This is a genomic window from Foliimonas ilicis (genome assembly GCF_039939195.1).
Taxonomy (GTDB): domain Bacteria; phylum Pseudomonadota; class Alphaproteobacteria; order Rhizobiales; family Rhizobiaceae; genus Foliimonas; species Foliimonas ilicis.
Map to the genome: position 1 here is coordinate 57,672 of NZ_JBDUUH010000015.1, position 54,261 is coordinate 111,932.

Annotated in this window: 62 protein-coding genes (2 of these 62 running past the window's edge); 19 read left to right on the forward strand and 43 right to left on the reverse strand. The window is 58.7% G+C overall.

Annotation, left to right across the window (positions count from 1 at the left end):
* On the forward strand, window positions 1-462 hold the final stretch of the coding sequence (locus ABFT80_RS24890) for a sigma-54-dependent transcriptional regulator (RefSeq protein ID WP_347974645.1). The gene continues 1,035 nt to the left of window position 1, outside the view; only the last 462 of its 1,497 coding nucleotides appear in the window; its start codon lies beyond the left edge, outside the window; its stop codon occupies window positions 460-462.
* Window positions 463-734: 272 nt separating this feature from the next.
* Complete coding sequence (locus ABFT80_RS24895) at window positions 735-2,543, forward strand: DUF882 domain-containing protein (RefSeq protein WP_347974646.1); 1,809 nt, start codon at window positions 735-737, stop codon at window positions 2,541-2,543.
* Window positions 2,544-2,837: 294 nt separating this feature from the next.
* Here ABFT80_RS24895 and ABFT80_RS24900 read toward each other — a convergent pair whose 3' ends face one another.
* Together ABFT80_RS24900 and ABFT80_RS24905 are read right to left on the reverse strand one after the other, a co-directional pair.
* Window positions 2,838-3,479, reverse strand: a complete 642-nt coding sequence (locus tag ABFT80_RS24900) for a 2-dehydro-3-deoxy-phosphogluconate aldolase (RefSeq protein WP_347974647.1) — start codon at window positions 3,477-3,479, stop codon at window positions 2,838-2,840.
* A gap of 67 nt (window positions 3,480-3,546) precedes the next feature.
* A complete protein-coding gene (locus ABFT80_RS24905) occupies window positions 3,547-4,251 on the reverse strand; it encodes an N-acetylmuramidase family protein (protein WP_347974648.1) in 705 nt (234 codons plus the stop codon).
* A 193-nt stretch (window positions 4,252-4,444) separates the two neighbouring features.
* On the opposite strand from ABFT80_RS24905, the gene trhO reads away from it, so the two are divergent.
* From trhO to ABFT80_RS24950, 9 genes are all read left to right on the forward strand, one after another.
* Window positions 4,445-5,350, forward strand: coding sequence for an oxygen-dependent tRNA uridine(34) hydroxylase TrhO (gene trhO, locus ABFT80_RS24910; RefSeq protein WP_347974649.1), 906 nt, complete (start codon window positions 4,445-4,447; stop codon window positions 5,348-5,350).
* 129 nt (window positions 5,351-5,479) lie between these two features.
* A complete protein-coding gene (locus ABFT80_RS24915) occupies window positions 5,480-6,187 on the forward strand; it encodes a tellurite resistance TerB family protein (protein ID WP_347974650.1) in 708 nt (235 codons plus the stop codon).
* Between the two features lie 227 nt (window positions 6,188-6,414).
* Window positions 6,415-7,248 (forward strand): tryptophan 2,3-dioxygenase, encoded by an 834-nt coding sequence (kynA, locus tag ABFT80_RS24920; RefSeq protein WP_347974651.1) that lies wholly within the window; start codon window positions 6,415-6,417, stop codon window positions 7,246-7,248.
* Between the two features lie 81 nt (window positions 7,249-7,329).
* On the forward strand, window positions 7,330-8,469 hold the full coding sequence (locus ABFT80_RS24925; protein ID WP_347974652.1) for an ABC transporter substrate-binding protein: 1,140 nt from the start codon (window positions 7,330-7,332) through the stop codon (window positions 8,467-8,469).
* Between the two features lie 255 nt (window positions 8,470-8,724).
* The gene (locus tag ABFT80_RS24930; protein ID WP_347974653.1) at window positions 8,725-9,645 is read left to right on the forward strand and encodes a branched-chain amino acid ABC transporter permease; all 921 of its coding nucleotides are present in this window, start codon (window positions 8,725-8,727) and stop codon (window positions 9,643-9,645) included.
* 10 nt (window positions 9,646-9,655) lie between these two features.
* A complete protein-coding gene (locus ABFT80_RS24935) occupies window positions 9,656-10,636 on the forward strand; it encodes a branched-chain amino acid ABC transporter permease (protein ID WP_347974654.1) in 981 nt (326 codons plus the stop codon).
* Window positions 10,629-11,378 (forward strand): ABC transporter ATP-binding protein, encoded by a 750-nt coding sequence (locus tag ABFT80_RS24940; RefSeq protein ID WP_347974655.1) that lies wholly within the window; start codon window positions 10,629-10,631, stop codon window positions 11,376-11,378. Before ABFT80_RS24935 ends, ABFT80_RS24940 begins: the two co-directional genes overlap by 8 nt.
* A complete protein-coding gene (locus ABFT80_RS24945; protein ID WP_347974656.1) occupies window positions 11,375-12,061 on the forward strand; it encodes an ABC transporter ATP-binding protein in 687 nt (228 codons plus the stop codon). The genes ABFT80_RS24940 and ABFT80_RS24945 overlap by 4 nt, the downstream gene beginning before the upstream one ends.
* A 37-nt stretch (window positions 12,062-12,098) precedes the next feature.
* Window positions 12,099-12,509 (forward strand): RidA family protein, encoded by a 411-nt coding sequence (locus ABFT80_RS24950; protein ID WP_347974657.1) that lies wholly within the window; start codon window positions 12,099-12,101, stop codon window positions 12,507-12,509.
* Between the two features lie 196 nt (window positions 12,510-12,705).
* Here ABFT80_RS24950 and ABFT80_RS24955 read toward each other — a convergent pair whose 3' ends face one another.
* Complete coding sequence (locus ABFT80_RS24955; RefSeq protein WP_347974658.1) at window positions 12,706-13,899, reverse strand: pyridoxal phosphate-dependent aminotransferase; 1,194 nt, start codon at window positions 13,897-13,899, stop codon at window positions 12,706-12,708.
* 83 nt (window positions 13,900-13,982) lie between these two features.
* Between ABFT80_RS24955 and ABFT80_RS24960 the strand changes: the two genes are divergently transcribed.
* The 3 genes from ABFT80_RS24960 to ABFT80_RS24970 all read left to right on the forward strand — a co-directional run bounded on the left by ABFT80_RS24960 (window position 13,983) and on the right by ABFT80_RS24970 (window position 15,970).
* A complete protein-coding gene (locus ABFT80_RS24960) occupies window positions 13,983-14,657 on the forward strand; it encodes a GNAT family N-acetyltransferase (protein ID WP_347974659.1) in 675 nt (224 codons plus the stop codon).
* A 25-nt stretch (window positions 14,658-14,682) separates the two neighbouring features.
* Complete coding sequence (locus tag ABFT80_RS24965; protein WP_347974660.1) at window positions 14,683-15,678, forward strand: cation diffusion facilitator family transporter; 996 nt, start codon at window positions 14,683-14,685, stop codon at window positions 15,676-15,678.
* A gap of 85 nt (window positions 15,679-15,763) precedes the next feature.
* Complete coding sequence (locus ABFT80_RS24970; protein ID WP_347974661.1) at window positions 15,764-15,970, forward strand: hypothetical protein; 207 nt, start codon at window positions 15,764-15,766, stop codon at window positions 15,968-15,970.
* 159 nt (window positions 15,971-16,129) lie between these two features.
* Here ABFT80_RS24970 and ABFT80_RS24975 read toward each other — a convergent pair whose 3' ends face one another.
* From ABFT80_RS24975 to ABFT80_RS24990, 4 genes are all read right to left on the reverse strand, one after another.
* The gene (locus tag ABFT80_RS24975; protein ID WP_347974662.1) at window positions 16,130-17,203 is read right to left on the reverse strand and encodes a nickel/cobalt transporter; all 1,074 of its coding nucleotides are present in this window, start codon (window positions 17,201-17,203) and stop codon (window positions 16,130-16,132) included.
* A 3-nt stretch (window positions 17,204-17,206) separates the two neighbouring features.
* Window positions 17,207-17,899 carry a DUF1007 family protein gene (locus tag ABFT80_RS24980; protein WP_455190007.1) on the reverse strand — a complete coding sequence of 231 codons (693 nt, stop codon included), beginning with the start codon at window positions 17,897-17,899 and terminating at the stop codon, window positions 17,207-17,209.
* A gap of 115 nt (window positions 17,900-18,014) precedes the next feature.
* A complete protein-coding gene (locus ABFT80_RS24985) occupies window positions 18,015-18,914 on the reverse strand; it encodes a LysR family transcriptional regulator (RefSeq protein WP_347974663.1) in 900 nt (299 codons plus the stop codon).
* 2 nt (window positions 18,915-18,916) lie between these two features.
* A complete protein-coding gene (locus ABFT80_RS24990) occupies window positions 18,917-20,107 on the reverse strand; it encodes an amidase (protein ID WP_347974664.1) in 1,191 nt (396 codons plus the stop codon).
* A 539-nt stretch (window positions 20,108-20,646) separates the two neighbouring features.
* Between ABFT80_RS24990 and odc2 the strand changes: the two genes are divergently transcribed.
* Together odc2 and ABFT80_RS25000 are read left to right on the forward strand one after the other, a co-directional pair.
* Window positions 20,647-21,780, forward strand: coding sequence for an ornithine/lysine decarboxylase (gene odc2, locus ABFT80_RS24995; RefSeq protein ID WP_347974665.1), 1,134 nt, complete (start codon window positions 20,647-20,649; stop codon window positions 21,778-21,780).
* Between the two features lie 99 nt (window positions 21,781-21,879).
* Complete coding sequence (locus tag ABFT80_RS25000; RefSeq protein WP_347974666.1) at window positions 21,880-22,548, forward strand: GNAT family N-acetyltransferase; 669 nt, start codon at window positions 21,880-21,882, stop codon at window positions 22,546-22,548.
* Window positions 22,549-22,641: 93 nt separating this feature from the next.
* On the opposite strand, the gene ABFT80_RS25005 is transcribed toward ABFT80_RS25000, so the two are convergent.
* The 7 genes from ABFT80_RS25005 to flhA form a co-directional block, all read right to left on the reverse strand.
* Window positions 22,642-22,923, reverse strand: coding sequence for an SCP2 sterol-binding domain-containing protein (locus ABFT80_RS25005; protein WP_347974667.1), 282 nt, complete (start codon window positions 22,921-22,923; stop codon window positions 22,642-22,644).
* Window positions 22,924-23,036: 113 nt separating this feature from the next.
* Window positions 23,037-23,567: a hypothetical protein gene (locus tag ABFT80_RS25010; protein WP_347974668.1), complete on the reverse strand. Its 531-nt coding sequence runs from the start codon at window positions 23,565-23,567 to the stop codon at window positions 23,037-23,039.
* Window positions 23,564-23,983, reverse strand: coding sequence for a hypothetical protein (locus ABFT80_RS25015; RefSeq protein WP_347974669.1), 420 nt, complete (start codon window positions 23,981-23,983; stop codon window positions 23,564-23,566). The genes ABFT80_RS25010 and ABFT80_RS25015 overlap by 4 nt, the downstream gene beginning before the upstream one ends.
* A 21-nt stretch (window positions 23,984-24,004) precedes the next feature.
* Window positions 24,005-24,550 (reverse strand): rod-binding protein, encoded by a 546-nt coding sequence (locus tag ABFT80_RS25020; protein WP_347974670.1) that lies wholly within the window; start codon window positions 24,548-24,550, stop codon window positions 24,005-24,007.
* 55 nt (window positions 24,551-24,605) lie between these two features.
* A complete protein-coding gene (locus ABFT80_RS25025) occupies window positions 24,606-24,995 on the reverse strand; it encodes a hypothetical protein (RefSeq protein WP_347974671.1) in 390 nt (129 codons plus the stop codon).
* A gap of 2 nt (window positions 24,996-24,997) precedes the next feature.
* Window positions 24,998-25,729 (reverse strand): flagellar biosynthetic protein FliR, encoded by a 732-nt coding sequence (gene fliR / locus ABFT80_RS25030; RefSeq protein WP_455190008.1) that lies wholly within the window; start codon window positions 25,727-25,729, stop codon window positions 24,998-25,000.
* 17 nt (window positions 25,730-25,746) lie between these two features.
* Window positions 25,747-27,834, reverse strand: a complete 2,088-nt coding sequence (flhA, locus tag ABFT80_RS25035; RefSeq protein ID WP_347974673.1) for a flagellar biosynthesis protein FlhA — start codon at window positions 27,832-27,834, stop codon at window positions 25,747-25,749.
* A gap of 156 nt (window positions 27,835-27,990) precedes the next feature.
* Here flhA and ABFT80_RS25040 point away from each other — a divergent pair, with 156 nt between their 5' ends.
* Window positions 27,991-28,632: a hypothetical protein gene (locus tag ABFT80_RS25040; RefSeq protein WP_347974674.1), complete on the forward strand. Its 642-nt coding sequence runs from the start codon at window positions 27,991-27,993 to the stop codon at window positions 28,630-28,632.
* On the opposite strand, the gene fliQ is transcribed toward ABFT80_RS25040, so the two are convergent.
* From fliQ to ABFT80_RS25185, 29 genes are all read right to left on the reverse strand, one after another.
* Complete coding sequence (fliQ, locus tag ABFT80_RS25045) at window positions 28,621-28,887, reverse strand: flagellar biosynthesis protein FliQ (protein ID WP_347974675.1); 267 nt, start codon at window positions 28,885-28,887, stop codon at window positions 28,621-28,623. The genes ABFT80_RS25040 and fliQ overlap by 12 nt on opposite strands.
* Window positions 28,884-29,306 carry a flagellar hook assembly protein FlgD gene (gene flgD / locus ABFT80_RS25050; protein ID WP_347974676.1) on the reverse strand — a complete coding sequence of 141 codons (423 nt, stop codon included), beginning with the start codon at window positions 29,304-29,306 and terminating at the stop codon, window positions 28,884-28,886. Before flgD ends, fliQ begins: the two co-directional genes overlap by 4 nt.
* Before the next feature lie 2 nt (window positions 29,307-29,308).
* Window positions 29,309-29,764, reverse strand: coding sequence for a flagellar biosynthesis repressor FlbT (gene flbT / locus ABFT80_RS25055; protein ID WP_347974677.1), 456 nt, complete (start codon window positions 29,762-29,764; stop codon window positions 29,309-29,311).
* A complete protein-coding gene (flaF, locus tag ABFT80_RS25060) occupies window positions 29,761-30,108 on the reverse strand; it encodes a flagellar biosynthesis regulator FlaF (protein ID WP_347974678.1) in 348 nt (115 codons plus the stop codon). Before flaF ends, flbT begins: the two co-directional genes overlap by 4 nt.
* Before the next feature lie 17 nt (window positions 30,109-30,125).
* A complete protein-coding gene (locus ABFT80_RS25065) occupies window positions 30,126-31,157 on the reverse strand; it encodes a flagellar hook-associated family protein (RefSeq protein ID WP_347974679.1) in 1,032 nt (343 codons plus the stop codon).
* Window positions 31,158-31,161: 4 nt separating this feature from the next.
* Complete coding sequence (gene flgK / locus ABFT80_RS25070; protein WP_347974680.1) at window positions 31,162-32,622, reverse strand: flagellar hook-associated protein FlgK; 1,461 nt, start codon at window positions 32,620-32,622, stop codon at window positions 31,162-31,164.
* Window positions 32,623-32,650: 28 nt separating this feature from the next.
* Window positions 32,651-33,913 (reverse strand): flagellar hook protein FlgE, encoded by a 1,263-nt coding sequence (locus ABFT80_RS25075; RefSeq protein WP_347974681.1) that lies wholly within the window; start codon window positions 33,911-33,913, stop codon window positions 32,651-32,653.
* Window positions 33,914-34,061: 148 nt separating this feature from the next.
* Window positions 34,062-34,730, reverse strand: a complete 669-nt coding sequence (locus ABFT80_RS25080) for a response regulator transcription factor (protein WP_347974682.1) — start codon at window positions 34,728-34,730, stop codon at window positions 34,062-34,064.
* Window positions 34,731-34,912: 182 nt separating this feature from the next.
* A complete protein-coding gene (locus tag ABFT80_RS25085; RefSeq protein ID WP_347974683.1) occupies window positions 34,913-35,500 on the reverse strand; it encodes a transglycosylase SLT domain-containing protein in 588 nt (195 codons plus the stop codon).
* Complete coding sequence (locus ABFT80_RS25090) at window positions 35,433-36,710, reverse strand: flagellar hook-length control protein FliK (protein ID WP_347974684.1); 1,278 nt, start codon at window positions 36,708-36,710, stop codon at window positions 35,433-35,435. Before ABFT80_RS25090 ends, ABFT80_RS25085 begins: the two co-directional genes overlap by 68 nt.
* On the reverse strand, window positions 36,707-37,969 hold the full coding sequence (locus ABFT80_RS25095; protein ID WP_347974739.1) for a chemotaxis protein MotC: 1,263 nt from the start codon (window positions 37,967-37,969) through the stop codon (window positions 36,707-36,709). Before ABFT80_RS25095 ends, ABFT80_RS25090 begins: the two co-directional genes overlap by 4 nt.
* Window positions 37,969-39,168, reverse strand: coding sequence for a flagellar motor protein MotB (locus tag ABFT80_RS25100; RefSeq protein WP_347974685.1), 1,200 nt, complete (start codon window positions 39,166-39,168; stop codon window positions 37,969-37,971). The genes ABFT80_RS25095 and ABFT80_RS25100 overlap by 1 nt, the downstream gene beginning before the upstream one ends.
* A complete protein-coding gene (locus ABFT80_RS25105) occupies window positions 39,165-39,791 on the reverse strand; it encodes a hypothetical protein (protein WP_347974686.1) in 627 nt (208 codons plus the stop codon). Before ABFT80_RS25105 ends, ABFT80_RS25100 begins: the two co-directional genes overlap by 4 nt.
* Complete coding sequence (fliF, locus tag ABFT80_RS25110) at window positions 39,791-41,416, reverse strand: flagellar basal-body MS-ring/collar protein FliF (protein WP_347974687.1); 1,626 nt, start codon at window positions 41,414-41,416, stop codon at window positions 39,791-39,793. The genes ABFT80_RS25105 and fliF overlap by 1 nt, the downstream gene beginning before the upstream one ends.
* A 131-nt stretch (window positions 41,417-41,547) precedes the next feature.
* A complete protein-coding gene (locus ABFT80_RS25115; protein ID WP_347974688.1) occupies window positions 41,548-42,426 on the reverse strand; it encodes a flagellin N-terminal helical domain-containing protein in 879 nt (292 codons plus the stop codon).
* A gap of 217 nt (window positions 42,427-42,643) precedes the next feature.
* The gene (fliP, locus tag ABFT80_RS25120; protein ID WP_347974689.1) at window positions 42,644-43,375 is read right to left on the reverse strand and encodes a flagellar type III secretion system pore protein FliP; all 732 of its coding nucleotides are present in this window, start codon (window positions 43,373-43,375) and stop codon (window positions 42,644-42,646) included.
* Window positions 43,372-43,851 carry a flagellar basal body-associated FliL family protein gene (locus tag ABFT80_RS25125; protein ID WP_347974690.1) on the reverse strand — a complete coding sequence of 160 codons (480 nt, stop codon included), beginning with the start codon at window positions 43,849-43,851 and terminating at the stop codon, window positions 43,372-43,374. Before ABFT80_RS25125 ends, fliP begins: the two co-directional genes overlap by 4 nt.
* 17 nt (window positions 43,852-43,868) lie before the next feature.
* A complete protein-coding gene (gene flgH, locus ABFT80_RS25130; RefSeq protein ID WP_347974691.1) occupies window positions 43,869-44,576 on the reverse strand; it encodes a flagellar basal body L-ring protein FlgH in 708 nt (235 codons plus the stop codon).
* Window positions 44,573-45,094, reverse strand: coding sequence for a MotE family protein (locus ABFT80_RS25135; protein ID WP_347974692.1), 522 nt, complete (start codon window positions 45,092-45,094; stop codon window positions 44,573-44,575). The genes flgH and ABFT80_RS25135 overlap by 4 nt, the downstream gene beginning before the upstream one ends.
* Window positions 45,091-46,293 carry a flagellar basal body P-ring protein FlgI gene (locus tag ABFT80_RS25140; RefSeq protein ID WP_347974693.1) on the reverse strand — a complete coding sequence of 401 codons (1,203 nt, stop codon included), beginning with the start codon at window positions 46,291-46,293 and terminating at the stop codon, window positions 45,091-45,093. The genes ABFT80_RS25135 and ABFT80_RS25140 overlap by 4 nt, the downstream gene beginning before the upstream one ends.
* Window positions 46,290-46,763, reverse strand: a complete 474-nt coding sequence (flgA, locus tag ABFT80_RS25145; protein ID WP_347974694.1) for a flagellar basal body P-ring formation chaperone FlgA — start codon at window positions 46,761-46,763, stop codon at window positions 46,290-46,292. The genes ABFT80_RS25140 and flgA overlap by 4 nt, the downstream gene beginning before the upstream one ends.
* Window positions 46,764-46,769: 6 nt before the next feature.
* Window positions 46,770-47,558, reverse strand: a complete 789-nt coding sequence (gene flgG, locus ABFT80_RS25150; RefSeq protein WP_347974695.1) for a flagellar basal-body rod protein FlgG — start codon at window positions 47,556-47,558, stop codon at window positions 46,770-46,772.
* Between the two features lie 10 nt (window positions 47,559-47,568).
* Window positions 47,569-47,892, reverse strand: a complete 324-nt coding sequence (locus ABFT80_RS25155) for a flagellar hook-basal body complex protein FliE (RefSeq protein WP_347974696.1) — start codon at window positions 47,890-47,892, stop codon at window positions 47,569-47,571.
* Window positions 47,889-48,311 carry a flagellar basal body rod protein FlgC gene (gene flgC, locus ABFT80_RS25160; protein WP_347974697.1) on the reverse strand — a complete coding sequence of 141 codons (423 nt, stop codon included), beginning with the start codon at window positions 48,309-48,311 and terminating at the stop codon, window positions 47,889-47,891. The genes ABFT80_RS25155 and flgC overlap by 4 nt, the downstream gene beginning before the upstream one ends.
* A 2-nt stretch (window positions 48,312-48,313) precedes the next feature.
* Window positions 48,314-48,694: a flagellar basal body rod protein FlgB gene (flgB, locus tag ABFT80_RS25165; protein ID WP_347974698.1), complete on the reverse strand. Its 381-nt coding sequence runs from the start codon at window positions 48,692-48,694 to the stop codon at window positions 48,314-48,316.
* A 76-nt stretch (window positions 48,695-48,770) separates the two neighbouring features.
* Window positions 48,771-49,406, reverse strand: a complete 636-nt coding sequence (locus ABFT80_RS25170; protein ID WP_347974699.1) for a hypothetical protein — start codon at window positions 49,404-49,406, stop codon at window positions 48,771-48,773.
* Window positions 49,387-50,778: a flagellar protein export ATPase FliI gene (fliI, locus tag ABFT80_RS25175; protein ID WP_347974700.1), complete on the reverse strand. Its 1,392-nt coding sequence runs from the start codon at window positions 50,776-50,778 to the stop codon at window positions 49,387-49,389. Before fliI ends, ABFT80_RS25170 begins: the two co-directional genes overlap by 20 nt.
* On the reverse strand, window positions 50,779-51,501 hold the full coding sequence (flgF, locus tag ABFT80_RS25180; protein ID WP_347974701.1) for a flagellar basal-body rod protein FlgF: 723 nt from the start codon (window positions 51,499-51,501) through the stop codon (window positions 50,779-50,781).
* Between the two features lie 8 nt (window positions 51,502-51,509).
* Window positions 51,510-52,625 carry a DUF1217 domain-containing protein gene (locus ABFT80_RS25185; protein WP_347974702.1) on the reverse strand — a complete coding sequence of 372 codons (1,116 nt, stop codon included), beginning with the start codon at window positions 52,623-52,625 and terminating at the stop codon, window positions 51,510-51,512.
* Between the two features lie 146 nt (window positions 52,626-52,771).
* Here ABFT80_RS25185 and motA point away from each other — a divergent pair, with 146 nt between their 5' ends.
* Both motA and ABFT80_RS25195 read left to right on the forward strand, forming a co-directional pair.
* Complete coding sequence (gene motA, locus ABFT80_RS25190; protein ID WP_347974703.1) at window positions 52,772-53,647, forward strand: flagellar motor stator protein MotA; 876 nt, start codon at window positions 52,772-52,774, stop codon at window positions 53,645-53,647.
* 30 nt (window positions 53,648-53,677) lie between these two features.
* Window positions 53,678-54,261, forward strand: the 5' portion of a protein-coding gene (locus tag ABFT80_RS25195; RefSeq protein ID WP_347974704.1) for a FliM/FliN family flagellar motor switch protein. 379 nt of this gene lie beyond the right edge of the window; only the first 584 of its 963 coding nucleotides appear in the window; it begins with the start codon at window positions 53,678-53,680; its stop codon lies off the right edge, out of view.

A 54,261-nucleotide genomic window follows, 5' to 3' on the forward strand; every position in this document is an offset into this window, starting at 1 on the left:
AAATCCATCTCCGGCGAGGCGCTTGCGCTTTTGCAGCGTTACGATTGGCCGGGCAATATCAGGCAGTTACAGAACGCGATCTTCCGTGCGTGCGTGCTTTCCGATGGCGATTTGCTGACGCAAGAAGAATTTCCGCATATCCGGGCGCAGGTCGAAGGGCCGGTCAGCCTGAGCGTGGAAGCCGACGACGACGCAGTTCTGCCGAAGATCGATGTAAAAAAGTCCGTCGAAGCTTCCGAACCATTGGCCGGATCGGCCAATTTCGGTCTGGTTCGGGTGACTGACCAGCGCGGAGAAGTGCGAAAACTGGCCGATATCGAGCTTGAGGCGATCCGTCTCGCCATCGAAAGATACAACGGCCATATGAGCGAAGTCGCGCGAAGGCTGGGCATCGGCCGGTCCACGCTTTACAGGAAACTCAAGGAATACGGGATCGATCCAGAGGCGCGCAACGACGGCTGATTGTCCCTATGACGCGGTAAACTTCTCGTTTACCATGACTGGCGCGACGAGATTTTCGCCTGTATATCGCCACGGTGTCACCGTATTTGGACTTCAATAAGCTGTGATTAACCATTAGGATCGATAGTCGGACGCGAATCTCCTTCGCATCCGGTTTCAAATCCGGGGACAAACGGCAGCCTGTAAGGCCTTTTGATTTGATTACAATCGAACGACACACGGACGCGCGCAGCCTCGATAAATTTGCCTGGCCCAAATGGCTGGCAGGGTTGATGGTTGCGTTTAGCTTCATGGCTATGATGCCAACAGCGGCGAGCGCGGAAACGCGAACGCTGAAGCTTTATTTCATTCACACAAAGGAACGCGCGGAGATCACCTTCAAGCGCAATGGTCGCTACGACCAGGCGGGCTTGAGGAAGGTCAACCAGTTCCTGCGCGACTGGCGTCGCAACGAGCCGACCAAGATGGACCCGCGTCTGCTGGATCTCGTCTGGGAGGCCTATCAGGAAGTCGGCGCTCGCGACTATATCAATGTCGTCTCGGCCTACCGTTCGCCCGCGACCAATTCCATGCTGCGCAGCCGCAGCAAGGGCGTTGCCAACAAAAGCCAGCACATGCTCGGCAAGGCGATGGATTTCTATATTCCGGGCGTGAAACTCAGCGCTCTGCGCGCGGCGGGCCTCAAGATGCAGGGCGGTGGCGTCGGCTACTACCCGACCTCCGGTTCGCCCTTCGTTCACTTCGACGTCGGCAATGTTCGCCATTGGCCAAAGATGAGCCGCCGCGAACTCGTGGCACTGTTCCCGAACGGCCAGACGCTTCACGTGCCGAGCGACGGCAAGCCTTTGCCCGGCTATGAGCAGGCGATGGCTTCCTACAAATCCCGTCGCAACAATGGCGGCGCAGGCATTGCGCTGGCCAGCGCATCGAGCGGCGGGTCCAAGCGTTCGGGTGGTCTTCTTGCAGCCTTCTTCGGCGGCGGCGCCGACGAGGAAGAGGATAACAACGATAGCGCAAGCACACGTGTAGCAGCAGCGCCTGCTCCAAGGCCACGTACGGCAACGCGTCAGCAGCCTGCTCCTGCCGCAGCCGAAGCTCCGCGCCCATCGATTCAGGTCGTTTCGCCGGAAGAGGCGCAGCGCGCCAATATTCCTGGCTATTCGGACGAACAGGACCAGACGCCGGAGACGATCATCGCGGCATTGCCAGCACGTAGTGTGCCGGTGCCGGGTATGGCGCCTCGTCCGCAGGCTCCAGTCGCCGCAGAAGTACCTGTGGCACAGACGCCGGATGTCGTTCCTTTCGGCCAGGCTTCGGCACCATTGCCGGAACAGCCTGTCGGTCAGGAAGACGCGCAGGTAGCACTCAACGTACCGCTACCGACCCGTCGCCCGGACTACACGCCGCCTGCCGAGTTGAAGACAACGGCTGAAGAAGAAGCACTGCTTCTGGCTCTCGCCAGCCCGGAAAAGCCGGATACGAGACCTGCCATTCCGATGCCGATTGCGCGTCCGGAAACCGCTCAGGCAGCATTGGCGCCAAAGGCGCCGACGCCGTCGGCTGCCCCGGTCGAGCCCAAGCAGGATCAGTTTGCGGTCGCGGCCTTGCCGTCGCAGCAGGAACCGATGGGCGTCTCTGCGCCGGTTGCAGACAAGGCTGATGCCGCTGCAATCGAAGCCGAGATCAAGGCTGGTAATGCACGGGTTGCGGCTCTCACCAGCCGTGCAGCGCCCGAGCAAGTCGCGTCGATCGGTAACGACATCGATCCGGCTGCCGCCAGCACGGGCGTCAAGACGACCCGCAAATCGGCTAAGCCGAGCGCGCAGGACAGCCAGCCCGACCGCAAGACGGTTGTGGTTGCCGCAGAGCCCAAGGCTGCCCGCTGGGCGCTTGGCAGCGGCGAGAAGGTTGCGACTGTTTCCGATGGAACGACCGCTCCGTCCTTCGCCTACAACCTCGTTCGCACGGCTCCGCGCGAAGTTTACACGGCAGGCTTCCAGCAGACCAACGGCCAGCAGACCGGCCGCTTCTCTGGCAAGGCTGTAGAGTTCCTCTCGGTGGCGCGCTTCGCAACCAACTGAGCTGATTGATGATAAAAAAAAGCCCGCGCCGGATGACCGGCGCGGGCTTTTTGTTGTTCGGTGCTTAGAGCGGTTCCGGTTTCAACGTCAGCGTGAGACACCCCCCTCTGCCCTGCCGGGCATCTCCCCCTCAAGGGTGGAGATTGGCTGACTTAACCATCCGCTTTCATTCTGCAACTTTAGCGATTGGTACCGCGCTTTAATGGCAGGCTAATCTCCACCCTTGAGGGGGAGATGCCCGGCAGGGCAGAGGGGGGTGATGTCCCGCAAGCGTTTCTGTTTTGAAGTTCTCGCTCAAACGCGCTTCAGTTTTGAAGCCTCACGGGCGAGCGCTTCGATTGCATCCCAATCCTTCGCGGCAACCAGATCATCGGGCGCCACCCAGGAACCGCCAACGCATACAACATTGGGAAGGCTCAGATAATCATTGGCGTTCTTTGCCGATACGCCGCCGGTCGGGCAGAATTTCATGCCGGCGAGCGGCGATGCGAGTGCTTTGAGGAACGAAGCGCCGCCGGCCTGTTCGGCGGGAAAGAACTTTACGAAATCAATGCCGGCCTGACGCGCGGCCATGATCTCGCCGGGCGTGATCGTGCCGGGCAGAAGCGGCACATCGCTATCTGCGGCAGCCGCCACCAGTTCACGGGTCAGGCCGGGGCTGACGATGAATTTCGATCCGGCTTTTGCCGCATCCTCGAACTGCTTGGGATCGAGGATGGTGCCGGAGCCGACAATCGCATCTTCGACTTCCGCTGCCACGCGACGAATGGATTCGAGTGCGGTCGGCGTGCGCAGCGTGATCTCGATTGCACGAAGGCCTCCCTTCGCGAGCGCGCGCGCCAGAGGCACGGCATCTTCGACATTCGCGATTTTCAGAACCGGAATGACCGGCTGGCCATCGAGAAGGGAAAGGAGGCGTTCGGTCTTGCTGGACATGATTTTGGGTCGCTCGTTACTCGTTTTCAAACGATTTAACAAAGCGGGCGCGCCAAGTCCATGCGTGTCAGTGCCGCGCCAGTCTTCGCGTCAGCCAATTCAGGAACGGAGGAAGAAGTCCGCTCGCTGCATGGGGTTGAGGGATGAGAGCCAGCTTTTCCGGCGTTCTGGCGGGCATTGAGGCGAGCAATTCGGTGTGGCGGCGATACGCCGTTGCCAGCTTGAGATGATACGAAAAGCGACGGTATCCCGGTCCATTATAGCCTCTGGCAAAGGCGTCCCAATCTTTCGCAGCGAGCACCGGTTTCAAGCCAGCTTTGTCGATATAGCGCGTCATGAGGCGGATTTGTCCGCCGACGCTGGTCCGTGCCTCGGCCACCAGCGCGTCGACATTCGAATAGCCCAGCCAGGACCAATGGCTGCCCATCACTTGCCCTATGCCCCATGAAACGCTTTCGAGCGCGGCTTTCCTGTCGATTTCAGATGCGCGAGACAACAGTCGCCAGCGTGCCGCTTGTGTTTTCGGGTTGGCGATTTCGCCTGCCTTGGGCGATGAAAGGCCAAGCGCACGCGCTTTGTCGCGTTTCTCCGGTGAAAGCCTTCTGTCGAAGTAATGCCCTTCGAAGCGGATGAGAGGTTCGGGCCTGCCATTTATGGTCGCGAAGGCCTTGCCGCCGCTTTCGACCTCGGCCACCGCCAGCAAGGCGGCGGGTTCAATGCCTAGGTCTTTGGCGACTTCTGCGATTTCCTGAATTGTCTGGCGCGTGAACATGATTTTTCTCTCCTGTCTGTGGGACAAGTCTCGGCGCTTCTGCGGAGAGGTGAATAAAATCAGGGGCGCTTTTTCGAAGGGCTGCTTGCTTGCATTCCCAAGTTATTGATCGTCAATGATAATTTCTGCGCCTTGAATCCAATGCAATGAGCAGATACGTCAGGCCGCAAAATATCTATTCACATCAGAGCTCATGTTCAAAGTTGCCGCCCTTTATCGATTCTGCAAACTCGACGCGTTCGAGGAATTGCGCGCGCCGCTGGCTGCGTTCTGCTGCGGCAAGGGCATCAAGGGTACGCTGCTTCTCGCGCATGAGGGCATAAACGGCACCGTTGCCGGGACAGACAAAGCGATCGACGCGCTTCTCGCATGGTTTACCAACATTCCCGAATTCGACGGGATGGAGATCAAGTTCAGCACCGCCGAGACCATGCCGTTTCACCGGATGAAGGTGCGCCTGAAAAGCGAAATCGTCACCATGGGCGTCGAGGGTATCGATCCGACGAAAAGCGTCGGCACTTATGTCGAGGCTGCAGACTGGAATGCGCTCATAGCCGACCCGGATACGGTGGTGATCGATACGCGCAATGATTACGAGGTGTCGCTCGGCACATTCGACAAGGCGCTCGACCCTGAAACCAAGACGTTTCGTGAGTTTCCTGAGTGGATCGCGCAGAACCGAGACGCGCTGGAAGGCCGCAAAGTCGCGATGTTCTGCACCGGCGGCATACGCTGCGAAAAGGCGACCGCCTATGTGAAGTCGCTGGGCATCGACGATGTTTTCCACCTCAAGGGCGGAATCCTGAAATATCTCGAAACTGTGCCGGAAGAAGAAAGCCTCTGGAAAGGCGAGTGCTTCGTATTCGATGAGCGCGTTTCGGTCGGTCATGGGCTGGAGCAGGGGGATGCGCAGCTTTGCCGGGCATGCCGCCATCCGCTGACGCCGCAAGAGCGGCTTTCGCCGAAATTCGAGGAAGGCGTGTCCTGCCCGCACTGCCATGAAACGCGCAGCGAAGAAGACCGTGCGCGCTACGCAGAGCGGCACAAACAGGTGATGCTTGCCGAGGCGCGTGGCAAAGGTCCGCATATCGGCAACTGACACACTTTTGCACGACATGCTTTCGGCAGAAATTGCCTACCTGTCATTGTAATGACGTGAGGCCCTGCCTACCTCTCCGGAACACGAAACCTCGCCAGTTCTGGCGATGGTATAGACCGGAGGCACTATATGCTCGATCCCAAGAAGCTGCTTAACGACCTTCTCGGTTCTCAAGTTCCCGGAACGCAATCGTCGGTTCGCGACAAGGCCGGACAGGCCGTGCAGCTTGCCAAGGACAATCCGCTGGCATCAGGTGCAATCGCGGCATTTCTGCTCGGCACCGGCACGGGACGTTCCATCGGTGGCTCCGCATTGAAGCTCGGCGGCCTCGCAGTGGTCGGTGGCCTCGCCTACAAGGCCTATCAGAATTATCAGGCCGGTAAGCAGCCGGAGCAGGCATCTGCAACGGAAGAACAGCAGCTTTTGCCGCCGCCGGAAGACAATAGTTTTCATCCTTCGCAGGCGCCGCAGGGCGAGGGTGAATTCGCGCTGACATTGGTGCGCGCGATGATCGCGGCTGCAAAAGCGGATGGTCACGTCGATAATGAAGAGCGCCAGAAGATCGCCGACAAGCTCAGCCTTTCCGGCATCGGGCAGGAAGGTGAACAGTTTCTGCTCGGCGAACTCGACAAGCCGCTGAATATCGAAGAGCTGGTATCGCTGGCGCAGACCGATGCGCAGAAGGTCGAGCTTTATACGGCTTCGCGCCTTGCTATAGAGCCCGATTCACGCGTCGAACGCGGCTATCTCGACATGCTGGCTGGACGGTTGAAATTGCCGGATGCGCTGATCGACCATGTCGAGGCGACTGTTTCTGCGGCGAAGGTTCCGGCCTGAAGCATAAGATCTGGAGCGCTTTAACGGTTTAATTTTTCATTAACCAATAGGGCGCATCCTTGATCCTAGTCGGATCTGCTTCTCCTCCTCCCAAGCAAGATCCCGAATTGGGCGGTCACAGTGGCCGCCCTTTTTGTGCGCCAACGCAATATGTTTTAATCATAAAATTTCATACTTGAAATGTTTTCGGGCATCTGCAATCCTTCGAATGTAGCGAGGGAAAGTGGATGACGGAGCCTGCTCACGGCCATCATGGTGCGGAACTGCAATTCCGCGACCGCATGTCCTATGGCGACTATCTGCATCTCGACCGGATTCTGGATGCGCAGTTTCCGCTTTCAGACGCCCATGACGAAATGCTTTTCGTCATCCAGCACCAGACATCCGAACTCTGGATGAAGCTCGCAATTCACGAAATCCGCTCTGCCATGAAGGCGATCCGCGAGGATCGACTGCAGCCAGCATTCAAGATGCTGACGCGTGTCGCGCGCATTTTCGAGCAGCTCAACAGTGCCTGGGACGTGCTGCGCACCATGACGCCCAGCGAATACACGCAGTTTCGCGATGCTCTTGGCAAATCTTCTGGTTTTCAATCCTGGCAGTATCGTGAAATCGAATTTCTCGCGGGCAATCGCGTCGAAGCGCTTATGCAGCCGCATGCGCATCTTGCCGGGGTGACGGCCGATCTGGAGAAAATCCTTTCCGAACCCAGCCTTTACGATGAGGCGCTTCTTCTGCTTGCGCGATCCGGTTTCGATATCGGAGACGAAGCGCAGCGGACCGACTGGCGCGCCAAGCGCGCGGAAAACCAGAAGGTCATGGAGGCGTGGCAGGTGATCTACCGCGCGCCGGAAACGCATTGGATGCTTTACGAACTGGCCGAAAAACTGGTCGATTTCGAGGATTACTTCCGCCGCTGGCGCTTCAACCATGTCACTACGGTCGAGCGCATCATCGGGCTGAAGCGCGGGACAGGCGGGACGGGCGGTGTTTCCTATCTGCGCAAGATGCTCGAAGTGGAACTCTTTCCGGAACTGTGGAAATTACGCACCGAACTCTAAGAAAAAGGGACAATTCCCGCACCGTTCGGTACGAAACTTGGGAACTATTAGGGTCAAACGAAGAAAATGGGAGAATTTCGAATGAAAAAACTAATTGCAGCGGCTGCTTTCGGCCTTTCGATGAGCGTGTCGGGACTGGCTTTCGCTGAGCCGGTAAAGGTCGGCATGATCACCACGCTTTCCGGCGGCGGTGCGGGCCTCGGCATCGACGTGCGCGACGGCTTCATGCTGGCGGTCAAGCAGGCCGACAATAAGGATCTTGAAGTCGTCATCGAAGACGATGCACAGAAGCCGGAACTGGCCGTGCAGATCGCCGACAAGATGCTTCAGAGCGACAAGGTCGATATTTTGACCGGCATCATCTGGTCGAATCTGGCCATGGCCGTCGTGCCGAATGTCGTGAGCCAGGGCACCTTCTATTTGTCGACCAATGCCGGGCCTTCCGCACTGGCGGGCGCGAATTGCAACGAGAACTATTTCAACGTCTCGTATCAGAACGACAATCTGCATGAAGGAATGGGCAATTACGCTACGACCAGCGGCATCAAGAAGATGTTCATCCTCGCGCCGAACTACCCGGCGGGTACGGATTCGCTGAATGGTTTCAAGCGCTTCTACAAGGGCGAACTGGTCGGCGAAGTCTACACCAAGCTCGGCCAGACCGACTATGCGGCGGAAATCGCGCAAATCCGCGATTCCGGCGCGGATTCGGTGTTCTTCTTCCTGCCGGGCGGCATGGGCATCTCCTTCATGAAGCAATATGCGCAGTCGGGCATCGAAATCCCCGTCATGGGACCGGGCTTCTCGTTCGATCAGGACGTGCTGGGCGCGATCGGTGATGCGGCAATCGGCGTCAAGAACTCTTCGCATTGGTCGAAGGATCTCGATAATGCCGAGAACAAGCAATATGTCGAAGCCTTCAAGGCCGAATATGGCCGCCTGCCTTCGCTCTACGCGACGCAGGGCTACGACACGGCAAACCTGATCCTGGCTGCCATGTCGAAGGCCGACGTGAAGGACAAGGACGCGTTCCGTGCGGCACTCAAAGCGGCTGATTTCAAGTCGGTGCGCGGCAAGTTCACCTTCAACACCAACAATCACCCTATCCAGGACATCTATGTCCGCGAGGTGATCAAGGAAGACGGTGTGCTGACCAACAAGATCGTGGAAACGACCTTCACCGACCATAAGGACGCCTACGCGGCTGAATGCAAAATGTGAGATGGCGTTCCCCCGATTTACGGGGAGTATCGCACATCGAGTTCGACCCCCACTCCGTCGCGCTTCGCGCGCCACCTCTCCCCCGATCGACGGGGGAGAGGAAATGCCAAGGCTGGCTCCTTTCCTCTCCCCTTTTGAGGGGAGAGGTGCCGAGCAAAGCTCGGCGGAGTGGGGGTAAGTCGTGCCGTATGCGATTGCCCTGCTATCAATGTTCGCCCTTTCCAATCGAACACCCGAACTGATGGAATCTGATCCTTGTCCACGGCGCTCCTGATTGAGCAACTTCTGAACGGTCTGCAGTTTGGCGTGACGCTGTTTCTGATGGCGGCGGGGCTGACGCTGATTTTTGGCGTGATGGGCTTGATCAATCTCGCCCATGGCTCGCTCTATATGGTCGGTGCTTTCGCCTGTGCTGCGGTGGCCGCGGCGACAGGTTCGTTCTGGATCGGCCTTGCGGCAAGTCTCGCGGCTGCGGCAGCGGCGGGCGCATTGGTTGAAATTCTGGTGATACGCCGCCTCTATGATCGTGACCATCTGGATCAGGTTCTGGCGACTTTCGCGCTTATCCTGATCTTTTCCGAAGGTACGCGCTGGCTGTTCGGCTCGTTTCCGCTTTATCTCGATATTCCCTCGCAGCTTGCGGGCGCGGTTACGCTGCCGGGTGGCGGGCGCTATCAACTCTACCGGCTGGCGATTATCGGTGTCGGTGTTGCAGTTGCGGTCGGGCTCTATCTGCTGATTTCCAAGACGCGGCTTGGCATGCGCATCCGCGCCGGCGAATCCGACCGCGAGATGATCGGCGCTTTGGGCGTCGATATCCGCACGCTCTACACCGTGGTTTTCGCGCTGGGTGCGGCTCTTGCCGGGCTGGCGGGAGCGCTGGTCGGCGCTTTGCAATCCGTGCAGGTGGGCATGGGCGAACCGGTGCTGATCCTTGCCTTCGTGGTGATCGTGATCGGTGGCATCGGCTCGATCAAGGGCGCGCTGGTGGGTGCTGTTCTGGTCGGAATGATCGACACGATGGGGCGCTTTTTGTTGCCCAAGCTGTTTGCTGCCATGTTGGGCGCTTCGCAAGGCGCCAGCGTCGGCGCGGCGGTTGCCTCGATGCTCATCTATATCGTGATGGCGTTGATCCTCGCATTCAGGCCGAAGGGCCTGTTCGCGGCAAATGCGTGAAGGCGGATCGATGACCAGAGAATTCGCCACCAACCTCTTTCTCGCTCTGCTGCTACTGGCGGTTCCTTTCGCGGCACTCGCTATGGACGAGCCATTCTACGTCACGCTTGCAACGCGCACCGCAATTCTGGCGCTGGCCGCGGTCGGCCTCAATCTGGCGCTGGGGCTTGGCGGGCTCGTCTCTTTCGGACATGCCGCATTCTTCGGGATAGGCGGCTATGTGGCGGGCATTTTCGCCACCCATGCCTTCAGCAGTCAGCCCATGTTTTCCTGGCCGTTCGAGTTCATGGGCAGCAACCAGATGCCTGTCATCTGGCTGACCGCAATCGTGGTCTGCGCTTTGGTGGCGCTGCCGATCGGCGCGATCAGCCTGCGAACGGCTGGCGTCTACTTCATCATGATCACACTGGCCTTCGCGCAGATGATCTATTATTTCGCGATTTCCTGGCCCGCCTATGGCGGCGAGGACGGATTGTCGATCTATGTGCGCAATGCGTTTCCGGGGGTTAACACGGCCAATGCGCTGACGTTCTTCCTGATCTGTTACGGGCTTTTGATGCTCAGTCTGTTGCTGTTCTGGGCTGTAGCTGGCTCGCGCTTCGGCACGGCGCTTCAGGCCGGGCGGCAGAACGCAGTGCGGCTTGCCGCAGTCGGCATCGCGCCGTTCCGTGTCAGGCTCGTGGCATTCACGATTTCGGCGATGATAACGGGTCTGGCTGGCGCACTTTTTGCGGATTTAAACCGCTTTGTCGGCCCCTCCATGCTTTCCTGGCACATGTCGGGCGAGTTGATTGTGCTTATCATTCTTGGCGGCACGGCGCGGCTTTTCGGGCCGCTGGCAGGGGCAATGCTGTTCGTCGTTTTCGAGTTCGCGCTCGGCGGGTTGACCGAGCATTGGCAGTTCTTCCTTGGGCTCATTCTGCTTGGTGTCGTGCTGTTTGCGCGTGGCGGTCTCATTGGCCTGATTGCCGGAAAGGCGGACCATGGCTGAGCCGATCCTTTCCATCCGCGATCTGAAGAAAAGCTTCGGCGCGTTGAAGGCGACCGATGGCGTGAGCATCGATGTGCGGCCGGGTGAAATCCATGCGCTGATCGGCCCGAACGGGGCCGGAAAAACGACGCTGATCCACCAAATCTCCGGCACGGTGCTGCATGACAGCGGCACGATCCATCTTGGCGGAGAGGATATTGGAGCGCTGGGTGTTGCCGAGCGTGCGCGGCGTGGCCTTGGGCGAAGCTTTCAGATTTCGTCGCTTGCGCCGGAATTCTCGACCCTGCGCAATGTGATGCTGGCCGTACAGTCGCGGCAGGGGTCGAGTTTCCGTTTCTTCAAACCGGCTAAAAGCGACCGCTCCCTGATCGATCCGGCCATGGCGATGCTGGAACGCACCGGGCTGGCCGAGCGCGCCAAAGTGCCCGCAGCCGAGCTTTCGCATGGCGAGCGGCGTAAGCTGGAAATCGCAATCGCTTTGGCGCTCAGGCCGAAAGTCTTTCTGCTCGACGAGCCGATGGCCGGCATGGGCGCGGAGGGCGCGCGCAGCCTGACCGGGTTCCTCGACGCGCTGCGGCACGAGGCGCCGATCCTGCTGGTCGAGCACGATATGGACGCGGTGTTTGCCCTGGCTGACCGGATTTCGGTTCTGGTCTATGGCCGCGTTATCGCTTCCGGCACGGTCGATGAGATACGCGGAGATGCCGAGGTGCGCCGCGCTTATCTGGGAGAGCAGCCATGAGTTTGCTCGAAGTAGCCGGTCTCGAAACATTTTACGGCGCATCGCAGGCGCTTTTCGGCGTCGATCTGGCGGTCGAAAAGGGCGAAGTCGTCGCTTTGATGGGCCGCAATGGCATGGGCAAGACGACCACCATCCGCTCCGTGATGGGGTTGAATCGTCCGCGCGCTGGTGGGATCCGCTTCAATGGCGCGGACATTGCCGGAAAGCGGGCATATCGAATTGCGCGACTTGGTTTGGGGCTTGTGCCGGAGGGAAGGCGTTGTTTTCCCAATTTGACAATCCGCGAAAATCTGGTCGCTGCCGCGCGCAAGGGCGAGTGGACGCTGGACCGCGTCAACGCGCTTTTCCCGCGCCTGAAGGAGCGTCAGGACCAGTATGCGAATACGCTTTCGGGCGGCGAGCAGCAGATGCTGGCCATCGGCCGCGCGCTGATGACCAATCCGACGCTGCTCATTCTCGACGAGGCGACGGAAGGGCTGGCGCCTGTCATTCGCAACGACATCTGGGCGGCGATCCGGCAGTTGAAGGCGCAAGGGCAGTCGATCCTCGTCGTGGACAAGACGCTTGCCGAGCTTCTGCCGGTGGCCGACCGCTGCTTCGTTCTCGAGCGCGGCAAGACGATTTTCAACGGTGCGCCTTCTGAACTCACCAGCGAGTTGCAGGAAAAATATCTCGGCGTCTGAACCGGGAATGCACCGATTTCCAGGGAGTTTTACGACCATGACCACGCAACCTGTTCACCAGATTCTTCATCCCTCGGAGTGGAAGGCCGCGAAAGGCTATGCCAATGGCGTGCTTGCGGAAGGCCGCATGATCTTCCTTGGCGGGCAGATCGGCTGGACAGGCGATCAGGTGTTCGAAGCCAAGGATCTCGCCGGGCAGACGCGCCAGACGCTTGCGAATATCGTCGAAATTCTGCGCGAGGGCGGCGGCGGGCCTGAGCATATCGTCAAGATGACTTGGTATGTGACCAGCAAGGCTGAATATCTCGCGGATTTGAAGGGCATCGGTGCGGCCTATCGGGATATTATGGGCAAGCATTATCCGGCCATGGCGATGGTGCAGGTGGTGGCGCTGATGGAGGATGAGGCGAAGGTGGAGATCGAGGCGACGGCGGTTTTGCCGAGGTAAATCTTCGAAGTTTGCGCTCTACGTTGCCCCCCTCTGGCCTGCCGGCCATCTCCCCCACGGGTGGGGAGATTGGCTTTCACATGTGATTTCGCCAATCGTTGAAGATTTAGCGCCATCGACAAACACAGCCAATCTCCCCACCTGTGGGGGGGATGGCCGGTAGGCCAGAGGGGGGCAACGTCGAGCGCCGAACTAACTAAGCTTTCCGCTCTGCCAAAAAATCCCCGATCCTCCCCAGCGCGCGCTGGATGTTTTCTTCGGAATTCGCATAGGAAACGCGAATATAGCCTTCGCCGAGAATGCCGAAATCAGGCCCGCCGATAAGCGCAACGCCTGCGTCTTCGAGCAAAGCGGATGCCAGTTTCTTGGCTTTCCAGCCGGTCTCCGAAATATTTGGAAAAGCATAAAACGCGCCTTTGGGCGTGGCGCAGGAGATGCCGGGCAGGGCGTTCAGCCCTTTGACGACTAGTTTGCGACGACGGTCGAAGGCTGCCATCATTGTCGCGACTGCATCCTGTGGACCGTCGATCGCTGCGATGCCAGCATATTGGCTCGGCGCGTTTACGCAGGACCAGCAATTGACTGCCAGCTTGCGCACCTTGTCGTAGAGATTTCCGCTTTCCGGTCCGTTTGGCCAGATCGACCAGCCCATGCGCCAGCCGGTCATGGCCCATGTCTTCGACCAGCCATTGAGGACGATCAGCCGGTCGCGGATTTCGGGAAAGGTCAAAAGCGAGCAGTGTTTTTCGCCGTCATAGGTCATGACGTCGTAAATTTCGTCGGACATGATCGCGACATGCGGATGGGCGGCGAGGCCTTTTACCAGCTTTTCGATCTCGGATTTCGGCGTAACGCCGCCGGTCGGATTGGCGGGCGAATTGAGGATCAGCAGGCGCGTTTTGGGCGTGATCAGGGAAAGCGTTTCTTCCGCTGAGAAGGCGAAGCCGTTTTCTTCACGGATTGGCACCGGAATAGGCTTTGCGCCGGTGAACTCGATCATCGAGCGATAGATCGGAAAACCGGGATCGGGATAGAGAATTTCAGCGCCCGGCTCGCCGAACATGACAATCGCTGCATACATTGTCGGCTTTCCGCCGGGCATGATCATTACCGTGTCCGGCGAAATCTCGACGCCGGTGAGCGATAGGGTGCGCCGGGCGACGGCCTCGCGCGTTGCCAGAAGGCCGGTCGCTGGTGTGTAGCCGTGGTGGCCGTCGCGCAGCGCTTTGATGGCGGCTTCGACGATGTGTTCGGGCGTTTTGAAATCAGGCTGGCCAATCCCCAGATTGACGATGTCGCGGCCTTTTTCGGCAAGGGCTGTGGCGCGCGCGAGAACGGCGAAAGCGTTTTCCTCGCCCATGCGATCAAAAGCTGCGATTGTCTGGAGCATTGCCAGTATCCCCCCTGGTTCTTCAAAAAATTCATTGTTTTTGAAAGGGTTCGGGCCTGAATGTCAAACGGAATGGAAAATCGATGGTCACGGAATTGAAGAATTGGCAGCCGCGCCCGAGGCCGGAACGCAAGGTTCTGGACGGGCATTTCGTTAGGCTCGAACCGCTTGATGCTGCGGCCCATGGCGATGCGCTTTTTGACGCTTCTTCCGTTGCCGATGCCGACCAGCGCTTTCGCTGGCTGCCGGAATTCTCGCCGTCCGAGCGCGAAGATTTCCAACCCTGGCTGGAAAAGGCGCAGGGTAGCGAAGACCCGCTGTTCTTCACGGTGATCGATAAGGCCAGCGGCAAGGTGGGCGGGCGGCAGACGCTGATGCGTATCGATCCGGCAAATGGCGTTGCCGAAATCGGCAATATCTATTGGGGGCCGCTCCTTTCGCGAAAGCCCGCCGCGACCGAAGCGCAATTCCTGTTCATGCGCTATATCTTCGACGATCTCGGCTATCGGCGTTACGAATGGAAATGCAACAACAACAACGAGCCTTCGAAGCGTGCGGCAGAGCGTTTCGGTTTTACCTTCGAAGGCCTGTTTCGCCAGCATCTCATCGTTAAGGGTGAAAATCGCGATACGGCGTGGTATTCGATCATCGATAGCGAATGGCCTGCGCTGAAACGCGCCTATGAAGCTTGGCTCGATCCGGCTAATTTCGACGCGACAGGGCAGCAGATACGCAAGCTCGAAGACTTCCGGTCCTGAAGGGCCGCCAAAGGAATACACGTCGATGGCGCATGGGCATAGCCATGAAGCAGGACATGAGCATGGACACAGCCATGGCATGGGCCATGTTCACGGCTCCGGCGACAAGAAACGCGTTCTGATTGCAGCCTGCCTGACGGGCGGGTTCATGATTGCCGAGGCTATCGGCGGTGTTCTGACAGGCTCGCTGGCGCTGCTTGCAGATGCCGGGCACATGCTGACGGATTCGGTTTCGCTGGTGCTGGCCTGGTATGCGTTTCACCTTGCCGGGCGCGCTGCCACGTCGCGCCTGACCTATGGCTTCGACCGGGTGAAGACGCTGGTTGCCTACACAAACGGGCTTACTGTTTTCGCCATCGGCCTGTTCATCGTCTACGAGGCCTATCACCGTTTCAGCGAACCTACACCCATACTTGGCGGCCCGATGCTGCTGATTGCGGGGATGGGACTTGCCGTGAATATCGCGGCATTTTTCATCCTGCATGGCGGCGACCGCGAGAGCCTGAACATGCGCGGCGCGATCCTGCATGTGCTTGGCGATTTGCTTGGGTCGGTTGCGGCTATCGTTGCAGCGGTCGTGATTTTGGCGACCGGCTGGTATTTGATCGATCCGATCCTTTCGGTTCTCGTCGCGCTGCTGCTTTTCCGCAGCGCGTGGGCGTTGGTGAAGGAATCCGGCCATCTTCTGCTTGAAGGCGTTCCGCAAAGTCTCGACCGGGACGACATCGCACGCGACCTCGCAGCTTCGATCGCGGATGTCCGCGAGGTGCATCACATGCATGTCTGGTCGCTCGACGGTTCGAAGAACATCGCGACGCTTCATGCCTGCCTGAATGAGGGTGCGGACCCGCATGTCGCGGTCAGCGCGATCAAGAAAAGACTGGCGTCAACGCATGGAATAAGCCATGCGACCGTCGAGCCGGAATTCGATTGCTGCGCGGATTCGCATGGCGATCACGAACATGGCGAAGAAATTGTGCCGGACGGGCATGACCACGAACATGCAGGTCATCGTCACTGATCGGCTTTAAGTGTATTGTTTACGCAATTCCGGATGGAAAACCGCCCCCATTTTCCCGGAATTGCTCCAACCAAAGGGAATTGGCATGAAAAGGGATAGCCGAAACGCGCTGATTGCGTCGGCGTGGATATTGTTGACCTTCGGCATTGGCGGATATTTCCTGCCGAAGGTGATACTCGCCGTCGGCGATTTCTCGCCGATCGCAGCAGGCGGTGTCGCAGCACTTTTCGTGCTCGCCTTCTTCATGGTGTTCTGGCTGCGCGGGCGATACCAGCGCAGGCATGGCAGGTAAGAGCCCTTTTGCAAATTCTGCCCTGCCGGACATCTAGCGCAGTTTTCTGCGCTTTCGGTGCTCACGTACCAAATGTACGCTCCGCTCGTCGCAAGGGCGACCCCGAAAACCACGCTATATGACTCGGCAGAGCGAATTATCAAAAGGGCTCTAAGACGATTACACGCTGAGGCTTGCCGTCAAAAGTAGCAGGCCGAGCAGGAACACGAAACCCGCACCGCCAATTTCAATGGCCGCATGAACCCGGTTTCCGGCGCGTCCATCGCCCGCCATCGCAACCGCCCAGTTCTTTGCCGTAACCGCCAGGATCGCGAGGATCGAGACGGTGATTGCGGTGCCGATCGACATTGCAAGCACGGACAGGACGCCGCCGAGCCAAAGCTGGTTCAGGAAGGCGAAGGTCAGCACGATCAGCGCACCAGAGCATGGGCGCAGGCCGACTGCGGTGACGGCCGACCATGCGGTTTTCCAACTGAAATTATCGCCTGAAAGCTGTTTCGGGTCCGGTGCATGAGAATGGCCGCAGGTTTCGCAGACTGGAACAGCACTATGGCTGTGGCTGTGCGAATGCGCGTGATGACCATGATGATGATGGTCATGTCCGCAATTGTCGTGGTGGTGGTGATCGTCATGCGCCGCGTGCGCCGCAGACAGGCTGTGCGCCGGATTTGCGCCGAACATGCCGCGCAAGCGCGGCGCCGCCTTGCTCCACAGGAGCCACGCGCCGAAAGCCGTAATCAGCGCGTAGCTGACGACTTCCAGAAACCAGGTTGCGTTCGTCATCGAGACGGATGTTCCGCGCAGGACGAAGAAGGCCAGCGCAATGACGATGATTGCGGTCAGGCCCTGCAGGACTGCCGATACGAAGGAAAGCATGATGCCGCGGCGCAATGCGACTTCATTTGCCAGCATGTAGGATGAGATGACCGCCTTGCCATGGCCGGGGCCGGCGGCATGGAAAACGCCATAGGCGAAGGACAGGCCAACGAGCAGCCATGGCTGTCCGCCATCGTCGCGCATGGCTTTCAGCGCGCCGGTGAGCGAGCGGTAGAAGCCCTGCTGCTGGACATTGATCCAGTTCAGCCAGCCGGAGAAAAACCCGGTCGAGGGGATCATCGCCTCATTCGTACCAATGCCCAGCGAGCTCTGCGCGTGAGCGCGGGCAAGGAAGTGTGTTAAGATATATGTTATCAACAAAAGTCCGAAAACCACGCGGACGGTATTCTTCTTCACGGTCTATCCCTCGGCTTTGCAGTTCAGTTCGAGACGCGTCGCAAAAATCTTGCTCATGTCGGTTCCGGATGGATCGTTGAAGAACGCATCCGTCAATTTGCTCTGGTTCTGCGCGAGTGCCTCGTCCGGGTCAGGACGGACAACGCTGCGCGTGCACCATGCGGGCAGATTGCTCACGGCCATGTTCTCGTCGTCTACGAAATCGATGGCAGTGTAGAAGGTCGGGTCATAAACGCCGAAATCGATCTTGCCGGATAGCGGCAGGGGTTCGGCAGGTTCGGATTCGAACAGGATGATGAGCTGGTCGTGCTCGTAATTCGCGATGAACTGCGCTGGCGGCTTCATCTTGAAATCCTTGCCGTCGATCGTGACGAGCTGGAAATAGTCGAACTCGGCAAGCGATTGGAAGACGGTGTCGGCAACGTCGTGAAGCTCGTCGTCATCCAGCTTGAGGTCGGAATTCTTGTCGAATTCCATCAACACCGTGCTGGAGAAAAGATCGTCGAAGCGCCAGAGATGTCGCAGGGATTTCACGCTCTTGCCATCCTCCGCAAGCACCACGTCGAGGCGGGCTTCGGCAAAGACATGCGGGTGAACGCGCGCGGCAGATGTCGAGCAAAGCATGGCGGCCAGCGTCATGGCTGCCATGGTGCAATAGGATCTTATCGACGTTGATTTGCCGGTCGGCCGATTCATGGTCTCGAAACTCATCATAAAGCGGGCGAATTTGGGACGGGAACCACCAATTCTGCCGGATATTTATATAAAGTTTTAAATCGTTCTTTGTGCGTCCAACAGGACGCAGGGCGATTTAATGCGTTGTTTCGACCTTGAACCAATGCACCAGGAAGTCAACGAAAACGCGGATTTTTGCGGGCAGGTAGCGGCGGTGAGGATAGACGGCGAAAATGCCGCCGCCCGGAATTATGCGCTCGTCCAGCAGGCTGACCAGCCGTCCCGCTTCGATTTCTGGGGCCGCGATGAAATCCGGCAGGATCGCGAAGCCAAGCCCCGAAACCGTTGCGGCACGGGCTGCCAGCGGGCTGTTGACCTCCATCGGCCCCGATACGCCGACCGTAATGACTTCGCCGTTTTCGCCAAGAAACGGCCAGTTGGTAAGCCAGCGGCCATTGGTGTCGATGATGCAGGGAAGCTTGCTGAGTTCCTGAGGCGTCTTCGGGCTACCGTGTTTTTCGATCAGGTCGGGGGAGGCGCAGAGGCGAACCGAAAAGGGCGAAAGCCTGCGTGCGATGAGGGAGGAATTTTCCAGCCTCGAAATGCGAATCGCCAGATCGAAGCCTTCCTCGACCAGATCGACAAAACGGTCGTCCAGATGGATATCGAGCACAATGTCTGGGTATTGCTTTACGAACTCTACCAGCGACTGGCCGATGGGCGCATCTGCAAAGGTACGCGGCGCGCTGAGCTTTATGCGGCCGCGCACGTCACCGGATGAATCACGGACGGCATCGGCAAGGCTATCTACTTCGCGGACGATTTCGGATGCGCGGCGGTAATAGGTGTGACCGGCTTCGGTCAGCGAAAACTGGCGCGTCGTGCGGTTGAGAAGCAATGCGCCGAGTTCGTCCTCGAGTTCGCGGACATATTTGGAAAGCAGCGCCTTCGAACGGCCGATTTTGCGCGCCGCTGCCGAAAAGCCTTCCGCCTCGACCACGTCGATAAAGGCGCGCATGCGGGTGAGTGTGTCCATGATCAGGCCTTTTCTGCGCGGTCGAGAATGGTTGCGGCGAGACGGATCAAAGCCATGTCGCTGTCTTTCGGGCCGAGCAGCGAGATGCCGAACGGTGCGCCCTGCACCATGCCGAGCGGTATCGTGATTTGCGGAAATCCGGACAGACCGGACCAGCATAAAAGCCGCAATGCGCGTTCGCGGTAAGCTTGCATCTCGTCGCTGGATCCGTCCTTCAATGGCGCGGCACCGGGAACTGTGGGCAGGATCAGAATGCCGTCATCGGCCAGCAGATCGGCGAGCTTTTCGCGGAAGAGATCGCGCTTCTTGGTTTCTTCTGCCGCATCAGCACTTTTTATCGTGCTGCCGTATTCGAAGCGCTCTTTGACGCCGGGGCCGAGATTGCGGTCCGCGCCGGAAATCCACTCGCCATGCGATTGCCACGCCTCAAAACCCTGAATTCTGCGGAAAGACCAATAAAGCTCGTCCACCGAAGCATTGATTTTGGCGGCATCGGGTTTCATGCCTAGCGCCTCGCAGACGAGATTTCGCATCGCGTGATATTCGGCCTCTTCCTCCGGGCCGAGAACCAGCGCGTCCAGCACTTCTGCAAAGAGCAGGCGTTGCGGAATTTTTTGGCCCTTATCCGGTCCGAGCAGAACTTCGCCAACTTTTTCGTAAGTGCCGATGTCGCGGGAAAACCAGCCGACCGTGTCGAGACTTGGCGAAAGCGGCATGATGCCATCGAGTGGAATGCGGCCCTGCGTCGTGCGCAGCCCGACGAGGCCGCAAAAACTTGCAGGCGCGCGGATCGAGCCGCCGGTGTCGGAGCCCAGCGCTATATCTGCCAGCGCTCCGGCGATTGCCGCTGCAGAGCCGGAAGACGAACCGCCGGTGACGCGGTCGGGAGCGGCGGAATTGATGGGCGGCGGGAAATGCGCGTTCAGGCCCATCAGCGAAAAGGCGAGTTCGTCGGTTTGGGTTTTTCCGGCAAACAGTGCACCGGCATTGAGGAGGCTTTCGACCGAGGGTGCGCTGCGAAGTGATTCGCCGCCGGCCTTCATCGGGTTGCCGCAGCCAGTCGGATAGCCTTTGACGTCGTAAATGTCTTTTACGGCCAGCAGCATATCCGCCAAAGGCCCGAATTCCGCGCTTTTTACTGGGCGATCCGGCAAATCGAGGAAGGCATTCAACTCGTCGCGCATGGGCTGCATTGTTCACCTTACGGATACGATATCGCCAACATCGTTCTGCAATGCAATTTTTTCAAGGTCAGGCAAATTTTTCGTTGATTGTGACACTCGACTTTCCTATATCCGCGCTTGCCCAAAGTCGCACGTGCCTGTGGGTGTCCGCCGACCCTCGAATGGTGAGGAATCGGTAAGGTACCTGGAATTAACCCCTCCAGTCGGTTTAGCGGCCAACCGCGAAATCGAGGACATCTTGAAGCAACGACGGTGCGGGCCTTTCTGGTGTTCTGCCGGTCGTCCAAAGACCGGGGTTACTGAAGAGGCACACCTTCATTGCCGGCAGTGCGGAGGCATTCTCCAAAGCTGAGGCAGACAAAGCGAGTATTCGCCGCAAGGCGTTGCTCATCGCCGCGTGACACGCGTCTCATGGTTCCGGTGTCTTCCACCGGCTGGATCCATGCGATTCGCCGTCGCGTCCTTTGTCCACCGCGGAACCTCAATGGCCGAGTGCCGAGGGACCGCAGCTTGATAGACGCGGTTCCGGCCGCGCATGGAGATACCCGATGGCTACACAGCGCATCCTCGATTTCCTCGCAACCCGTCGTCCGAACGGTCCTTGCCTCGTGCTCGACCTCGAAGTCGTCGCGGAGAATTTCCACGCCTTCGAAAAGGCGATGCCGGATTCGAAAATCTATTACGCCGTGAAGGCAAACCCTGCGCCGGAAGTCCTGCGCCTGCTGGCTTCCATGGGCTCGTCCTTCGACACCGCTTCGGTGGCTGAAGTCGAAATGGCCATGGATGCAGGCGCGAGCGCCGATCGCATCTCCTTCGGCAACACGATCAAGAAGGAGCGCGACATTGCGCGCGCCTACGAACTCGGCATTCGCCTCTTCGCAGTCGATTGCGTCGAGGAAGTCGACAAGATCGCCCGTGTTGCGCCTGAAGCCCGCGTATTCTGCCGCGTGCTGACCGATGGTGAAGGCGCTGAATGGCCGCTGTCGCGCAAGTTCGGCTGCGTACCGGACATGGCCGTCGATGTGCTTCGCCATGCGAAGTCGCTCGGCCTCGACGCCTATGGTGTGTCGTTCCATGTTGGCTCGCAGCAGACCGATCTGGACGCATGGGACCGTGCGCTCGGCGACGCGAAGCGCGTTTTCGCAACGCTTGCCGAAGAAGGCATCACGCTGAAAATGGTCAATATGGGCGGCGGTTTCCCGACGCGTTACCTCAAGGACGTGCCGGTTGCGCAGGCCTATGGCCAGGCGATCTTCGGCTCGCTGCGCAAGCACTTTGGAAACACCATTCCGGAGACCATCATCGAGCCGGGCCGCGGCATGGTCGGCAATGCAGGCGTCATCAAGTCAGAGGTCGTCTTGATCTCCAAGAAGGCCGACAATGACAATGTGCGCTGGGTCTATCTCGACATCGGCAAGTTCGGCGGTCTGGCCGAGACGATGGACGAGGCGATCCGCTATCCGATCGTGACGCCGCGCGACGGCGATGCGGTTGCACCTTGCGTGCTTGCCGGACCGACCTGCGACTCGGCGGACGTGATGTATGAAAAGACGCCGTATCCGCTGCCGCTTTCGCTCACCATCGGTGACGAAGTGCTGATCGAGGGGACCGGCGCATACACCACGACATACTCGTCGGTCGCCTTCAACGGCTTCGAGCCTCTCCGATCCTACGTGATCTGACAGGGCTCAAGCCCCGTCAGATCACTATCGTTTCGGGCGACACGCGTCGCCCGAGGGGTTTTGCTTGCGGATGGATTCCGCTCGTAAAGGATCTAGGAAATGGACTTCTCGTACTTCGCTGAACAGCACCACGTAGACGATTGGGTAATCTCCCCCCTTGTGGAGCGCTCTACGTTGCCCCCCTCTGGCTTGCCAGCCATCTCCCCCACAAGGGGGGAGATCAGCAGTGGCGTTGCTTTCGCCATCGTGTCCGAGCAGCTTGCCGATATAGCCACGCGCGACGCGCTGCTTGATCGTGCTATGGGGCCGAAGCGCCGCAAGAAGTCGTCGGAGAAGCTGCGTCGCGGGCGTCGCGCGTCCGAGGGGCTGGCTTTCGTGGCACGCGATGCGGCAGGCACGATCGTCGGCACGGTCAGGCTCTGGGATGTGAAGGCGGGCGAGGGCGGTCATGCAGCGCTTCTGCTTGGGCCTCTGGCTGTCGATCCTTCGGTCAAGAGCGGCGGCATCGGTTCGGCGCTGATGCGTCATGCGATTTTGGAAGCAGCCCGGCTTGGCCATGGCGCGATCCTGCTTGTGGGGGATGCGCCCTATTATGCGCGTTTCGGCTTTTCGGCGCAGAAGACGGCGCAGCTTGCCATGCCCGGCCCTTACGAGCAGGAGCGTTTTCTGGCGCTTGAGCTGAAAGAGGGTGCCCTGGATGGCGCGCGTGGCGTTCTCAAGGCGAGCGGCCGCAAACTGAAAGCAGCGGCGCTGAAGTTCGTAGCCTGAAAGAAATTCGCTTGGCCGCAGCTATCAGCGTGCGACGAGCGGACGGCGATCCGGACCGCGGGGGCGGTCCGGATCGAACCTTCGTAAAGAAAATTAGATAATCTGGCTGAGAGCCATGGCGACGGACATGTCGCCTTCGACCTTGATCTTGCCGGTCATGAAAGCGGTCGTCGGGCTAAGGTCGCCGGAGATCAGGTCTTCCAGGCTGCTGAGCGAAAGCTTGATCGTGCAATCGGTCGGCGCATCGACGGTCGAAACCGTGCGGCCATCGACAACGATCACTCCATCCGAGCCGGTATCGAACTTTACGGATTTGTCGAAATCCGCGCTTTCGACCTGGGATTTGATTTTCTCGGCAATGGCTTCGACGCTCATGAAATAGCTCCTTGTTGTGCCGGCGGTGTTCAGAACCGCCGTTTTTACTGCGCGGCAAGTCGAACATATATGGGTTGATTAACGTTTACGTCAACGTGATTTCTGGGAAGATGTCAGTGCGCGGCAGGCGCGGGGGCAGGGGCTGGCGTTGCCGGTGCTGCTGCCGGAAGGCCACGCCCGGAATTGGCACGGATTTCGGACTTGGAGAGGAAGTCCATCTGCTCGATCATGACTTCGCTGATTATCGGTTCGCCGATGCGCGCATTCACGCTGTCTCGTATGCCGTGCCTGAATGCATCGAGATCCATTTCCTTTGGCTGCGAGAAATCGATCGCAGGATTGGCAAAGAGGAACGAGTAGACCTGATCGGTAATCAGTGTGTCTGCCGGAACCGAAAGCTTGCGCAGATTGGCCTGCTCGGCCGTGTAGACGAAACGCGCGAGGAAATAGCCCTCGATGCCGCGATCCTTCATGACCGGCACCGATATGACGGCGGTTTTCACATAATCGAGGCCGCCAAGCAGTGGTGGAGGGGTCGCGGCTGCTGCAGCGTCGGCTTTGGTGCCGGAAGACTGGAAAGCATAGACGACCGCGCCGATCGTGACGGCACAAATCCAGATTGCGGCCCCGATGAACTTGATCATCTTACCCAGCCGAACTCGCCAGCGGAGTAAGTGCCATCGTTCTCGCCCTTCTGGATCGCGTCCTGCATCATGGTAGCGACTTCGGTGACGGCACTCAGATGGTCACGAATGACGGATTCGTTGATCGCCAGCTTCTCGCGAAGGCTGCGCAATCCATCGCCATGCTGCGCAAGAAGGTCCGTGTCGCCAACGTTTTTGACCACGCGGGTCAGTTCATAAAGATAACGGCTCTTGCGCGCATTCGACGCCTTTATGTCGAAGCGTACATCGGTGCGTATTGCGTTTGTTTCATGCTCGACGGCTTTTTCGATCCGTCCGAGCAGGGCCGTCAAGCTTGCTGGCTTGATCGCGACCGCCACTTCCGGCGGTGTTGTCTGAGCAGATGAGATCTGCGCGAATTGCTTATCATTCGACATGTTTGTCTGCTCCCTGAACGATTACTTCTTTGTTGTGGCGGCGATGCCGGATCGCTCTTCGGTGATCGAGCGGGCAATCTTGCGCTGTATGTCCTGCACGAGGGCCTGAGACAGCGAAGTCTGCTCGTCCGTTTCCGTATGAGCGCTGGCGTGTTTGACAGGACCGACCGCCACGCGTTTGTCGCCGCTGGCGTAGTGGTCGGGTAACATTCTGTCCGCTATACCGATGCCGCCGCGATCCGCCATCACCCCTGCGATCTTTTCGGCCATCATCGATTTCCACATGTCACCGGCAATACCCTTGCCGTAAACGGCTTCGGCATCCTGCGGCATCATGTTTTGAATAAAAGTCTGCAACACCATCGCCTCAAAACGCTTGAAGCTGTTTGGCGAAGCGGGCGGTTCGGCTGCGCGGCCCGATTGCTGCGTTTCTCCCACCGAAAAATTCGCGCCCGTGGCAACACGCCCTCCGCGCTTGGCGAGTTCGGCGCGTGCGGCTTGCACGCCCGAAGGCTCGGCCGCGCGGGCAACATCGAGAACAATGTCGCTGGGAGGTGAAATCGCCAATATATGGATCCTCTGTTATTTCGCCGGATCATGAAGCAACAAGCTTGCGGCAGCCTTACTTGTCGTTTCCGACGTGTTTGCGCTCGATCATTTCGAGCCTTTCGCGGTCGGATGTCTCGCGTTCGTCGCGCTGGCGGACCTCGCGATAGGCGCGCTCGACCATGTTGGTGCGCGCCGTCGCGGTCGCCACATTCGCCGATTCCACCTTGGCGCGCGCCTTGTTTTCCTGGCTGCGATTCAACGCCTTTTCGATGCGGTTCGAGTAGAGCGCAGGAAACAAGGGCGACAGCGAATCCTCGGCGTCGAAGCGGTTCATGAGGTCTTCTGCCTCGCCTTGCGCGCTTATTGCGGCCGATACGAAGCCTGCGTGCCGCGTTTCGTGCAGGGCTTTCAGCTTCTCCTGCACGTCTACCAGTTTTCGCAGGCGGTCCTTGCGCGTCGTCATGCCTACCTCCCGATGGTGATGTCCACGAAGCCGTCCGCGAACAGGCTAAGCATGGTGGTTACGCCGAAATAGAAGATGATGAGACCGCCCGCGATGACGAAAGGCAGCGAGATGAAGTAGACCGGAATTTGCGGCGTCAGCTTGTTCACGAAGCCGATGGTCAGGTTGACGAGGATCGCATAGGCGATGAAAGGGCTGCCCAGCCGCAGCACCACCATGAAGCCTTCCGACAATGTGTCGGTCATATCGACCAAGGCCGCCTGCGGGTTGAACATCACTTCGATCGGCGCCACCCGGTAGGAGGCGACCAGCGCCTTTATGATCTCGTGATGGAAATCGAAGACGAACAAGAGCATCAAGGCCGAGAATGTGATGATCGAGGCGAGAGCTGCCTGTGGCTCTACCTCTTCGATGGCGTTCCCACCCATGCCGCTATAGCCGATCAGCATGGCAATCGCCGACCCCATGAATTGCAGCGCGAGCATATAGAGGCGCGCCATCAGGCCGATCAGCGCGCCGATGAGCAGTTCCGAGCCGATCATCGGAAGCAGTATGTCCACGCGCCGGTCGACATGCGGCAGGATCTGATCCCAAAGATGCGCCAGCAATCCCATCGTCGCCGCGATTGCAACGAACAGCCGGATTTGGGGTGGCACGCGCGCGCTCGAAAGGCCCGGCATGAGCATGAAACAAGCGCCGATGCGGCAGAATGCAAGAAACGCCGCAAGCACCATGCTTTCGGCTGTTGGGGTCACGAAACGGTTCCGAGCACGCGGATTTCGACACCTTTTGCGATTTCGACATGCGAAAGCACGGGCAGGGTCGGGAAAAGACGCTCGATGATCATGCGAACGTAAGGGCGCGCGTCAGGCGCGGTGACGATGCAGAAGCGTTCGCCCGCTTCCAGATGCACGCGAATGGCGGTGGAAGCTTCCTGGCCGAATTCCTCGAGCTGGCGCGGATCGATGTCGAATTCGCGGATTTCGCCCTTGGCATCGCGCTTGAGGCTCTGGTGGAAGGCCATGTCCCAGCGGTTTCCGAGGCGAAGAACCTTCAGCACGCTGCCTTCCGAGAGATCGCCGCAAATCTGCTGCGCCATGCGGATGCGGACATGCTCGACGATCTGCTCGGTGCGGCGTACATGCGGCGCGATCTCGGCGATGGCCTCGATGATGAGATGCAGATTGCGGATCGATACGCGTTCTGCCAGCAGCAGCTTCAGCACGGCCTGCAGGCCCGGATAGGAAATGTGCGAGGTGCAAATCTCGTCGGCCAGCTTGCGGTACTCGGAATCCTGACGCTCCAGCAGTGACTTCATGTCCTTGTAGGACAGGAGCTGCGGCAGATTGTTTCGAATGACTTCGCTCAAATGCGTCAGCAGAACCGACATGTTGTCGGCGAAGGTGAGTTGCTCACGCCTCAAGTCTTCGGCAAACATTTCCGGCACCGAATAGGCGCGCATCGCGAAGGCAGGCTCACGCACTTCCTCGCCCGGAATTTCCGGTGTCGGGCGGTTGCCGAGCAAGACCATAAGCTCACCGACGCGCACCTGATATTCGGCGACAACGGTGCCGTGAACCTTGATCTGGTAGCTTTTCGAGGGGATCGAGAAATCGTCGGTCAGGCGCACTTCAGGGACGACGAAGCCATATTGGCTCGCGAATTTCTTGCGCATCTTGCCCATGCGGAACGCAAGTTCCTGATGCGAGGTAAGAAGCTTGCCGGACAATTGCTTGCCGATCAGAAGTTCGATCTCAGCGGTCTTCAGAGAGGCTTTGACGGAATTCTTTTCCTCGACGTCCTTTTGGGCCAGCTCCATTTTTTCCGCTTCCTGGGCGGCTGCGACGCGCTTGTTGTGCTGCATCGGAATGAAATAGCCGAGCGCTGCCATCGCGACAGCCAGGCTGAGGAATGGAAACATCGGCAGGCCGGGAACGATCGACATGAGAAGCAACAGGCCGCCCGCGACGTAGAGCGCGCGGGGATAGGCGCCGAGCTGGCCGAAAACAGCCTGATCCGCCGAGCCGCGCGTGCCGCCTTTCGAGACAAGAAGACCGGCTGCCAGCGAAACGATCAGTGCGGGGATCTGTGTGACCAGACCGTCGCCCACCGAGAGCTTGATGAATACATCGGCCGCTTCGCCCATGCTCATGCCGTGGCGCAGATAGCCGATGGCGATGCCGCCGATAATGTTGATCGCGGTGATGAGCAGGCCGGCGATCGCATCGCCGCGCACGAATTTCGAGGCACCGTCCATCGAACCGAAGAAGGAGCTTTCTTCTTCCAGTTCACGGCGGCGCAACTGTGCGGTCTTGTCGTCGATCATACCGGCGGAAAGGTCGGCGTCGATCGACATCTGCTTGCCGGGGATGGCATCGAGCGTGAAGCGGGCACCGACTTCCGCGATACGCGTTGCGCCCTTGGTGATGACGATGAAGTTCACGACCACCAGAATCAGGAACACGATAAGGCCGATGACGAAATCGCCGCTCATCACCAGGCTCGAAAATCCGCTGATTACATAGCCCGCCGCGTGCGTGCCTTCATTGCCATGGGAAAGGATCATGCGCGTCGTCGCGATGTTCAGAGACAGGCGCAGCATCGTTGCGATGAGCAGGATCGTCGGGAACGACGAGAAATCGAGCGGGCGCTGAATCCATAGCGCGACCATGAGGATAAGGACCGAGATGGCGATGGAGAAGGCGAGGCCGACATCGATCAGAAAAGCGGGGATAGGCAGGAAGAGAACTGCCAGGATGACGACGATGCCAAGCGCGAAAAAGACGTCGCGGCCGCTTTTTGCCGAACTGTTCGTCGAGATCGTTTCCGTTAAAGCCATCTACTATGCCTGCCCGCTCAGTTTCGGAGGCAGCGTCGGCGCTTCTCCGTTTGGGGCAGGTTAAGGGTTCAAGCTTGTGCGAGGGTGAGCTTCACCGGACGGCTTCCAGTGTTTGAAAGCTTGAACAATCCTGGTTCGTCTGATTAGTCAGCGACCATGCAATTTCTCAATTCGTCGCGAGTCGTGGCCGCGTTGGTTTCACTGTCCGCGCTTCCCGCCATGGCCATGTTGCCCGAATGGATGGCTTGGGAAAACCAGCCGATCGAGAACCTCCAAGTGCTGGTTCTGTTTTCCGGGATGATCATCGCAGGCGCTTTTCAGATTCGCGGCGACGAGCAGTGGAAATGGTTCTGGCGCGTGGTCACGCCTGTCTGGCTCATATTGTGCGCCCGTGAGCTGAGCTGGGGCGCTGCCTTTTATCCGCCGACGAAGATGACCGAGGTTGGCCCCTTTTTCGCGTCACGTGCGCTCTGGTATCGTCCGGTCGTCTACCCGATGGTGGGCCTGATAATCGCGGCCATGTGCTACATGATCCTGCGGTATCGTACGTGGCAGAAAATGCCGGAAATAATGCGCGGCGGGGCGATGCCATGGCTGGAATGCGGTTTAGTCGTTGCCGCATTGCTGGTCTCTATCAGCGCCGAGGGACATGGCGGGCCTTTGTCCGCGCTGATACCCAATTCATTGGTGCTCGAAGAGACGGCTGAACTGGCAGCTTATTGCTGGTTGCTGGTCGCACAATTCCGGGTTCGCGAGTTCCAACTCTCGAACAACGCGCTGATTTCATCAAAAGCCTGATTCGATCCGCTCGAAAATGACGTTCGTAAAGGCTGAAATCTGACCGCCGATAAACGGTCCGGTGAACGCGATGACGAGCATGATCGCGACGATCTTCGGTACGAAGGTGAGCGTGATTTCCTGAATCTGTGTCAGTGCCTGCACCAATGCGATGCCCACCCCGACCAGCATCGCAGCCGCCACGGCGGGGCCGGAAGCGGTCAGGACCGTCCAGATGGCAAACTGGACGATGTCGAGGGCATCGGCTTCGTTCACGCTTCTTCCGAGCCTTTCGGTGCGCCGATGGTGACGCCCGGCCCGACGATGAGCTCCTTGCCATTATCGAGAACGGCAATGATCCCATCCGAGAAGACGCGGACTTCGGTCACGACGCCGGTGATCGACTTATCCGCAGAGGTGATCTGGCGTCCGATGATCGAATCGGCCTGCGCAAGCGTCGAGGATTGCAGAAGCTGATCGAGCTTGGAGTTGATCTGAACCGACTGCTCGACCTGCGAGAAGGCGGCAAGCTGTGCCACATATTGCGTCGAATCCATCGGGTTCGTCGGATCCTGATTCTTCATCTCGGCAACGAGAAGTCGAAGAAAGGAATCATAATCGACCGAGGTCTTGGACTCGGAGGTTGTGGTGTTTTTCGTCTGTAGTGTTGCGGCGGTGTTCAAATTGACGTTCATGTCTATCTTTCTTCTACGGCAACCGGTTGGGCGGCAAACGGATGCGGGTCTTCGCAGCTGACCGGTTCGGATGCGATCACCGCGGCTTCGATCGGGTAAAGTGCGCGGATCGTTTTCAACGCATCGTAAACGCGATCTTCGGACACAAGCTGATCGACCTGTTTGAGCGCTGCGCAGATTTGCGGATGCACGTAGCTTGCAAGCATGAGCGGCAACGATTTGCGGAACATTTCGCGCGCTTTTTCAGCACCTTCCGGATTGATCAGCATGATCTGGACGATGAAGTAGAGCTGGCGAAGCGGCGTCGATGCCTGTTCGGGTTGAAGTACATGTCCTTCGAGCAGAAACTGCACGTCGTTCAAAAGCTCAAGCGTAACCTTGCGATCAACGCGCAGGACTGCGCCGTTGACGTAGATCTTCTCATGCGGCTTGAGCGAAATTTTCAGGGTATTTTTCATTGAATGCCGTCGCGGATGATCTGCGAGACTTCGATCAGACCGTCGAAATTGTCGGTGCGGCCTTGCCGGACGTCTTCCGCCTCGCGCAGCAGCCACAGGCCAACCGAAATCAGATTGGCGCGCAGTTCTTTGGGCAGCGCATTTTCGGGATTTCCGAGATCGTCGATGAAGGTCGTCCACACGCGGTTCGTGAAATGGAGGGCCTCGACAGCTTCCATCGAATTCGTGCCGGCAGTACTGGCTGCCGACAAAAGATCGATCGAGCGGCTCAAAAGCTGCTTTTCGCGCTCTTTCGCGTCCACGACTGAGTCCGTCTGAATATCGGCATAGGAGAATTGATACATTAGCCCCGTCTCGATGGTTAGCTGAGGAAGCGAAGAAGGCTTAGTTGCTGAATGCGTGCGGTCATCGCGTAGGATGCTTCGATCTGTGCAACAATGTCATTCACACGGGTCACCGCCTCATAAGGATCGACGCCTTCGAGGTCGAGAATGCTGCGCTCGTAGATGTCTGCCTGCATCTTGGTGCGATTGGTGGCGTCGGTCACACGCTGCTCTGTCAGACCGGTCGTCGCCTGAAGTTTGCTCAAATCCCCAATCGCTTCGCCGACGAGTGTTACTGTATGCTCGACGAGTGCGGTTTTCGCTGAATCGTTGATATTGCTCGAGAGGAGGCCAGAGATCGCGGCTGCCGCCAATGTCAGTTTCCGAAACGCTTCTGCGTTGGCATTGACAGAGGTTTCCAGCGTTTCATTTAGCGCGACGCGGCTGACGATATTCTGGTCGGTCGCATCTGACCAATCTTCCCATCCGCCATCGAGCAGCGATGACTCGACCAGATCGTCCATGAACGCGCCGATTTCGGCAGCGGTGATGTTCGCTGCTTGAGGATCGTCCGATGGAAAGCTGAAATGCGCAGTAAAGGCTGCCTCGAACGCTGCTTTGGTCGCGGCATCGTCGACCGGCTTTGCGTCGGTGTTGATACCCGCAAACAGATATTCGCCGTTGAAGTTCGAGTTCAGCAGGGAATTTATCGAAGCGAGCGCGTTTTTCGCACCGGCCTCCGTGATCTCGAACGATGCTTCACCGGACACACCGCTGGTCAAAGTCGAGAAAAGGCCCTGCGCAACGTCCTGCATCTGGGTGAGGGCCTTTTGCGTGCTGGTCAGCCGCGCCGTAACAAGCGCGTTGGAATCCGTAATGCCGTTCAACCGGTCGAAATCGCGCCGGAACGTCACGGACTGGGATGTGCGCACTCCCAAAGCCAGACCCGTGTCGGCCACCAGGCCGCTGTCGGCTTCCTTCTGGGCTTTGACCAGATCGCTTTGCGCCCGCACTAGCGAATAGCGCAGAGCTTGCGAAACGGCGGCGGAAGAGACGAATGAGGCTTTCATTGGATTACCTCACCGCGTCCAGTAGGGAAGAAAGCATGTCATCGACGGCCTTAATGAGCCGCGCTGATGCCTGATATGTGTGCTCCAGTTCGAGCAGAAGCGACATTTCCATGTCGTCGTTGACGCCGATTTCGTTCGAAAGCGCTTCTGCTGTGCGCATGGCCAGCGCGCTCTTGGCTTCGACTGCCGTGGCAGCTTCCTTACGGACACCCTGGAACCAGCCGATGGAATTCGAGGAATAAGTCGTGAGGCTCGACGTTGCGCTGATGCCTGCCGCTGGATCGAAAGTCATCGGTTCGGTCATTTTGTTGCCAAGCTCGATTAGCCTGTCAGCAAAGGAAGCATGATTTCCCGTGTTTGCGACATAGTCCGCGCCATTGGCGCCGCCATCGCGAAGCAATTCGGGATTTCCGCCCTTGGCTGGGTCGTATGCGGCATTAAGCGAAATTCTGCCTGCCAAGCCGTGTTCCAGCGTTCCAGCCGCCGGAATGTCAGGCGCTCCCGGCCATGTGAAGAGGCCAACGGCATCCGGGCCAACACCGGTCAGATCGGATTCGGCGAATGCCGTGATAAGGCCGCGTGCCATCTCGTCGAGCTGGCTCTGCATCGTAGACGAGACACTGTCGCGAAGCTGGATCATGCCTGCCAGGCTGCCGGAAGCATCCGTGTTGCCGCCGCTCGCCATAGCTAGAGGCACGCCATCGATGTAGACGGTGTTGCCGCTCATGCCAGCCGCATAACCTGCGGATGGCTCGAAGGTTACGCTGCGCGCCGTCGTCTCGAACAGCATGCTGCCGTCCTTGGTGACGAGAACCATGTCGTTGTCGCCGCGAACCGACGGCGAGATGGGGACATATTCGGCAATTTTCTTGAGGATCGCATCGCGCTGGTCGAGCGCATCCGACACGTCCCTGCCGGATTTCGTGCCGGAAACGACAGCCTTGTTCGCTTCCTGAAACTGCGCAAGCAGCGAGTTCAGCTCACCGACTGCACCGGCGATTTGCTGGTCCGTCTCGATCCTGAGATTCTGGATATTCTCGCTGCCTTCATTCAACGTGCGCACGACCTGTCGTGCTGCGTTGACGGCACTTTCGGCGAGTGTGCGGTTGGAAGGTGATGCGGAATAGGTCTGCAGGGATTTCTGCAGTTCTGCGATGGCGCTCGCCGGGGACGAGACGTTTTCGACGCCGTTGATCGAAAGGCCAAGCCTTTCGATGCCGATATTCAAGGCGTTCTGCCCGCTCCAGGAGGAGAGGGCGGAAAGGTTCTGGCGGAAAATCTGGTCGTTTGCCGCTCTTTGGATTTCGACAACCCGCGAGCCCGGAGCCGAGCTCGCGAGAACTGCCGTGCGGCGCGCATAATCCGGATTCTTACTCTCCATCATATTGCGGGAGACGACGCTGGTCTGCTTTCCCGTATTGAGGAGCGAAGATTGTGCGATGCTTAATGCGGTCGAGAGCGACATGCTTTATCCCAGATATTGCGCGGGCCGCCTACCTCTTGAGATTGACGAGAACGTCCATGAGGTCGGCGCCGGTTTGAAATACTTTCGAGTTCGCAGTGTAGCTGCGCTGCGACTCGATCATGTTGGTGAGTTCTTCCGCGATATCGACGTTCGAACTTTCGAGCGCCCCGGCTACGACCTGTCCAAGGCTGCCTTCATTCGCGAAGCCGATCTGGACCGTGCCGGAATCCGCGCTCTGCGAGAACACGTTGCCCGGCAGCACCGTAAGCTGGTCGGGGCTCTGCACGTTTGCCAGTGGAATGCGATAGAGCGCCTTGTAGGTGCCGTTTTCGTATTTCGCGTAAAGTGTGCCGTCCTTGCTGATCTCGACGCCTTCGATGCCGCTTGGCGCGTTGCCATCGACTTCCGGCGGCGTGACGATCGTGTAGGTCGTTCCAAGCTGCGTCGTCTTTGCGAGATCGAGGCTCAGCGTCGCACCGTCGGGTATCGGAATCTCGATGCCGGTCGCACTCGTGCCCGTCAGCTTTCCGGTCGTGCCGTCAAATGCCAGTGTTTCGGTCACAAGCGGGCCGGAGCTATAGGGGAACGATGTGTTCGGGGAAGCGTCGGCCTGATTGTAGATCGCGACTTCCCAGGTGTGGTCGGCCGTCTTGGTGAAGTAGACGTCCAGCAGGATTTCCCGGCCGAGATTGTCATAGGCCCGCAACGAGGATTTTGCCGAATATTCCGCTGTCGCTTCATTCTCGGAAGGCAGATTGGCTGGATCGACAATGTCGGCTCCGACCGGAAGGTTCACCGTAAACAGGCCGTTCTTGGAAGGAGATGCAATCAGTTCGTTCTGCGCCAGCGTTACCGGCTCAAGACCGCCGAAGCCATTGGCGGTGGCGCTTGGAACACCATTTGCGAAGCTGTAGCCCATGAGCTGGAAGCCGGCCGCATTGACCAATTGGCCATTTGCGTTCGGTACGAAAGAGCCTGCGCGGGTCAGGACGGGCGCACCGTTTGCACCCTGTACGACGAAGAAACCATTGCCGTTGACGGCAAGGTCGCTGCCCGAAGTCGTGTAGCGCAGGTCGCCCTGCTGGCTGATCGATGTGCGGACCGTGGTTGTCACGCCGCCCGAAGTGTAATTGCCGCTGGTGCTTGGGATGATGAGCGACGAAAATTCCGTGCTCGAACGCTTGTAGCCGGTGGTGCTTGAATTCGCGATGTTATCGGCGACGGTGGAAAGGCGGTTGGCCTGCGCATTCATTCCCGATACGCCGGTGCGCATCATTCCAAACAAACTCATCGCTTCATCTCCTGATTTTCAGAACCCTTGTGGCGAAGAGTAGCGAAGCTGACTTGCGCGAAGCTGTCGGTGCGGCACAATCCGCAGCGATTTTCGAAGTGAATGCGAAGCGGCTGGAAGACCGATGCCATGGTCTGCTGCCTGCGCATCACACGACGAGCCGGTAGCCGAGGAAACGCTTGGAATCGATTGGATCCTCACCCAGCTTTTCGCGCAGCTTCTTGCGCAATTTGCTGATGTGGCTTTCAACGACGTTCTCTTCGACTTCCTCGTCGAAAATGCCGTAAATCGCGTTGAAGACCTGCGTCTTGGTCACGCGGCGACCGCCATTGCTCGCAAGATATTCGAGGATGCGGCGTTCGCGGCGCGGCAGCGGCAGGGGCTGTCCGTCGATTTCAGGATCGCGGCCGTCGAGATAGATGCGCAGCCGATCGACATCGACATGATTGCGCTCTTCATGGGCACGGCGGCTGATTGCCGAAATGCGCGCCAGGATTTCGCGGATGTGTACCGGCTTGCGGATGACATCGTCTACACCTGCTTCGAAAAGCTTGAGCGTGTTTTCCAGAGAATGCTGTTCGCTGAGTGCGATGACCGGAGCACGGGTCCGGTCGCGGATGGCGCGAGGGGAGAACTGTACCTCTCCGCAGTCGCCGATCAGGAATGCGCGGACGGCCTTGAGGTCGTCATCTGCAGCACTGCTAACCCATTCGCCAAATTCGCTCGACCCGAAGCCGGCGCTTGCAACGCCTTCCCGGTCAAAAAGTGAATGATAACCATCCTTCACGAGCTTTCGCTCGTCCACAATCACAATCATCGGCCCGCCTCCGAATCAGCCCGTCATGGGCTGTGGACCAAGGGGTAACTGCTGGGGCGAATCCTTAACAACCGCGATTTCTTGTAACTAATTTTTAAGGGTGCGGATTCTCGTTCAGATTGTAGTTGAAGCGGGACGGGTTCGTATCCCTAATCGCCATATATTAACAAAAACTTTTACAATTATTGGTTGCAGAATGATTTGGCGTTGGCCGTCCATTTTCCAAACCCGGTCGCAACCATATTGGAGATGACGCGGCATACATAACGCTTCTGGGCAGGATCATTGTTTGGCCCTGCATGATAGCGTGCTACAGCCATCGACCAGGTTTCATGGCGTGCGTGAAGCTTCAATAGAAAACGCGCTGCGTAGTCCACATTGCTGCGCGGGTCGAGCATGTCTTCGACGGAACGAAAATGTTCCGCGTGATAGTGATGGTTTATCTGCATACAGCCGAGATCGATCAATTTCACGCCGTCGCGTCTTGCCGCCTGAAACGCTGAAATCGCGGCGCCGCGTGTTGATGCGAAGACCGCTTTTCCCTCTATATTCAATGCATAAGGCTGCAAGCTGCCTTTTCGACCTGTTTCGGTGAGACCTACCGCGTAGAGGATGCCGACGGGGATTTTGTACCGATCCGCGGCGCGTAGAATTTCCGGTTCACACGGATTTTGTGCAGCGGAGTAGGCCGCGGGCAGGGCATTAAATGTAAAGGCCACCGCCAGAGCGAGGCTCCACAGCGGGAGCCGAATTCGGACGTGCGCCGCCATTGCCGTCACCCTCATTGCTGGAATTTCTGCCGTTCGATCCGCTGTTGCTTTCGCCCGATCCGTTCGACTGAAAATTCTGCTGCGGACGGCCGGAATTGTCGAAGGATTGCCCGCTCGCCTCGTTGCGTGTCGCTGGATTTATTGCAGCCTGTGATTGTATAATGCTGATCTGATCGATTTCGAAGCCGAGACCCTTGAGCGCTTTTGTGATGATTTCCTTGTCGGAAGACAGCCGCTGATGGGCTTCTTTCGTATCGACCTGGATCTCAACTCTAAGCTGATCGCCTGCTAGTCGCAGATTCGCGGTCACCATACCGAGTTCGGCCGGGTGCAATTGTATCTTCAGCGTGTGCACCGAATTGGTCGAAGACTGTGTTTGGACGCCTGAAAAGACCGCTGCGGCGGGTGCAGATTTCGGTGCTGCACGAAGCGCGAACGCATCACTCAGAGCATCGATGACCTGGTTTGTTGCAGGTGCTGCGATCGTCTGTTCCGATATGACGGTTACACGCGCTGAAATGCTTTCCGGTGCTTTCATTTCAATGCGCCTGTCGGGCGCTGCCGGGGCAGGTTTCTTGGCCGGGCTCGCGTCCGAAGTCGAGGAGGCTGACAGTGTTTTCGTGCTCTCGGCCGATGCTTCGGTAAACGCGCTGGACGGAACGAATTCGGCCGCCTGCGCGCGCGCGGCTGCTTTTGCCTCGAACGAATTGGAAGCTGGCTGATTGCCTACATTCGCGGGCTTTTCGCCATCGACGCGCATCTGTGGCTTTGGTTCGTCTGTGTCCGGATCAGCTTTGGGCTGAGGCAAAGGCAGCGCTTCCACTGTTTCGATGACGGCGACCGACGTGAGTATCTGCGGTTCCTTTTTCTCGGAAACGGTATTTTCGTCCCCGTCGGGGGCAGGCCTTGCGTCTTTCTCGTCCGCTTCCGCATCTTCCGAGGCGAACTTGGCCAGAAGCGCTTCGTCTTCCGTTTCAGCGCGCGCAAAGGTTGACGTCTTGAGAATGACGGCGTCCAGCTTTTCGTCGAGACGGCGTCTCAGATCGACGTCAGGCCGCTTTGAATCGTCTTGCTCGGCCTGCGGCTTCGTCTCTAAATCCAGAGCGTCACCGAAGGACAGGTTCTTTTCGTTCTGCGGCTGCTTGTTCTGCCCGGCGGGCGCTTTTAGTGGCGCTAGAAAAGGCATGTTCTGATTGACAGCGCTCGTCATTGGATCGTCTCTCCGAGTAGCTTGTCGATTGCGTCCAGTTTTTCACGCGCGGTTATGAGCATTGCATCCGTCTCATCCGCCTGCGCTGATTTTTGTGCCGCGGGTGCAGACAGCTCCGAGGCAGCGGCGGCTTGCGCTTCCACCTGCTCGGCAATGGAAGGCTGTGTGCTTTCTGGTGCAGCGGGCGGCGCAGGGACCCTGGCGAGCGATGCCAGGGGCGGCGGTGCGCCGGTCAGTTCCGAGGCGACGGACTTTGCCGCATCAAGCAGCTTCTTGTCGTTTTGCGAAAGGCTGTCGCGGTCGACCTTCGACAGTTTTTCGAGAATTTCATCCGAGGTGCCGGAGGTAATGGATGACAGTCCCGAATAAAGAATGGCGCGGGAGTCCACGCTCCGTTTGTCTTCATCGGGATTTTCCCGCGCTTTGCGGGATGCGAATGCGGATAATTCCGTTATTCCCTCGATTGCGGCGCGACGCGCTATTCGCAGATAGGTGGTCTTTTTCTGTTCGGGGTTCATCAGGTCCGCGACCTGTGCGATGCCGTCGAGCGGAATTGCATCGTGAAGCTCGGCGACACCGCGCACGAAAGCGTTTGCAAACTGGCTGGCATAGGGCGACCGAAGGTAACGACTGGCATATTGCCGCGAGGAATCTATGAACCGCGCGGCGTCTTTTTGAGAGGTCGCGAGCATGATCGTGCGGCGAAGCGATGCTTCCTCGACCAATGTTCCGGTACCGAGCAGCCGCGCCTGATCGAACATGATCAGGGCCTTGGCAGGATCTTCGTTGGTCAGGACCGCACCTTTTACGAGAGCCAGAAATGCCCCGAGTTCGCGCGGCAGGATCATCGGATCGACCGGTTCGAGCGCTGCCTGTGCCGACCTCGGATTGCCCCGTAAATAGCCGACGATCCCTTCGGATATCGTCTTGTCGGCGTCACCAAGGGTAAGATGCGAAACGGTGCGTTCCAGCGTCAGCGGATTGCCGCCGCTCATTCCATAGATCAGAAGGGCGCGAAAATTGCGCGGCTCGTCGAAGACGGCCGTGTCTGCGTCGCGGATGGTTTTGTCCGTCATTTCCAGCAGCTTCTGCTGCATGGGCAGGGCGGCATGATCGCCCGTGGCAATGCGATCCTGAACGAGCTGGAGCGAGCGGACCATCTGATAGGGCTGGAGGTGCGAGGCCTCTTCCGCCCCGGCAGGCGCCACGAATGCCATGACGGCCCCGGCAATCCCGAAAAGGCGCAGGCCGCTATGCATCACTCACCCGTTTCCAGAAGGATTTCGATGCGACGATTGACGTCGGCCAGCGGGTTCGAAGGCTCCTTGAGTTTACGGTCAGCGAAGCCGGCCACTTCGACGATGCGCTGTTCATTCATGCCCGAGCGCGTCAGCATGTAATAGGCCGAATGCGCGCGTGCCGTGGAAAGGCGCCAATTGTCATAGGTTTCGCTGCGGAATGGCCGCGCATCGGTGTGACCGCTGATCTTGATATTGCCCTTCTGCGTTTCAAGAATCTTGCCGATCTTTTCCATCGCGACCACGAGTTCGCGGCGCGGTACTGCAGAGCCGATTTCGTACATGCCGAAATTGAACTGATCGGTGATCGTGATGGTGACGCCTTCGGGCGTCGCGACGACGGAAAGGTTTTCCGCAACCTCCCGGTCGGCTGCCAGCGCGGTGGAAATCTGCTTGCTGATTTCCTCAGCCGCCTTCAGCGTTTCGGCAGCGGGCTTTTCGTCGGCGGCTTTGGTTCTTTCGGGTGCGGGCGGCGGCGGTGTCGGCATGCCGGTGACAGCAGCGGTTCGAACCGGCGTGTTCGGCGTTTCGTCTGCCGGTGCAGTTGCCTGCGCGTTGCCCGGTTCGAGATCGGGTGAAACCTGCTGCACCCAGAAATCGGGCGCGAATGGATCGCGATAGGATTCGCCGCCCGAAGCACCGGATGCGGGGCCGGATGTCTGCGCGCCGCCATCGCCCTTTTCGCTTATATTCTGCTTTACGCCCGTGTCGCCTGCGATTTCGGCGAGCACGGCATAGGGGTCGGTGAAAAGCCGGTCGTCGGAGTGGTTCTCGGCATCGGAAGCTTCGGTGGAATTCTGGTTTTCCTGCGGGCCGGAGGTTGCGCGCCAGTCGGTCGCTTCCTCGCCTGCGACCGGTTCGGCCGCGTCGTCATTCATGCCGACGGCGTTCGGGCCGTCGCCTATATCTTCCAGCCCTTTGCGGCTCGCATTGCGGTCGATGAGCTGTACTGGATTGAAGTAGCTGGCAACAGCGGCCTTGGTCTTTTCGTCCGAGGCACTGACGAGCCACATGACCAGAAAGAAGCACATCAGCGCAGTCATGAAGTCCGCGAAAGCGATCTTCCAGGAGCCGCCGTGATGGCCATCATCGCCGTCGCCGTAAGAGCGCCGTACGATGACGATTTCCTGCTTGATCTCTCCGTTTTCGGCGTGAATCACCGCAAGAACTCCGACATGGCGTCCGACCACTCGCCAAGGCGGGTTTCGAACAATTTGCCTTCAATGGTCACGGTAAGGTCAAGCGTGTCAGCTTCCGTGAAATCGATGGAACCGGCGCGCTCGGGCATGGCCCGCGCCAGGGCATCGTAAAGCGATTGCGGACCCTGAACGCGCATGCCGATCGCTTTGCCGTCGGCAAATGCGGTGCGTATGGACGCGGCAAGCATTTCGATGGAACGCTTTTGCAGATCGTCACTCAGAAACTTCGTAAGCAGGGTCGCTGCGGAAGATGTTACTATGTCGGTGATGTGGGTTTCCATCTCGACCATGCGCTGGGTCAGCAAAGCTGCGGCATCGTCGGCAAATGTCTTTTCCGCCTGACGAAGCGTCTCGGCATGGGCTTCGCGCTCTGCAAGCAGCGCTGCTTCATGCTCGCCCCTCAGGCGTTCTTCGAGTTCTGCCGTTGCGCGCGTGACTTCCGCTGCGACGATGCCTGGAATATCAGGCTGTGCCGGAGTGTTGACCTTCAGTCTTGGTCGAACAGGTACTTCCGCGGCCTCGATGCGATGCGAAGGCGGTCTTCCAAAATCGGGCAATGCGTCGAAAAGGGCAAGGCGTGCCATCAGGCGACAGCCTCATTGTTTGCCCATTTGCGCAGAATGGTGGCGGTGCGCTCTTCGTTCAGGTCGACCATGCGGGCGAGCCTTTCCTGCGGCGCGGGGCGCAGTTTCTGCCTGAGATCGTCAAGCGGGTTTGACGCAGGCATCGGTATGGATGCTGCCTGCCCTTCCGCACCGGCTTCGGGATTTGGAAGCGACCGCTGGACGTCTTCGAAGCTCTGTCCGGCAATCTGCGCGGGCTTTGCCAATTGCGCGACCATCGGGCGAAGACCGAAGAAGCCGAGAAGGAAGACGACCACGACGAAGGCCAATGCGTTGATCATGGTGCCGGTATGACGGCCCATGGCGTCGAGAATACCGGGGCTTGCGACTTCCACGCCGTCCAGACCGTCGATGAACTCGACTGCCGAAATGTTTATGAAATCGCCGCGCGCCTCGTTGAAGCCGGTGGCCGAGGCAACGACCCTCTGGATTTCCGCAATGCGCTGGCTGAGTTGTTCGGGCGTCGCGCCTTCGCCAAGGATTGCGGAAAGACGCTGCTGGTTCACCACTACGGAAATCGACATCTTGTTGACGCTATAGCCGCTGCTGACGGTGGCGATGCGCTTGGAATTGATTTCGTAGTTGGTCGTTTCTTCCTTGCGTTCGCTCTGCTCGGAGCTTTCCGGTCCTGTGCCTGCTGCAAGGTCGGCATTGGGAAGGTTCTGCTCGACGGTTGCGGGCGTTGCCGACGAACGCTGATTGTTGTTCTCATTGGCGCGAACCACCTGAACCGAGCGCTCGACGCGCGATTCCGGGTCGAAGATCGTCTCTTCCATCTGGCGGCTGTCGGTGTTCACGTCTGCCTTGACACTGGCGCGGAAATTGTCGGGTCCGAGATAGGGTGACAGCGCGCGGCGGATATTGTCCTCGACCTGCGATTCGACTGTGCGCTCGATGCCGAACGAACGGCTTGCGCTGCTGTTGGAAGGATCATCGCCTGCTGCAAGCAGCGTGCCGCTGGAATCGAGAACGGTCACGTCTTCTGCGTCGAGGCCAGGCACGGCCGCGGCCACCATGTAGCGAATGGACATCGCGCTTTTCACGGCATCGACACCAGCCGAGCGAATAACGACCGAAGCGGAAGGCTTCTGCTCATCGCGGCGGAAGTTTGCGCGTTCCGACATGACGATGTGGACGCGCGCGGCTTTGATGCCGTTGATGGACTGGATGGTGCGGGCAATTTCGCCTTCGAGCGCGCGGACACGGGTGATCTGCTGCATGAAGGAGGTGAGGCCAAGCGAACCGACATTGTCGAATAGCTCGTAACCGGCATTCGCGCTGGTCGGCAGGCCTTTTTCGGCAAGAAGCATGCGGGCCTGTGCGGTCTGGCCTGCGGGAACAAGGACGGTCGTGCCGTCGGAAGCGACGTCGAAGCCGATGCCTGCTTCATTCAGCACAAGGCCGATCTGGTTCACGTCGGAGCGTTCGAGCCCGACATAGAGCGTCTCATAGGCTGGACGATTGAGATAAACCGATGCGACGCCGATAATGGCGAGAACCAGCGCCATAACGCCGCCCATGATAGCGAGCCTGCGCGCGCCGAAGCCCTGCAGATTATCGACGATGCGTTGTACTTGTTCCGGCACGGATAGAATGCTCCCCGCATGATTTGCCCAATCGGACAGTAGAACGCGAAGCTTGTGCGAAAATGAAATCGGGCCGCGCTCGATAAAAGCGCGGCCCGAAAAGTTTGGCTAATGCCTTGTCGGCTTTCCGATTAACGGAAGAGCGACAGGATCGACTGCGAGTTCTGGTTTGCGATCGACAGAGCCTGAATACCAAGCTGCTGCTGAACCTGCAGAGCCTGCAGACGGGTCGATTCCTTGTTCATGTCGGCATCGACGAGCTGGCCAACGCCCTTTTCGATGGAATCCATCAGGCTTGCAGTGAAATCCTTCTGCATGTCGATGCGGTTCTTGGCCGAGCCAAGTTCTGCAGCGCCATTAGCAAGATTTCCAGCTACGGCTTCGAGATCCGTAAGGAAGTCTGCCAGCTCGGTATCGGTGGTCGCTGCCGCAACCGTGATAGCCATGACGTCGTCCAGAAGTCCGCCATCGCCGCCGTCTGCTGCGGTGAGGACGATGTTCGACGTATCAACTTCGATCTTGCTGACGGTCACGATGCCAGCGGAATCGCGGTTGTAGGCCGAGACAACGCTGAAGCCGGCAGGAGCGCCAGGCGTATCAGTTGCCAGAAGATTCGAGCCAGCGTAGTTGGCACCGACAGCGATACCCTTGAGCTGGTCCTGGGCGGTCTTGATTTCACCCTGGATTTTCAGCTTGTCCGCCTCGGAAGCGCCGATTGCCGAGAGAACCTTCTCTTTGATCTGATCGACGACTTCGATGGCCTTGTTCATTGCAGTGTAGGCCGTGTCGATCTTGCCGGCGCCGAGGCCGAGAGAATCCTGAACGACGGAGTGTGCCTTGTTGTCCGAACGCATCGTGGTTGCGATCGACCAGTAAGCGGCGTTGTCCGAAGCTTCTGCAACGCGCATGCCCGTAGCGATACGGCCCTGCGTGACGGAGAGGTTCTTGTTGGTGGAGTTCAGGCTCTGGAGAGCCGTGAGAGCGGAAGAGTTGGTAAGAATGCTAGACATTGTGTCTGTGCCCCTAATGACAAAATACTTGAGGGACATGCCGAATTTCATCGGCGAAGGCGGCGCGGCATCATGCCTATGATCTCAGTCGATCAACCCGTCCTTCGTGCCAGAACTTATGACGGGCAATTCTTACCAGAATATGAATTGAATCATTCAAATCAGAGCATGATCCCGAAAAGTGGGGGCCGGTTTTCGGAAAAGATCATGCTTCAAACTAAGTGAAAGATCGAACGAGACTGCCGACGAGCAGATTCCAGCCGTCGATGAGCACGAAAAATAGGATCTTGAAGGGCAGGGAAACGACCGTTGGCGGCAGCATCATCATGCCCATGGCCATGGTGATGGTGGCGACGATCAAATCGATAACCAGGAACGGAAGAATAATCAGAAAGCCGATTTCGAAGCCGCGTCGGATTTCCGAAATCATGAAGGCCGGAACCAGAATGCGCAGATCGATCGAATCTTCCGAGACGGTCTGGCCGCGTTCGCGCGCCAGATCGGCGAACAATGCTAGATCCCGGTCGCGAACATGCGTCGTCATGAAGGCGCGAAACGGATCGGAGATTTGCGTCAGCGCCTGTTCCTGGGTGATTTCATTATTCATCAGCGGGCGCACGCCATTGTTCCACGCCTGATCGAAGGTCGGCGCCATGACGTAGAAGGTCATGAACAGGGACAGGCTGATCAGGATAAGATTGGCGGGCGTGGATTGCAGGCCGATGCCGGAGCGCAGGATCGAGAAAGCAATGACGAAACGCGTGAAGCTCGTCACCATGATGAGCAGGCCGGGCGCTACCGAAAGCACCGTGATCAGGCCGAACATCTGGATGATATAGCCGATGGTCGCGCCGTCGGCCTGGCCGATCGCGCTGAGATCGAGCTGCTGCGCCCGCGCGGTCGATACGCCAAGCGCGATCAGGACAGCGGTGATGCCAAGTTTTTTCATTCGAAAAGCAGGGTCCGGATAAAGACGTTCTTCACATGGCCATCGCTGCGGATTGCGGCGCGCTCTTCGAGATCGGCTTTCAGATGCAGGAAGCCGCTGGCCGTTTCGATCTGGTCGAGACGAACGGTGCGGATGAAGGCGAGCAAATCCTGATGGATTTCATCGACCATTTCTTGAGGCTGCGGCGCATCGAGCGCGATAGCCAGTTCCATCCTCACCCAGATGTCTTTCGGTGAGGCGATGTTTGTCGTGATCGGTTCAAGCGGCAGCACGATGCGCTTGTCGTCGATTTTTTCTTCCGGGGATGCATGAGCGACGTCGGGCGCAGGCGTTCCCGCGGGGCTGTCGATGAGGTAGGTGCCGGAAGCCCAACCCATGCCGATTGCAGCAACGGTCACGCCCAGAAGTGCCGCGATCTGGATCACCAGCGAGGGGCCTTTCGGGGAGGCGGGAGGTGCTTCTTCTGTGACGGCCACGAACTTGATCCCTTGCCCTAGAACGGAAGAACCTGGTCGAGAAGCTGCTGCCCGTAAGGCGGCTGCTGCACTTCCGTCAGACGGCCACGCCCGCCATAAGCGATGCGCGCCTCGGCGATGCGCTCATATGAAATCGTGTTCGATGCTTCGATGTCCTGCGGGCGAACGATGCCGGCGATGGTCAGAATGCGCATTTCCGCATTGACCCGGACTTCCTGCGATCCCCGGATCATCAGATTTCCGTTCGGAAGCAGATCGGTGACGACTGCTGCGACGGACAGATCGATGTTTTCCGAACGCTCGGTCTTGCCGGTGCCCTTGGTCGATGTGTTCGATGCGACATCGCCATCCAGCGAACCGTCCTGCGAGACGCCGTTCCAGCCGAAATCCAGACCGAGGCCCAGCGTACGCGAAACCTTGCGGTCGCGTTCGGAATCGTTCTTGAAGCGTGCGCGGTCGTTGATGCGGATTTTCACGGTCAGGATGTCGCCGGGCGAAAGCGCGCGCGGATCGGTGAACAATTTGCTCTGGCGGTCGTCCCACAGCGAGAATTTGCGTGGTGCCTGAGGTGGCGTCTGCGGATACTGGTAAAGCGACTGCGCTGTCGGCTCCAGCCCCGAACCTACCGCCGAAAGTGCTGGCTCGCGGCCAATTTCAGCCGGATTGACGCCAGCGCAGCCCGACAGCATTGCGATTGCGATTGCGATTGAAGCTTTGCGCATCATGTCGGGTCCTGCGTCCGCGCCGCGGCGACCATGATGGTCGTGACCGTGGCGGCGGCCTTTCGTTCCATTTCGTTGAGAATGACGCTCGCCTGTCTCGTTTCGAGCTTCATCAATATGCCTGCGGCGACTTCCGCGTTGAGTTCGGCAAGCCGTTCGGCGGCAGCGTCCGGCTTCATTCTTGCGTAGATCGCGACGACGCCGTCCTGCGCTTTTGCGAGGAAATCCTCGCGGCGTTTCAGCCAATCCTCATATTCGGCGCGCTTTTCTTCGAGCACCTGCATGCGCTGGTCGATGTCTTCCTGAAGCTTCTTCAGTTCCATCGCCTGGAGCGAATAGCGCCGGTCGCGCGCGGCGTCGGCAATGTTGGTGCAGAAGCGGCGAACGTCGTCGGACATTTCGACCGGTGCCTCGGAAATCAGTTCCGATTGCGCGACCGCGTGGGAGGTGCAGAGCAAGGTGCCGAGCGCTGCTGCGCGGATGAGGTTGGTGGCTGCTTTTGCGGGATCGAAAACCATCATTGCACCACCAGATCAGCTTGAAGCGCACCGGCGGATTTGATGCCTTGAAGGATCGCGATAATGCCGTCCGGCTTCACGCCAAGACGGTTCAGTCCGGCAACCAGCGTCTGCAAATCGGGACCGTCGAGCAATGCGACCTGTGCATCTGGCTGGTCCGTTTCGACCGTCGTGAAAGGCTCGACCGCCGTTTCGCCACGAGAGAACGGTTCAGGCTGCACGACACGCGGCTGCTCGGTGATCCGCACGGTCAGTGTGCCGTGGCTGATCGCAACGCGCGATATGCGCACATCATTGCCGATGACGATCGTTCCGGTACGCTCGTCAACGACGACGCGCGCAGGCGAATCCGAGCGGACGACGAGATTTTCAAGCTCGGCGTAAAACCGTGCCGCAGAAATATTCGCGGGCTTCTTGATATGGACCGTGCGTGCGTCCTGTTCGGTGGCGACACGCCTGCCGAAACGCTGCATGGAATAATCGTTGATCGCGTCGGTCACGCGCACCGTGGTCGAGAAATCGGGATTGCGAAGCTGCAGCGTCAGCGTGTCCTGATGGCCGAATTCAGCCTTCACTTCGCGTTCGATGATGGCGCCGTTCGGCACGCGACCGGCGGTCGGCACGCCTTGCGTGACGCGTTCAGCCTGACCTTGCGCTTCGAAACCGGAGACGAGAACGGAGCCCTGTGCGACAGCATAGATTTCGCCGTCGGCGGCCTTCATCGGGGTCATGACGAGCGTGCCGCCCTGTAGCGAAATAGCGTCGCCAAGCGAGGAAACGTTCACGTCGATGCGCGAGCCGGACTGGACGAATGCCGGGAGATTGGCCGTCACGATAACTGCCGCGACATTCTTTGCGCGAGCGCGGCCGCCTTCGGTGGCGATGCCCAGATTTTCCAGCATTGCGCGGATGGACTGTTCGGTGAAAGGCGAGTTGCGCAGGCTGTCGCCCGAACCTTGCAGACCGATTACCAGACCGTAACCGACGAGCTGGTTGTCACGCGCGCTTTGAAGCTGCGCAATGTCCTTGATGCGTGAGATCGGCCCGCCCGCGTGAAAGCCTGCGCCATTCGCGCCATATCCGCCTGCGCCGCCGACAGCCGCGTACTGGCCGTTGCCGGGGAGTTTTCCATCAAGATCGGCGGCAATGGCGGGCTGAAAGCCGACCATCATTGCCAGAGTTATTGCAAAAACGCGCCTCATGTTGCGCTGATCCTGATCGAGCCGTCAGCCATCACCGTGCCGGAAACGACCTTGCCGCTGTCCATGTTGCGAACCTTGATGAGATCGCCTGCCGAACCAGGCTGCAAGGTCACGCCGCTCGCTGAAATAATGAGCGGGCCGGACAAGAAAACCACCTGAACCGATGCGCCGGATTCGACGATATAGGCATCCCGCACCGAGCTTAGCGGGATCATGCGGCCGGGAAGCAGGGTGCGTTTTGCAACCTTGCCTTCGACGTCCGTTTCCGCGCTCGCAACGACTGTGTTGTTCTGGGCGCCGTTTCGAAGCGTGACCGCTTCGAGTGCATCCGCCGAGATTGTTTCGCCGGGATAGATCACCCTGTTGGTAATGATCACGGTCTCTTCGCCGAAACCGTGCACTGCCGACGCAAGCAGCAGTGCGCCTGCGGTCACAATACGGCCAAGTTGGCGAAGAGGGTGTCGGATCATCGTCAATTACCTGATGTTTTTTGAGACGACAGCGGCCATTTCGTCGGCTGCCTGAATGACTTTGGAGTTCATCTCGTAAGCGCGCTGCGCCGAGATCAGTTCGGTGATTTCCTTCACCGGATCGACGTTGGAGTTTTCGAGATAACCTTGCTGGATGGTCGCGTAGCCGACATCGCCCGGCACGCCGACATTGGCGGGGCCGGAGGCTTCGGTTTCCTGAAAGAGATTGTCGCCCAGCGGTGCGAGGCCTGCTTCATTGGCGAAGGTCGCCAGCGTAAGCTGACCCAGTTCCTGCAAGTCTGCCTGGCCGTCGAGACGGGCAAAAATCTGGCCGGATTTGTTGACGACCACTTCGAGCGCATCCGGCGGCACGTTGATTGCCGGATCGACCGTGAAGCCGTCGACAGTGACCAACTGCCCGGTCGCATTGGTGTTGAAGGCACCGGCGCGGGTGTAGAGCGTCTGCCCGTCAGCCCCTTCGATCTGGAACCAGCCCTTGCCGGTAAGCGCCAGATCGTAATTGTTGCCGGTGCTGGTCAATCCGCCCTGAACATGGACGTTGCGCACGGCAGAGGTCTTGACGCCGAGGCCGATGCTGACGCCTTCGGGCACGATGTTCGCATTGGCCCGGTTGGGTACGCCCTGCATCCGGTCGACCTGATAGAGCAGATCGGAGAATTCGGCGCGGGCGCGCTTGTAACCCGTGGTGTTGATGTTCGCGATGTTGTTCGCGATCACTTCGAGATTTGTCTGCTGGGCGTTCATGCCCGTGGCGGCAATGGCGAGTGCTTTCATCGGATTTTCCTCAGATCGCCATGCGGCTGACTTCGAGATATGCGGTCACGATCTTGTCGCGAATGGCGACTGCCGTGTTCATGGCCTGCTCCGCACTCATGACGGCATCGACCACGGCGCGCGTATCGGTTTCGCCCGAAAGCGCTTTCAGCGAAACGCTTTCGGCCTGCTTTAGCGTATCGACCGTGCGGCCTGCCGCTTCGGTGAGTGCTGCCGCGAAAGACGCGCCCGCATCCGAAGGTGCAGGGTTGATTGCATTGCCTGCAAAGAGCGATGTGGTTTCGCTGGTCGAGGATTTCTGAAGCGCGTCGAGCGCGCCAATGCCACTGATCATCCCTGGCCTCTCATAAGGTCTATCGTCATTGAAATGAGGTCGCGTGCTTGTTTCACGACCTGAAGATTGGCTTCGTAAGACCGGTTCGCCTCCGTCATATCCGCCATCTCGATGATGACGTTGACGTTCGGCATCTTGACGAAGCCTGCTTCGTCGGCGGCCTCATGTCCCGGCAGGAATTCCAGCGGAAACGCCTTCTGGTCGCGGCTGATCGAGGTGACTTCGACCAGCGAACTGCCGCTGGCGCGGTCGAGTTCGGCAGCAAAAGTAATCGTCTTGCGCTGATAAGGCTCGGCGCCCGGCGTATTGCCTGTGGACTGCGCGTTTGCGAGGTTTTCCGAAACGATGCGCAGTCTTTCGGACTGTGCGCCGAGGCCGTACGAGGCGACTTTGAGTGCGGATGTCAGTGCGTCGACCATAGTCAGCCCTTCACGCTCAGCATCATCATGCGGTGAAACGCCTTGACGATTGCGGTGTTCAATTCGAACGAGCGGCGGATTTCGCCGCCCTTCATCAGTTCGTTTTCGAGAACGACCGTGTTTTCGGAAGGCAGTATCGACTTTTTCGGATTTTCATTGCGAACGGCAAAGCCCGCATCGGTCACACCGGAACCGAAATGCCCGACTTGCGTCGCTTTCAGCGCGACGCGCGTATTGTCGAGCACTTGCTGAAAAGGTTCGACTTCGGCGGTGCCGTAGCCGGGTGTGTTCACATTGGCAATATTGCCCGCAACAGCGGTCTGGCGGACGGAAAGCCACCGTGCTTGCTGGGACGCGAGATCGAAAAGATTGACAGGCTGCATAGAAATCTCCGGCAGATTTCTAAAGTGTAAACAGCCAGTCTTGCGTGGGCCTTGCGCAGGCCTCCAGCCTGGAGGCTTATTCGCTCATCTCGATGATCTTGTCGGAGTTGGTGACGATGACCCAATGGCCGCTGCGCAGCTCGATGCGGGAAACCCTGCTGTTGTCGGGAAGGGTCGAGCCGCGCCGCACCATCCAGAGCCCGGAGGAATCCTCGATCATCGCGCGGCCGTTCGCGACATGAACCAGACGGAAATCGCTCAAGATTTCCGATGGAAACGGCTGTTTCGTCGCCTCTATGTCCGCTTTCTCATGACGATTGAGTGGCAAGGTTCCCGTCGCAAACAAATCCAGATTTTCGATCGGATATTCCTTATCCGTGTCGGCCATCGGCGGCGTAATCCTGGATGCGGATGACGATGAAACCGATGGTGTGCTCTCGATGCCCGCTCCGTCGAATTTCATGGCGCGAACGCCGAATTTTTCCTGGTTGAAAAAGATGTACCAGGGAAACAGCGCACAGGTCAGGCCAAGCGCGATGCCGAGCGCGGCGATGATGATGTCGTCACGCTGGATGCGGCTGACCGCTGGCTCCGCGTAGCGCTTTTCCGCTTTCTCGAAAAAGGCGACGAGTTGCGATTGCGCATCCGCCTCTTTCTTCTGTTCTTCGTCGAGCTGTCGACGAAGCATCTCTTCAATTTGCCGAAGTTGCATTCACCGGCTCCTTGGCTCTGAGATGTCGTGCCAGATCTGCAAACGGGTCGGGGGAGGAGCGGTCTCCGGGGCCTTGCGTCAGCGCCTCGTAGATGACCGGAACCTGCCGGACGGCCAGATCGAGATCGGGGTCCGCGCCGCTTTGATAAGCACCGAGCAGTCGAATGTCGCGCGTGTCTTCGTAGCGCGAGATCATCGTCCGCAATTTCGAAACAAGAACGCGCTCTTCCGGGGTCCAGGCCTTGCCGGCAAGACGCGAGATCGAGGCGAGGGGGTTCACCGCCGGATAACGGCCCTGTTCGGCGATGCCGCGTTCCAGAACGATATGCCCGTCGAGAATGCCGCGAACGGAATCGGCGACCGGATCATTGTGATCGTCGCCATCCACCAGCACGGAAATGATCCCGGTTATCGAGCCGCTGCTCCCCTCGACACCCGGTCCAGCGCGTTCCAGAAGTTTTGGCAGATCGGTGAAAACGGAGGCCGGATAACCGCGCGCGATGGGTGGCTCGCCGGTGCCGATCGCCACTTCGCGCAATGCATGGGCAAAGCGCGTGATCGAATCCAGAACCAGCAGAACCCGGTCGCCGCGGTCGCGGAAATATTCAGCGACGCGCATCGCCGTGTCGGGCGCGCGGCGGCGCATCATGGCGCTCTCGTCGCTGGTCGCGACGACTGCGACCGTCTTCGCCATGCTTTCCTTGCCGATCGTGTCTTCAAGGAATTCGCGCACTTCGCGGCCGCGTTCGCCGATCAGTGCGACGACCACCGTGTCGAAGGATGAAGCCGCCGCCAGCATGGCCAGAAGCGTCGATTTGCCGACGCCGGAGCCTGCGAAAATGCCGAGACGCTGGCCGAAACAGATCGGTGTGAAAATGTCGATGACGCGTACGCCGGTGGAGAAGGATGTCTCGACGCGTTGCCGTGAAAGAGCGGACGGCGTCACCGATTGCGCGGCGAGCGGATCGCTCGAACCGATTGGCGTTCCGCCGTCGATGGGTCGCGCAAGCGCATCGATGGCGCGGCCCTTCCACGAATGGTGAGGCGAAATCGCCAGCGGCCCGCGATCAAACACCAAATCACCGACGCCCGTATCTGCGGTGCGTTCGAAAGGTGCGACGATCACTTCCTTCTCGCCGATCTGGATTATTTCGCCGCGATGCGTTCCCTTCTGGCCGCGATGTTCGACGACGTCGCCCAGCCGTGCCACGTCCGTCAGCCCGTTCACGCAGTAATGCGTGGCGGAGACTTCCGTTATGCGGCCGCCATGCTTGACCAGCATCCGATCATCGGTGAACGGCTGATACAGCCGTTCCAGCATCGACACATGGTTGACGGCGGTATTCGAGGGGACGCGCGCAGGGAGCCCCATTTATTTCGGACCAAGCGTCTTTATGGCTTCGCCGAAAGTCTGCTCCGAACTGCGGATCATGGCAGCGGTGTTTTCGAATGCGCGCTGCACCATGATCAGCCGGGTCATTTCGAGAACCGGGTTGACGTTCGATTCCTCGACGTAACCCTGCACGATACCTGCATCTATCCGGTCGACGACGGGTTCGGGGGCACCCGTCGGCACGATGCCGGAATTGCCGAAGCGTGTAAAATTCGGGCCTGGGTTGAATTCGAACAGGCCGAGTGCGCCGACCAATTGCCCGTTTTGCCTGAGCGAGCCGTCCGCACCTGCTTCTGGCGGGCCATTGTTCGGGTCGAGCTGCATCGGTGCGCCGCCGGCATCCATAACCGGATAGCCTTCGAGCGTGACGATTTCGCCGGTATCGCGCATGGTGAAGCGGCCATCGCGCGTCATCACAGGGCCTGCGGGCGTTTCGATGCCGAACCAGGCGTCGCCGCGCACCGCGAAATCGAACGGATTTCCGGTCTGCTTGAGCGCGCCGCTCTGCGTGGACATATAGGTGTCGCCGGTGGACGTGAAGGAGATGGATTTCTGGCCGAGGCCGGACACCACATCCTCGAACTTCACGCCGGTTGCGCGGAAGCCGACCGTGTTGGAGTTGGCGACATTGTCCGCGATCGTGTTGAGCCTTCGCTCAAGCGCGATCTGCGACGAAAGCGCGACGTATAATCCATCCTGCATCGTATTCCTCAGCGTCTCATTTTCTGGAGGGCCATCATGAGATTCGTGGAAATGCCCAATTCCACCGGCTGGCTGAACAGCACGCTCAAGGATGTCTGTGCGGTCGAGCTGGGATTGTCGATTTCCCAAAGGCTCGTGAAGCGGGTCAGGAACTTGCCCAGCGCCTGCGGGTCCGAAAAATCCTCGATTTTCAGCCGGCTCTCAAAAAGTTGTACCTGCTTGTCGATATCGGCACTGGCAAAGGAGGCCGGAAGACCAAGTGCGGTGCGCACGACCTTCGCCAAGGCCGGGTCCGCCAGCACTTCATAGAATGATTTGATGTTCGGCGCCTTGCGCTGGAAATAGAGCGCCAGCCGCACACCTTCATTCTGCGCGCCGGCGTCTTCTTCAAGCGTCTGACGCATGAATTTGTCGATGGCAGGCCGCTGGGCGAGGCTGAAGGTGGTCGTCGCTTCGCCATGCTCTTCGAAATTGAAGGCAGAGGCCAATGCTGCGAAGCGCTTATCTTCATTTTTGTTGGCGAGACTGTCCGGGTCGCGGATGCCTTCTTCCAGCACCTTGCCGATAAATTCTTTCGATACTTCGGCGGTGCCGATCGCAAAGGCGGTCAGAACGTATTTATAAAGCCGCTCGTCAGCCAGAAGATCGTCTATCGATTTCACATCGCTGATATTGGCTTTGTAATAATCCGTCTCGGCTTTCACGATCGCAGGATCGACGCCGTCAATCGCCGTCTGTACGGCGAAATTGGTCACGGTCAGATGCTGTGCCTTGTTGTAGACGGTTGCGTTTGCACCGTGGGCTTCGAAATTGAAGCTTTTCACAAAATCGGCGTAGCGCTTGTCGGTCAGCTTGTTGGCAAAGCTCTCCGGGTCGGAAATACCTTCCTTCATAGCCTTGACCATGAACGCCTTGGCGTAGGCCATGTCTTCGAGGCCATGGGCTTTCATCGCATATTTGAAGAGCCGGTCGTTTTTGACGAACTCTTCTATCGACGTAACCTTGGTGATGTTTTCCTGATAATATTTGGTCTCGCGGTCGACCAGCGGCTGCTTCTCGACACGATTGAGTGAGCGCGAAAGGTCTCTCGCGATAAGCTGGTAGCTCGTATATGTATTGATCACGGATAAGCCCCCCGACCCACGTTATCGACGGGAAGCTAGTGCGGCTTACTTGCGCGAGGCTGTTCGTTTCGTTCAGCCGCGATTCAAGCCTCACACAAGGCACGCCCGTTAAAGCTTGCGGCAAGACCGTTCAAGAAGGGTTTGTCGTGGGCATTTTAATTGGACTTGTGGTGACGCTGGGCTGCGTTTTGGGCGGCTTCATGGCTATGGGCGGTCACATCGGCGTCCTGTGGCAGCCTTGGGAAGTCGTCATCATCTGCGGTGCTGCCTTGGGTTCCTTCCTTGTCGCAAACCCGATGAAGGTGGTGAAGGACACCGCCAAGGCCTTTGTCGAGGCGGTGCAGCAGAAGGTTCCGAAAGAGCGTGAATATCTCGAAACGCTCGGTGTCCTCCATAGTCTTATGCGCGAATTGCGCACCAAGCCGCGCAACGAGGTCGAGCAGCATATCGACAATCCTGATGAATCGACGATCTTCCTGGCATTTCCGACTGTTCGCAAAAACCACGATCTGACACATTTCATCTGCGACTATTGCCGCATCATCATCATCGGAAACGCCCGTCCGCATGAGATCGAAGCGTTGATGGACGAGGAAATCCAGACGATCCGCTCCGATAAACTCAAGCCCTATCACGCAATGAGTGCAATGGGCGACGGCTTCCCGGCAATCGGTATCGTTGCCGCCGTTCTGGGCGTGGTGAAGGCTATGGGCGCGCTTGACCAGTCGCCCGAAATTCTCGGCGGCCTCATTGGCGCGGCTCTCGTTGGCACGTTCCTTGGTATCTTCATGTCCTATTGCGTGGTCGGCCCGATCGCCACGAAGATCAAGGTCGTGCGCGAGAAGAACAATCGCCTTTACGTCATCGTCAAACAGACGCTTCTTGCCTACATGAACGGTTCGCTGCCGCAGGTTGCCATCGAGTTCGGTCGCAAGACGATTTCGGCCTATGACCGTCCTTCCATCGATGCTGTCGAGCAAAGCACGCTGAATGCTGGCGCGCTCGAAAAGAAGGCGGCATGAGCGTGAATTCTTATCAGGCAGTTTCCGTCGATGGCTGAAATGACCAACTCCACGGAAATGCGCGCGTCCATACTGGAGCGCCTCGTTGGTGATACGGGCGAGCCGAACCATGTGATCGGTGCCGCCCGCTCGATGATCGAGCGGGTCTTGCCCGAGGTTCTGAAATCCATCGAGGACAATCTTGCCGCACCTGTCACCATCGAGATCAAATCGGTCGAGATCGCGCGGCTGACGGAAGCGCGCTCCACCAAGGACAGCGACGCCGTCTCGATCGTCTCGTCGCCGGTTTCGCCCGATGCACTGATAATTTCGGCCGATGCCGAAGCAGTTGCCGTTCTGGTCAGCACGCTTTTCGGCGCAGATCCCGATCTGCCGATCGCGCCGATCGAACGCGCTCTTTCGCCAACCGAGGTCGAGGTTGCAACGCTCGCATTCCAGCAGATCGCCAGCGTGATCAGCGGCTCGGAAGCCGCCGCCTTCGCGCTCAATCTTCCGGTGCCGACTGCCAAGGGCGGCGCAGAATTCCGCAAGCAGGTCCTGCGCGACGGCCCGGCCGTGCGCGTTGTCCTGTCGATTGCGATTCCCGCCGGTGCCGGCACGATCAGCCTGACGCT

Coding starts and splice junctions, on each gene's coding strand:
- flgA (WP_347974694.1), bottom strand. CDS start 46,763: ATGATCCGACACCCTCTTCGCCAACTTGGCCGTATTGTGACCGCAGGC.
- ABFT80_RS25115 (WP_347974688.1), bottom strand. CDS start 42,426: ATGTCTAGCATTCTTACCAACTCTTCCGCTCTCACGGCTCTCCAGAGC.
- ABFT80_RS25135 (WP_347974692.1), bottom strand. CDS start 45,094: ATGATGGTTTTCGATCCCGCAAAAGCAGCCACCAACCTCATCCGCGCA.
- ABFT80_RS24900 (WP_347974647.1), bottom strand. CDS start 3,479: ATGTCCAGCAAGACCGAACGCCTCCTTTCCCTTCTCGATGGCCAGCCG.
- fliR (WP_455190008.1), bottom strand. CDS start 25,729: ATGGTGCTTGCGGCGTTTCTTGCATTCTGCCGCATCGGCGCTTGTTTC.
- ABFT80_RS25075 (WP_347974681.1), bottom strand. CDS start 33,913: ATGAGTTTGTTTGGAATGATGCGCACCGGCGTATCGGGAATGAATGCG.
- ABFT80_RS25095 (WP_347974739.1), bottom strand. CDS start 37,969: ATGCATAGCGGCCTGCGCCTTTTCGGGATTGCCGGGGCCGTCATGGCA.
- ABFT80_RS25140 (WP_347974693.1), bottom strand. CDS start 46,293: ATGAGGCGCGTTTTTGCAATAACTCTGGCAATGATGGTCGGCTTTCAG.
- fliP (WP_347974689.1), bottom strand. CDS start 43,375: ATGAAAAAACTTGGCATCACCGCTGTCCTGATCGCGCTTGGCGTATCG.
- ABFT80_RS25155 (WP_347974696.1), bottom strand. CDS start 47,892: ATGATCAGTGGCATTGGCGCGCTCGACGCGCTTCAGAAATCCTCGACC.
- ABFT80_RS25010 (WP_347974668.1), bottom strand. CDS start 23,567: ATGATCAAGTTCATCGGGGCCGCAATCTGGATTTGTGCCGTCACGATC.
- ABFT80_RS24955 (WP_347974658.1), bottom strand. CDS start 13,899: ATGCTCCAGACAATCGCAGCTTTTGATCGCATGGGCGAGGAAAACGCT.
- ABFT80_RS25040 (WP_347974674.1), top strand. CDS start 27,991: ATGCAATTTCTCAATTCGTCGCGAGTCGTGGCCGCGTTGGTTTCACTG.
- ABFT80_RS24965 (WP_347974660.1), top strand. CDS start 14,683: ATGGCGCATGGGCATAGCCATGAAGCAGGACATGAGCATGGACACAGC.
- flgF (WP_347974701.1), bottom strand. CDS start 51,501: ATGCAGGATGGATTATACGTCGCGCTTTCGTCGCAGATCGCGCTTGAG.
- ABFT80_RS25065 (WP_347974679.1), bottom strand. CDS start 31,157: ATGAAAGCCTCATTCGTCTCTTCCGCCGCCGTTTCGCAAGCTCTGCGC.
- ABFT80_RS25000 (WP_347974666.1), top strand. CDS start 21,880: ATGGACTTCTCGTACTTCGCTGAACAGCACCACGTAGACGATTGGGTA.
- ABFT80_RS25090 (WP_347974684.1), bottom strand. CDS start 36,710: ATGACGAGCGCTGTCAATCAGAACATGCCTTTTCTAGCGCCACTAAAA.
- ABFT80_RS24970 (WP_347974661.1), top strand. CDS start 15,764: ATGAAAAGGGATAGCCGAAACGCGCTGATTGCGTCGGCGTGGATATTG.
- ABFT80_RS25085 (WP_347974683.1), bottom strand. CDS start 35,500: ATGGCGGCGCACGTCCGAATTCGGCTCCCGCTGTGGAGCCTCGCTCTG.
- flgC (WP_347974697.1), bottom strand. CDS start 48,311: ATGGTCGACGCACTGACATCCGCACTCAAAGTCGCCTCGTACGGCCTC.
- flgG (WP_347974695.1), bottom strand. CDS start 47,558: ATGAAAGCACTCGCCATTGCCGCCACGGGCATGAACGCCCAGCAGACA.
- odc2 (WP_347974665.1), top strand. CDS start 20,647: ATGGCTACACAGCGCATCCTCGATTTCCTCGCAACCCGTCGTCCGAAC.
- ABFT80_RS24905 (WP_347974648.1), bottom strand. CDS start 4,251: ATGTTCACGCGCCAGACAATTCAGGAAATCGCAGAAGTCGCCAAAGAC.
- ABFT80_RS25025 (WP_347974671.1), bottom strand. CDS start 24,995: ATGACGACGCGCAAGGACCGCCTGCGAAAACTGGTAGACGTGCAGGAG.
- flgK (WP_347974680.1), bottom strand. CDS start 32,622: ATGTCGCTCTCGACCGCATTAAGCATCGCACAATCTTCGCTCCTCAAT.
- ABFT80_RS25005 (WP_347974667.1), bottom strand. CDS start 22,923: ATGAGCGTCGAAGCCATTGCCGAGAAAATCAAATCCCAGGTCGAAAGC.
- ABFT80_RS24945 (WP_347974656.1), top strand. CDS start 11,375: ATGAGTTTGCTCGAAGTAGCCGGTCTCGAAACATTTTACGGCGCATCG.
- flgB (WP_347974698.1), bottom strand. CDS start 48,694: ATGCAGCCTGTCAATCTTTTCGATCTCGCGTCCCAGCAAGCACGGTGG.
- ABFT80_RS24950 (WP_347974657.1), top strand. CDS start 12,099: ATGACCACGCAACCTGTTCACCAGATTCTTCATCCCTCGGAGTGGAAG.
- ABFT80_RS24960 (WP_347974659.1), top strand. CDS start 13,983: ATGGTCACGGAATTGAAGAATTGGCAGCCGCGCCCGAGGCCGGAACGC.
- ABFT80_RS24980 (WP_455190007.1), bottom strand. CDS start 17,899: ATGAATCGGCCGACCGGCAAATCAACGTCGATAAGATCCTATTGCACC.
- flbT (WP_347974677.1), bottom strand. CDS start 29,764: ATGAAAAATACCCTGAAAATTTCGCTCAAGCCGCATGAGAAGATCTAC.
- ABFT80_RS25170 (WP_347974699.1), bottom strand. CDS start 49,406: ATGCAACTTCGGCAAATTGAAGAGATGCTTCGTCGACAGCTCGACGAA.
- flgD (WP_347974676.1), bottom strand. CDS start 29,306: ATGAACGTCAATTTGAACACCGCCGCAACACTACAGACGAAAAACACC.
- ABFT80_RS25105 (WP_347974686.1), bottom strand. CDS start 39,791: ATGGCACGCCTTGCCCTTTTCGACGCATTGCCCGATTTTGGAAGACCG.
- ABFT80_RS24985 (WP_347974663.1), bottom strand. CDS start 18,914: ATGGACACACTCACCCGCATGCGCGCCTTTATCGACGTGGTCGAGGCG.
- ABFT80_RS25015 (WP_347974669.1), bottom strand. CDS start 23,983: ATGTCGAATGATAAGCAATTCGCGCAGATCTCATCTGCTCAGACAACA.
- flgH (WP_347974691.1), bottom strand. CDS start 44,576: ATGATGCGCAAAGCTTCAATCGCAATCGCAATCGCAATGCTGTCGGGC.
- trhO (WP_347974649.1), top strand. CDS start 4,445: ATGTTCAAAGTTGCCGCCCTTTATCGATTCTGCAAACTCGACGCGTTC.
- ABFT80_RS24940 (WP_347974655.1), top strand. CDS start 10,629: ATGGCTGAGCCGATCCTTTCCATCCGCGATCTGAAGAAAAGCTTCGGC.
- flhA (WP_347974673.1), bottom strand. CDS start 27,834: ATGGCTTTAACGGAAACGATCTCGACGAACAGTTCGGCAAAAAGCGGC.
- ABFT80_RS24895 (WP_347974646.1), top strand. CDS start 735: ATGGTTGCGTTTAGCTTCATGGCTATGATGCCAACAGCGGCGAGCGCG.
- kynA (WP_347974651.1), top strand. CDS start 6,415: ATGACGGAGCCTGCTCACGGCCATCATGGTGCGGAACTGCAATTCCGC.
- ABFT80_RS24925 (WP_347974652.1), top strand. CDS start 7,330: ATGAAAAAACTAATTGCAGCGGCTGCTTTCGGCCTTTCGATGAGCGTG.
- flaF (WP_347974678.1), bottom strand. CDS start 30,108: ATGTATCAATTCTCCTATGCCGATATTCAGACGGACTCAGTCGTGGAC.
- ABFT80_RS25080 (WP_347974682.1), bottom strand. CDS start 34,730: ATGATTGTGATTGTGGACGAGCGAAAGCTCGTGAAGGATGGTTATCAT.
- ABFT80_RS24990 (WP_347974664.1), bottom strand. CDS start 20,107: ATGCAGCCCATGCGCGACGAGTTGAATGCCTTCCTCGATTTGCCGGAT.
- ABFT80_RS24935 (WP_347974654.1), top strand. CDS start 9,656: ATGACCAGAGAATTCGCCACCAACCTCTTTCTCGCTCTGCTGCTACTG.
- fliI (WP_347974700.1), bottom strand. CDS start 50,778: ATGGGGCTCCCTGCGCGCGTCCCCTCGAATACCGCCGTCAACCATGTG.
- ABFT80_RS24915 (WP_347974650.1), top strand. CDS start 5,480: ATGCTCGATCCCAAGAAGCTGCTTAACGACCTTCTCGGTTCTCAAGTT.